Raw genomic sequence first — 57,671 nt, 5'->3', positions numbered from 1 at the left:
CAAATGCGTATAAAACATGTATCCAAATCTGTTTTGATGCAATTGATCTACAAAATCACCGTAGCCAGCCGCCGTCTGGGAAGAAATAACGGCTATTCGCTGTGGTAAAAAAGGGAAAGACAACTGCTTGTTCATATTCAGCATTCCTTCCGCCTCCAATTGCTTCAATAATTCAAGCCTTCGGGTAGCCATTTCTCCCAACGTAAATATGGGATCAATATCCTGAATGATCAAGCTAATGCCATATAGTTCATGGAATTCGATATTACAGGCTGCCAGGATTTTTATGCCAGCTCTCATCGCTTCACCTGTAGTCGCCTCAAAGTAAGCTCTCAGAAGCTTATAAGTCGACGACCAGATCATAGCCTTCATTTTAGCGGCTATTCTATCATTATGATTTTCTTTATCAATCAGCTCAAGATAGCAATGTCCATTGGCATTTTCCCTGAATTCACTGATTTCAGCACGTACCCATACAGGCAATGGAAACGCATCGGCCAGTTTTTCTTTGATGAGTTGGTTTAATTCGAACAAAGACAAACTCTGTATATTGTCATTTTGCATCATGTCCGAAAAAAATAAGGAGGAGAATCAATATACCTGCTCAGCCACTCTTTTAACACTCTGGGTAGCCATCAATGTATAAAAATGAATGCTGGGCACGCCATGTTGTTTCAACTCTTTGGCTTGCATTGTGCACCATTCCACCCCAACTTCGGTAGCAGCAGCATCCGTTTTGCACTTATTCAATTCAAGCACCAAAGGTTCCGGCATATCCACATGAAATATCTTAGGTAATGCGGTTAACTGGTTCATGAAGGTAATCGGCTTCAAGCCAGGAATGATTGGAACATTAATACCCTCAGCACGACATCGATCGACAAACGCAAAATATTTTTCGTTATCAAAAAACATTTGGGTGACAACATACTCGGCTCCACGTTTTACCTTTTCCTTAAGCCAATAAATATCGGAGTCCATATTAGGCGCTTCATCATGCTTCTCCGGATAACCTGCCACGCCATAGGAAAAGATAGCCTCAGTATGTTCCATTGACGATCCATCGAGGAATTTTCCAGCATTAAAATCATTGACCTGATCCTGCAGATCGATGGCATGCGCATGTCCATCATTTGTTTGTGCAAAGTTTTTTTCATGTTTTGCTTTATCGCCACGTAATACTAACAAATCATGAATTCCCAAGAATTGCAGATCAATTAATGCATATTCCGTTTCGCTTTTAGTAAAACCGCTGCAAATGAGATGGGGAACTACGTTTATTTTATACTTATTTTGAATAGCTGCAGCAATAGCTACTGTTCCGGGACGGTGGCGTTCAGCCATTTTTTTGTATAAATTATCACCTACCTCTTTATAAACCAATTCACTTCGATGGGTAGTAATATTAATATATTTGGGATCAAAGGGACGAAGCAAATCAATGGTCTGATAAACACGAACGATATTATTCCCTTTTAAGGGGGGTAAAATTTCAAAAGAAAATGCAGTTGTTTTTGTATTAGAAATCAAATCTATGACACGCATAATGACAATTTAAAAGCAATTTGAAAGATTTTTGTTCATTTTGAGCGCAAGTTACACATTTTTCTGCGCATTTTAACCGAAATGTTTATGGAAAGTATTATCTAACGCCTGTAGCAGACGTCAAGACAACATTAACTTCGCCGACCAGAATTTTCGAAGTAGCCCGGATAGGAATTCTTGCTGCATCATTGGTAACCCATATCAGGATATCATCTTTTCCACTAAAAACTTTTCCCTTAATGGTGCTCACCCTAAATTTTGAGCATGAATAAGATCGATCTTCATTATCTGTACACATTTCATTGCCTATATATTGGATAGAAATTGGATAAATTTTACCATCTGTAAATGTATTGATTACAAATCGCTCTCCAATATTCATGCCAGAAAAGTTGAATGTACGAAAATAATAGGCAGCCGTCAAGATATCAAAACAACTCCCTTTAATTTTTTCTTTACCAATAGAATTTCCTCCGGAGTTTCGAATAATATGATAATCAATCATTCCACTATCTTGATTGAACACTGCACGATCATCAACCTGATAAGACCCCTCCGTGGCTTTCCGTGTTGCCAGCACAGGCGCTAATGTTTTGGCATTCACTGTAGAGATGTAGTTTTCTCTCACTTTAAAAAACGGATCATACCTTTTAAAGCTTTGTCCAATGGCTTGCAATGTAATATACTTTGCATTTTCATTTGGCAGAACTGAAAGTTTTATGGAAGCGGCAGGTATCCACAAAAAACCCAAGTGATAATATGCTTTGTATTCCAATTGTTCTCCCGGCAAAAAAGCATTTTGCGCACCTAAAAGGTTATGGGAAGATATTGAAAAGAAAATAAGTAGAAAAAATATAATGACGCGATTACCATGCATGGAATCAAAAGATTGCGGGAATAATTTTGACTTTTATCGAATTGCTATAAAAAAGAAAGGGTTGTCTCACGACAACCACAATCAATTATTAACCTTAAAATCTAATACCATGAAAAACACAGTGCAAAGGTAAAACCTCTACAATAGGTTTTGCAACTTATTTCCATATTTTTCATATTGATTAATTTCCATTTACAATATCTCTGTTTTGTAGTTGGAGTATACAGTAAAGAATAGAATAAATGACACTTCGTATTGCAATAATAACATAAAAAAACGGAGAAAATTTCTCGCGTTAATCTTTAGGGGTATCCTTTCAGAGAAGAATAGGTTTAAAAAAGAAAGGGTTGTCTCACGACAACCACAATCAATTTATTAACCTTAAAATCTAATACCATGAAAACACAGTGCAAAGATATATCGATTAGGATAGTTTATCCAATTATTTTCCACATTTTTGAAAATGATTAAATTCCATTTGCATAAATCATTATGATGCCAGTAAAGTTACTGCAGTAGGCAGCTGTTTTATTTTAATGAAGGGGATGGTTTAAAAAAGAAAGGGTTGTCTCACGACAACCACAATCAATTTATTAACCTTAAATCTAATACCATGAAAACGTTGCAAAGATAAGCTTTGATAATGGGAAAAAGCAAATTATTTGGAGATTATTTAACTTAATTAGTCTCAGTTTACAAGCCTCTTGGAATGCATAGACTTTGGACAACAACAAACCATATAAAATAAAAATAATCTCCAATAATCATTTTATCACCAACTTCAGTTTTACTTTAACTTTCCACTCTAATTTTGCTCATATCAATACTATTAAATTTCTTACGTTATGAAAAGATTCTGGTTTATGATTCTAGCAGTACTATTTGTGACTAGCAGCACTTTTGCGAATGTCAAAGCAGTGCCAAATGTAGTAAAAACAAGCTTTGCAAAAAAATTTCAGAATGCAAGGACTGTAAAATGGAGTCGAGAAAATGCTCAAGAATGGGAAGCTGATTTTGTTCTAAATGGGCATAGTTATTCGGCAAATTTTGACAACCAAGGACAATGGAAGGAAACTGAGCATCGGATCCCCGTAGCAGAAGTTCCAGAAGCGGTTAATAAAGCACTGAAAAAAGGATTTCCTGATTATCGCATCACAGAAGTTGATTTATCTGAAACACCAAGTGGAGAAACATACGAATTTGACGTTATCAAAGGAGCACTCAAAAGAGAAGTTGATTTTAACAGAACCGGAGTCCTTATTGGAAAATAAATTGACAAAAAAAACTGAAACAATGAGGCGGGCATTTTTTTCAAAATGCCCGCCTCATTTCATATCAGAATTCCGGTGGGTTAAATAAAAATGAAATTCAGCTGTTCAATAAGAAAAATTTGATCGTCAAAAAGGGCAAAAAATCTTTTCAAACACATGGTTCCATATATAAAACGAAATCAAAACACATAAGTAATTGAATATCAAAATATAAAAAGAACACCTAAAATAAGCTTTCTATATTGTATTCAGGCAAAAAAAGAATAATATCAAGCTCATGATTCTATTTTTGTAACAGAAAATCATTGTGAAACCGTATATCAGATTACGCGTTTAGTTTGTCGATCACTTAAAAAATTGAATTATGAAAATTGTTATTCCTTTTGCTCTATTTTTCCTGGCATCAATTATAAATTTGTACGGGCAAAATAATACTACCCCCAATTTTCAAAATTTGAGAGAAAGTTCCAGCCAACGGATCATTTTAGCACCGGCTAAACCCGTTACACAAAAGCAGAATGAAATAAACAAAACTTTTACGCATTTCTTCACAAGTCCTCTGCGTATAAATGATCTGCACATCAATACCCTTTCAAATGAACTTACAAATCCAGCTTTACCCTCACAATGGAAAACAATTATGCCATCTATAGATATGGGTCTACAAGCAATTTATCTTACAGATCATAAAGATCCTGTATTTGCCACATCATTTTCAATTATGGTGCCAGGAATGGGGCAAATATATAATGGACAAATTGGGAAAGGTCTTGTATTTATGGCAACTTCATATGGAGGTTTGGCTGTTGGAGCTGTTGCACTTTCGTCCCATCACAGCGGTTTAGCAACGGCAGGATTCATCACTGCTGCAATTTCTTATATCTGGAGCATAGTCGATGCAGGATCTACATCAAATAGCATTAATAGAAAAAATAATCTTGCACATATAGCTTTCAATCCCAATAAGCATCTTGCTGTTTTCCCTTCAATATCAACACTTGAAGACCCTCAGGGAAATTTAGTCTGTGGCACTACTAATGCTGGATTAGCAGTTGCGTACAACTTTGGAGATAAATAAAGTGCACTTTTTTTGTGATTTAGTAATTATGCCATTGGCAAGCACAACAACGTTTTCCTTCAGAACAAAAAAGGAGAAAATATAGTTGCTCGTTTTTTAAAAAGCAAAAGCAGAAAAAATGCGTAAGTTTGTAGCAGCAAAACACAAACACACTCTTATGCATTACGGTTATATTAAAATAGCTACAGCTATTCCCAACCTCACAGTAGCAAATTGTGGCTATAATATTGAAAGAATTGAGGTAATGATGCGGCAAGCTGAAAATCAAGATGCCCAAATCGTTTGCTTCCCTGAATTATGTATAACGGCATATACATGTGGGGATTTATTCCATCAGCAGGCCCTAATAGAAGAAGCTGAAACCGCACTACACAATCTCTTAGACAAAACACAAAATTTAGATATTATCTCTATCGTAGGCATGCCGGTCAAATCAAGAGATCGCCTCTTCAACTGTGGCATAGTCATTCAAAAAGGGAAAATTTTAGCCGTTGTGCCTAAAACGCATCTTCCAAACTACCATGAGTTTTATGAAAAAAGGTGGTTTACATCATCTTTACATGCATTAGATGAAAACATCATACTTGCAGGACAAAAAGTACCCTTCGGAACTCAACTCTTAATTGGGACCACCACATTCCGCTTTGGTATTGAGATATGTGAAGACCTTTGGGTAACAATCCCGCCAAGTTCATTACATACGCTATCGGGGGCTCATCTAATTTTCAATCTTTCTGCAAGCAACGAAACTATCGGAAAAAATGAATACATCAAGTCATTAATCGCACAACAATCTGCGCGTTGTATTTCTGGATACGTATATGTAAGTTCCGGATTTGGTGAATCTACTCAAGATGTTGTTTTTGCAGGAAAAAGCATTTTTGCTGAAAATGGGAAGATTATTACCGAATCAGAACGATTTTTGATAGATGAACAACTGACTATTAGTGAAATCGATATTGATTTACTAAAAAATGAGCGCCAAATGAATTCGAGCTTTACTCAGGACGGATTCAGTTTATTCGACTCAACACCTAAATATCGACTGATTGATTGTGAGATACTATCATCGAAAGCATTTCATTTAACAAGACCATATAGTCCAACGCCATTTATCCCGGCAGGACCTGTTCTAGACGCGCGGTGCGAAGAAATTCTTGCTATTCAAATTACCGGTTTAGTACAACGCATAAATCATACCAAATTAACAAAAGCCGTCATAGGCATTTCTGGAGGGTTGGATTCAACTCTGGCTTTGTTAGTTACAACATTGGCATTTGATAAATTATCTATACCAAGAGAGAATATTATTGGCGTCACCATGCCTGGATTTGGAACTACAAGCCGAACACTGAATAATGCAAAACAATTGATGAAATCTTTGCAATGTAGTATCCGTGAGATAGATATTACAGAAGCTAGTTTATTACACTTTAAAGATTTAGATCATAATCCTGAAATACATGACGTAACCTACGAAAACACGCAAGCACGGGAACGCACGCAACTTCTTATGGATATAGCTAATAAAGAGAATGGACTAGTAATTGGCACCGGCGATTTATCGGAATTAGCCCTTGGTTGGTGCACGTATAATGGCGATCATATGTCAATGTATGCCGTTAACTCAGGAGTTCCCAAAACATTAGTAAAATATCTCGTTCAATGGGCTGCAAATCACAAAATGAATCAAAACAGCGCATTAACACTAAAAGATATTTTGAACACACCTGTCAGCCCAGAATTGCTGCCTAAAAACGAACAAGATGACATTACACAAAAGACGGAAGAAATCATTGGGCCTTACGAATTGCACGATTTTTTCCTATACTATATGATTCGTTATGGGTTTAGGCCAAATAAAATAAGATTTTTAGCCACACAGGCGTTTCACAACAAGTATTCAGCAGCAGATATACAAAAATGGCTAACACTATTCATCAACCGCTTTTTTAGTCAACAATTCAAGAGATCATGTATGCCCGATGGACCAAAAGTCGGAACCATAAATCTATCTCCTCGTGGAGACTGGCGAATGCCGAGTGATGCAGATAAAACCTTATGGATGGAGATAGATAGATAGATAGATAGATAGATAACCAAACGCAATGATTATTCTTTTTTATTGCGTGGATGACAGTTCAGAACCGTATCACGTAATAGGTTAATATCAATATGCGTATAAATCTCAGTTGTTGTTATCGACTCATGTCCGAGTAATTGTTGTATTACCCGCAAATTAGCTCCTCCCTCTAAAAGATGCGTTGCGAATGAATGGCGAAAAGTATGAGGACTAATGGTTTTCTCTATTCCTACTTGCTCTGCTATCTTTTTGACCATAATCAGAATCATCACACGGGTTAATTGAGCTCCCCGTCGATTTAGGAACAAAAAATCTTCGTGTCCCTTTTTTATCTGCAATCCATGTCGAATCAGTTTCCATTGAGCAATTTGGGTTAAGGCTTCTTCCGACAAAGGGACTAAACGTTGTTTACTACCTTTCCCTTCCACTCGGGCTATGCCACGTTCAAAATCAATATTGGATATCTGAAGGTTCACCAACTCGCTAACACGTAAACCCGATCCATACAGTGTTTCAATGATAGCACGGTTACGTTGACCCTCAGGAGCAGAAAGGTCAATCGCATCCACAATCAGATTAATTTCCTCAACAGATAAAACTTCAGGTAAATGAAATCCAATTTTTGGCACATCAAGTAGATCAGTAGGATCTTCATTCAGTTTGTTCGTGACGACCAAAAAATGATAAAATGATTTAATTCCAGAAATAATACGAGCCTGAGAACGTTTAGACAATCCTATTTCGCTCAAATCTATCAGGAAGTCATTGAAATGCTCCAAACTGGCATCCATATAAGAAATGGAAGCATCATGAAGATAATCAAGCCATTTATCTAAATCATTAGCATAAGCAGCAACAGTGTTGGCTGACAATGACTTTTCAAGCTGTAAATAAACAAGATATTCTTGTGTAATTGATTGTGATCCCATTATTCTATTTTAAATCAATTGGATGCACAATGAAAATAGGAAGAAGCTGATTGCTTTTACTTTTTCAAAATAAAGCTTTGCTGACCAATAATATTTCCATCCACAAAAAGATCAACACGATAAGTGCCGGGAAACAATAATTGATCTACTTGCCAATAAAGAACATCGGACAAGTCAGTCCCTTGGTATTCAATCATTTTTTTACAAGAATATTGAATCTGACGATTCTCAAACTGAAAAAGATTGTTAGGGTTATTAGACAATATTTCACCGTCAGGTGTCATAATTCTTGCGTATATTATTTTATCTCCAGGCGTTGCTGTAATGTTTTTAGCAATGGTAAAATTGATTCTGAGTGTAACAGTTTTCTTAATTCTATCTGTTTTGCGATTGCGGTCAGTCAAAGGTACTACCTCTATGGATTTTGTCGCAAGTCGTGCTGCTAATTGCACCTGCTGAGTCAATGAGCTTTTTTCTTTAGACAATTGCTGGACGGTTTGTGTTGCTTGTACATATTTTTGCTTCACTGCCTTATTTTCAGCAGTTAATGCCGTGTTGACCTGATTTAAAGAATCAACAATATTGACATAATGCATCATAACGGATCGCACCAACGCCAGCTCTTGTTTCAGTCTATTAATTTCTTGCGTATCAGTAGCTTTAACAGCATGTAACTCTTGCATAAGAACCTGAATATGCTGTTGTTGCAACTCAATCTGATGAGCTAAAGAATCGTTATTTGTCTTAAACTGCAAACCATCCATAGACTTGGAAAAATCCTGGTACTCTTGCTCAATTTGCCCCTTTTCATAAGTCATCTGGTTCACGAAACCACTCATTTCTTTATTCTTATCGGAAATGGTTTTTAAAGCAAACACTAGTGCTAACGCTAAAATGAGAATCAAAACAATCGTTCCCCAAATCCATTTTTTATTCACATTATCGAAAGAAAATCGCATAGCCATACAACAATGATAATCAGTTAAATAATCTTCACCTTTCTATTCAAATAGAGCGAATAGTTCATAGCACAAAAGTAGTGATATTGCATGATACTGACAATATTTACCACCCTTTCCCCTTAATTATAGTAGACAATGTAAATAATAAAATTTGCATATCTGAGAGCAAAGACATATTCTCTAAATATAAAATATCATACTGTAAGCGTTCAACCATTTTTTCAAACATATCGGTATAGCCAACTTTGATTGGTCCCCACGAGGTTAATCCTGGTCGAACATTATATAGCAAACAATAATAAGGTGCTTCACGCATAATTTGATTTATGAAATATTGACGTTCAGGACGAGGCCCTACGATGGACATATCCCCCTTCAAAACATTATAAAACTGAGGCAACTCATCCAGACGATATCTTCGCATAAACGCTCCAAAGGGTGTAATACGCTGATCTTGCTTTGATGTTAATTGCGGCACGCCATTTTCGGCATTACTGTACATGGTACGAAATTTTAAAATCTGAAATGGCTTCCCATGCAACCCAATTCGCTCCTGACGATATATTGCAACACCAGGAGTCTCTCGTTTAACGCGGATCAACAGATACAAAAATACCGGAGAGAAAAACACAAGTACAAAAAATGAAATAACGATATCAAGAAAACGTTTCGTGCACAATTGCCAATCAGGCATTGACAAAGCCGTAATCTCAATATACGGAGAGATTGTTGATGAATTAATGCGAATACGTGCTGTCAAAAATTCATATACACGTGGCAAAACCTTAATTGAAACAGGAAAGATCAACAATTGATTAACAATGTCAAACAATTCATCTTCGTTGCTATTATCCGCCACAATAAAAAGCTCTGTAATATGATGTTCCTCAATAACCGAGGCAATATCTGACAATGAACAAATACTTTTCGGATCATTGTTTTCCTTCAAGGCTTGCCCAGGATCAACAAAGCCCAACACTTTATTCCCGTTTTTATGCTGATTTAATTGTAACTGACTAAAAACGGCCTGGGCATTGATACCTGTCCCAATAATTAAAGTATTAAAGCTCAGCTTTCCTTTTCGAATTTTATTTTTCACAGTATGTGTTATGAAAATTCGGACAAAATAAGTAAGCCCAAGCTGTGCTAAAAACAATACACTAAAAAACAAATAATAATGATTGGAAATCACAACATCCCTAAACAATAGCAGAAAGAATATAGTCAACGCAATGACCAACGAAGACATAAACGTTGTAACAAATTCCAAGAGAGGTTGTTTTTGAAAAGGACGCAAGTAATAGCCCGACAAATAATGGATTAGCACGCAGTAAAAAGGATATACCAATAACACTCCCCAAAAACTACAATGTAAAGACTTGATTGTAGCCACTGGAGTTTGCATATTACTCACATAGCTATGATAAACAAAAAATATGACCCATGATGCAACAGCCGTTCCCATATCGGCAATGATATAAACAACCTTTTGTTTTTGGCGATTCATATTATTTGATGTATATAGTTACTCCCTGATTACTTTAACATAACTGCCTGGACCAAGTTTAATGATAGACGAAGCAGAGGCTTCAGTGAAATCGTTTTGACGATATTGAACCACATAATCCACTGCCTTAAGAATCTCATCTGAGATTTGAGCAAAATTATGAGGCGTCTTCTCCCCACTTACATTGGCAGAAGTAGAAACAATCGGACGACGAAAACGTTCACAGAGAGTCTTTGAAAATAATTCATTCGTTACCCGAATACCTATACTGCCATCCTCAGCTAAAACATTTTTTGCCAGATTTTTCCCCTGAGAATAAATGACAGTGATAGGTTTATCACTCATTTCTATAATATCAAAAGCTAAAGCAGGAATCTCATCAACATAGCTTTGAAGTTTTCCGATATGGTCTACCAGCAATAACAACGCCTTACTATCCTCCCTTTTCTTAATTTCATAAACCTTTTTGACAGCAGCTTCGTTAGTCGCATCACATCCCAATCCCCACACTGTATCTGTAGGGTATAAAATCACGCCACCAGTTCGCAAAACTTCCAGGCACTTTTTCATTTCTTCTTCCATAAATACAAAACGTTTAATTCGATATTTTAGTATATTCACTTTTATCGCTTACTTCCAAATTACTTTCCTAAACCTACCCAAAATAAGTGATATAATAATATAAAACGGGTATAAAACAGCTACCAACAAGAATTGCCAAGGTGGAAAAAAAATGACAAAAAAGGGGCGAAATATTCGCAGAAATCTATAGTCTAAACCTGTTTTAATTCCCCAGGAAAGCACTGAAACGAGAAAAAACCAAGGATCAAAAACTCCTATCAACGCCAAAAGGAAGGGCAACAATGTTACACTCGCTACTAATCCAGCCACAAATTTGATGTCAGGATCAGAATAAGCCTCACTTTTTGAAACCCAACGACTTCGCTGGTGGAAAAAAGAGGAGAAAGTTTGTACTGGCTCTGTTGTAACGATCGCTTCCTGAAATTTAGCATAACGTATTTTGCCTCCTCTACTTTTGATACTCTCCATCAAAAACATATCATCGCCGGAAGCATAGCAATCCTTTAATTCATGGGATGATGTATCCCACGCCTCTTTAGTAAAAGCCAAATTGGCCCCGTTACACATTATAGGACGACCAATAATAGCCGAACCTGCAGTAGAAGCTGCAAGGCTCATGAATTCAATTGATTGTAAATGCTGAAACAAAGAAGCTCGAGGATGATGTATGCGGACTGGACCTATTATCATATCGGGAAAGTCAATCTGATAACAATTTACCAATGCCCGAATCCAATCATTGCTCATAACGCAATCTGCATCAGTGCAAATAATTAGTTCGCCGGTTGCATGTTCAAGTCCTTTGCGTAATGCCGCTTTTTTGCCTACACTTTCTGGCAAAGCCACCAGAATAATCTCAGCAAAAGTGTGAACAATTTCAACCGTATTATCCGTTGATCCATCATCCACCACTATGATTTCACGATTTATATAGCTCTGCGACATCAACGCCGTAAGTAAATGAGCAATATGTGTTGATTCATTGCGGGCGCACACAACTATTGTCGCTTTAATAGAAAACGGTTGTGGAGTTTTATGGATTATCGGATACAACAACCACCCTCCCTTCATTCGGCTTAAGAAGTTGCCATAAATAAAGATTGGCCAGGCAGATAGTAAAAGGCATAATGTAACAAACATAATGGCAAAGATACCATTAGTTGTTTACATTTAGAGAAAATTCAGAAAATATTTCCCTACTATACTTGGCTTTTTGAATATCGATCTAACCATACGTCGCAGTAATACCGCACCACAGACTCTGGAGAAATACCCCATGGAAGCAGCAGGCATGACGATGGTATAGATGAACGGTCATCCAATCGTTGAACAGAGACATATTCACCCATACAAATTGGCAAATGTTTACAGGATAAACAGCGAATATTCTCAAATAGAGGAATATCGCTATCTATATGCAATTTGGTCTCATCCCAAAAAATATTGCCATGAGTGGTCAAATATCCCGAAGCACCCTGATGTGCTCTGGTCAAACATTTACCAACATTGCCTTCAAGGTTGATCGCATAAGCATGTTTTTTCTCAGTAGTGCAAATCGTTGGCAACAAATCATCCCATTTTTGGTTATATCCTGATTGAAACAACTGACGCAATTTCTCTGTTCGTACGGATTCGTCCTCTTGCAAGTGCATAGACTCATCGTTGAAAAAGACAGATACATTTTTACGTACCGACTCATCAATATGCTCATTCATCTGATTCAGAAACAAATCAAAATGAATAGAGTCCAATGCCCCCCGAACAAGAATCACAAAGAACATTTCCGGAAATAAAGCAATCCACTGAGGGAATCGCTCTACAAAGTCTGATATTTCCTTAGCTTTCGCAGACTGCTGTTTGTTTTGAGCCGTTGATAAATTCAAAATGAACCGTATTGATTTTACTGGCAGTGATGTAATCCGGGCCAAATCTTCCAATTTTTCAGGTAATTTGTAAGTAGTTATGCCTACATGAAAATCAACATTATGCTGCGTACATAATCCATTTGCATATAATGAGATTTCTTCCATCACATGCAATGTCTCCTGTGTCAACTGTTTTCCATACCATTCTAACTGCAACTGACGAATCGAATTTTCTTGTATATAGCGATCAAAATGTTTTTTAATTGATTCTGTAAATCGACTTGACATTACTCCTTCAGAAGCTCTATACTCATCGTGCGATGCATGTGAAAAAACATTGCCTAATGAAATTGTCAACTGATATGACAAGTCATTCCTGGCTTGATGATATCGCTCCCTGATCATTTCTACCTCGTCAACAGAACGCTCTACCAGTAATCCTGTGGATTGTAATTTTTCAAGAAAGGACGGAGCTGTATTCGTTGCCTTTTCCGGATGATGCAAAATGCTTTCAACAGTATCTTCTAAAATATCAGGAACAGGAATAAACTGACGAGTTATTCCATTAAAATAGACAATCTGATCATCATATTTGAGTCTATAATTATACCGGCTTTCCGTTAATTCTGCCATAAAAATTTATTTATAGTGGGATTTTGATACACAAAAAGTTTTTCAATCCTCATATGTGGAAGAAAAATGAAGTACGCATAATTGATGACAATAGCCTTTACAAGGCAAAATTGTTTGATTAATTCTGCTTTGTTCATCTTCATCAGACAAACCCAGGATAGGTAGTGACTCTAACATAAGCAATGCATGCTCATCCATTGTATTTAATTTCATAGGATAAATAATTTATTACGAACAACTCTTTAGCATTTCACTCTAACATAATCTAAAATTTCTTCAATGAATATTTGAACAAAATCATCCGCACAAAAAAATCCAACACGAAATTTTAGCAAGAGAATTGTTATTCTCCTTTCAAAATTACCGATTTTTTTGAAGAAAAATACCTTAAGAGCAAAAATCAGAACTGTACATTACAGAAATTAACACTTACAACACATTGAATTTCAATATGTTGAAAATAGACGAAAAACAAAAAACTTGACAGTGGCAAAAATAAGGGTGTTAAGCCTGTTTTTCTCCCGAAAAATTGGCGAGAAATTGGGACAAAACGACTTTACGAGGCAAGGACATGCGTTCGCGGAGGCGATGACAGCGCGTATGAAAAGAATACATCTGAATATCCAAAAAACGAGCAATAGTGTCATTTTCAAACCCAGCTCTCATCAAACAGCAAATTAAAATATCAGTTTTAGTAAGCTTTGGGTATTGTTCCTGCAACTTTATAGAAAAATGATCATACACTTCATCCACATTCTTTATAAAATCAGCAATACTTTCTTCGGATTTTAGGATTCCTCCATTGAATAAGTACTGAAATTGTGCTCCTACATGTTCGGGGTTGTCATTGGACATTGTACTGAGCGAGATAATTTTTCCGTACACATCGAGTTGTCCGGCAATAGACTGACGTAATTTTTTTTCTCTTTCGGCTATTTGAACCTTTTCCTGCTCGTGAAGCAACTGGATTTCCCTGTTTTTCAATACAACACGCAAATAATAATAACCAATAATCATCAACAGCAATAAGATTCCCAAAGCAATTAATCCCAAACGCTGATTTTTAATGGTTAGTGCCTGATTCTGTGCCCGAAAGTGTTCATATTGATATTTTTTCTCTAAACCCAGCAAACTTGATTTTAAAGAACTATCATAAGCAGAATCAACGCTTATCTCAAATTGCAACGCATACCGGCGCAACCCCTTCCAATCATGCTGAGCATATGCAGTATTAATTAGTTGCTGATAACAAGCATTTTCTAATGTAATGGGAGGATTATGCCGTAATGCTGTAGTTAAAGTAGTTCTAGCCAAATCATATTTTTTCTGCTTTAGATATATCCAACCTAAATTCATGTATTTTCCAGCATCATAAACATCATGTGATGTATGCAAAGCCGCCTGAAGCCACATCTCTGCGGCATTTGCATCTCCCTGATAGAATTTATCCATCCCTTTTTCACGAAAAATACTTGATAATAAAACGGTATCATTCGATAATCGAGCCATTTTTTCTGCAATCCCCACATAATACCAAGCACTATCATACTGAGCTTGATCAATGAATTCTATTCCGATTGATAAATTTTCAATAATCTGATTACTGGAGTCATGAATCGATGCAAATAAGGATGCTGCTATTTTATGATTCTTCACACTACAACTATCTTCATTTTGATCATGCATTAATAGTCCTTTTTGCGCAAATACCAATCCTAAAATACGAGTATTGTGATACAGAGAAGCAAAAGATTCTGCCTGCAATAAAGCATCAGCACTCGCATCCGCTTCTTGTTGTTCTTTCTTTGTCAATGATAATAAAAAATATGCTTTAGGAGTTTCCTCGGGATTTATGTGCTTGGAGTAATAGGTTACGGCTAAAGTTGCCAATGAATCGGAAAGCAAGCGAGGATCTACATGCCAGGCAGCATCATTGTAACACACAGCATAATAAGCTGCTGTGGATTTATTTAACTGTTCCGGGTGCGGAAATAATGAATGCAACAGAGACATCGCCCTGTCAGGAGAAGTACGGGTAATCAGCTCAATCTGTTGTAAACGTTCCTGGTTTATTTTTGAATTACGATGGCAACTGTATAAGGAGAATAACAACAATAAACCAACCAGTAAATTTTTCATTCAATACGACAAACAAAATATGTTTTTTTTAATTGATAAAATGGGTTCTGCAAAGATAAATAAATAATGCTGTAATCTTTCTGGAATAGTGGCATACAAAAAGCTGCCCCAAAAACACATTTTAAGGCAGCTCATCAATCTCAACAGAATCATTTTCCATATCAAATCTACAACCACTCCACTCTTCTTATATATTTTGACATACAAGGAATGTCACATAGTCAAATTTTCCGTGCACAAACCTATTCACGGGAAACTCTTAAGATTCCCGTGAATAATAAACATTACGCCTTAGTTCAACGTAAATGTAGTAGTTAACTGGTTGGTGTTGCTTTGCAGGATCACGGTGTAAGTACCACTATCGAATCCACTCATGTCAACCGTATAGTTCGACGTACTGGTTGTGTTAACCATATCGTCAACCACTACCTGACCGGTTGCGTCTTCAATCATCAACTCAGCCTGTCCGATCGATTGGCTCCATTGGATGGTTACCTGAGTGCCTACAACCGTAGCATACAACGATGCCGGAGCAACTGTCATTAAAGACATAGTTGACATACTGGAAATAGTAGTAATCGGTGTCCCTCCTACAGGATCACTTTTTGCGGAAGAAGAAACAGGAAATAAGAAAGAACCACACAGAGCTATTACTAAAAGAAGCACCAATGAGAAAGAAATTGTTTTCATCACAAAAATTTTTTGAAGTTACTTTTTCAAAAGTATCAGTGTTTTTGTATCATTCTTCACAATGCGAGAAAAAAATGAGATGGAATTCAAAAAAAACAACACATATAAAATACTGCATTTCAAATGATTGCGAATACGTTTTATAACGTCAATATGGAAAAGCCTTTTATGACTATCAAAGAAAGCCTCATATTGTCTCAAATTCGGCAAGAATTTGTTCTAAACTGACAGATTTTGCATATCCCATTTTATCGCGTATTAAGGAGGTGTACCGATAAACCGAATTGATTTGGATATCAAGGATAGTAGAAATAGAAGCCGCGTCAAAATCAGCAAAACGCATGCAGCAGAAGAGCACTTCCTTACGGCTGAGCAATGGGAAGCGGGCATAAATACGTTTTGACAGGTTATTATAAGCACTATCAATGGCATCAAACAACTCATCCATATTAGCCGGGGAAGCCATATCAATTTCTTTGGCAAAAAGCTTTAAGAATTACGCTCCGGTTTGTTCCAGATTGTTTTTAGGAATAAACCTCAGATGCGCAATACGTTGCAAAAGTTCCAGCTTATCTATTTTTGCCTGCTGAAATTCCAATTGCTGTTGCATCAGCTTATTGATTACCTTCTTTTCCTGATTTCGATAGTAAAAGAATAGAAGAGTACCTACTGCAATAATCAGAAATGAAAATAACAACCATATATAAATATACTGTTGCTTAATAATCAAACTCTTGTTAATCCCGGCAATTCGTTCATAATTATATCTTTTTTCTATACCAGCTAAACTGGTAGCCAAGGCTTTCTGATAAATTGAATCGTTGATATCTACATATAATTCTGCGTAATGGTTGACCTCAATTATATTTTGCTCTTTGATAGCAAGCTGTAGTAATTGCTGGTATGAGGCACTACGAACAGATAAATCAGATGAATTCACAAGAGATTGTAAAAAATAGAAATGTGCTAATTCATAATTATGCATCGCTATATATACCATTCCTATGTTCAGAAACTTTCCAGCATTATAAAGATCAGATGATGTTTTTAGTGACTGCCGTAAATAAGAAAGAGCCTGATCATAACGATGCATTTTATATAACTGAAATCCCTCAAGTCGTAAAATAGTAGATAAAATCACTGTATCTTTAACTCCTTGAGCTTGTTGTTGAGCTAGCTTATAATAATATAAAGCACTATCATTTTGATATTTATGCGTATAACATTTCCCTATATTTATTAGGGTAATTGCCATATTATGACTATCATGTATAGTTTGAAACAAAATGTAAGCTCTTTTATTCGCCAACAAAGCACTATCTAATTGATCCTGATCATAGTATATATTAGCTTTGTCTGTATTAATTAACCCCAATAACCAAAAATTGCCTTTGGTCTTATTCGCTTCTTCTTCTGCCTTCATCAAATTATCAGCAGCATCTTTATTGTCCCCATCCTGCCGATTGATGCGTGAAAGATAAAGATAGGACTGTGCTAATCTCCCGGGAGCATGCACAGATGAATAATAGCCTACAGCTATCCGAATTAGAGAATCAGATGACGCTGGCAATCGTAGTTTATCCATCGCCTTGGTATAAAGCAAGGCGTACAGGGCATAGTCTTTATGCTTTAATGATGCTGGACGTTGAATAGATTTCAACAATTGAAATGCACTATCCGGGTGAGCCTCAATAACCTGCTCAGAAATAGCCAGTACTTGCGCATCATGTTTGGACGTATGATAACAACCGGCCAATAGCAGTATCAGCATAGTCATCGCCAGCACACGTATGAGTTCTACTCTCTTCATCCCACTTTTCATCCTCATTCTCATACTCATGTTTAAATGGTTATATTATTTCTATGAATATTATGCCCCGGAAATCTATTCTACGTCATAACTAAAAGGAAAATCTATAATATGGAAAGTAATTATTTTATACAACAACAATACCCCTTCCTATATCATCCAAAAAGGTGTATCGTCGGACAGATAACATTACGGTAAAGGACTCTCTGAGTAAAAGTAAAAATAGCGCTTAGTTGTTAGAAACGGACATTCACTTTGGAATATATGTTTTTGTTTCGACCTCTTTTTTTACAATCGGGGATGTGTTCCCCGCATCAAGAGACTTTTGCCACATTTCAACCGCCTTTTCATGATCGCCGGCTTTGTAGAGGATATCACCATAGTGTTCGAGGACGTCGGCATTCTTGTCTCCTCCGTTTTCGATAGCCTGCTGGCTGTAGATCTTAGCTAAAGCATAATTGCCTTCTACAAAAAACACCCACGCATATGTATCCAGAAATGTTGCATTATTTGGTTCTGCTTTAATGGTTCGGGCACTCATACTCTCGGCTTTGGGTAAATCACGCTTCTCAAGTGACAGGTAATAGGCATAATTATTCAATGTGCCTATGTTATTCGGTTGGTATTTCAAAGCCTGGTCATAAGCCCAGAACGTAGAATCTTTTTCTCCAAGGCGATAGAAGGTGTCTCCCATTTGCGAATAAACCTGGGAACGAAGATTCAGATTTTCATCCGGAACCAAAGGGAGAGCTTTGTGACAATAGGAAATTACCTGTCGGAAATCTCCCAACTGAAACAAGGCAACTGATTTGAAAAAGTAGAGGTCCGGATCATTCGGGAAATAGCTCAATGCAACCCCGCACAACGAATCGGCCTTATTATATTTTTGTCGTTGTAATTGTAAATCCAGCATGCGCATCCATGTCACTTTATTCTGAGGATCAAGATCCAGCATGGTTTTCAATTCCGACTCGGCTTTCAGGGTATCATTCCGCATCATATCAAACATATATTGATAATTGTGCAAATCTTCCTCATCAGGATACATGGACAGCAGCGCCGGCAAGAAAGCTTGCACTTTGGAAACATATGCGGGAGTTGTCACTAAATTTTTAAGCACTGCCAATTTAGTATCTACTTCCACATTTTTGTTCTTCATCATCTGATCCAGCACCTTCATCATCATTGTCGTATCACCGACAGCCTGATAATATTTGGAAAGCGAATATAGTGCATCTCCCTGATTTGGATTAATCAACAGTACATGTTGGTATTCAGCCAATGCCTCTTTCTTCATCCCCTGACCTAAATAAATATCCCCACGCAGTACCTGGTATTTCAGTTCGTGAGGATATGTATTAATCAGTTTGTCCACTTCATCGATTCCTTTTTTATTTTGATGCATCATAAAATACAGACGCGCCTTTTCAACGGTGATATCCTGGCTCATCCCCTGAATCTTTTCCAACTGACTCAATTCATTTATTGCAAGAGCCAGCTTTCCTGACTGAGTATAAATAGAAATCAGCATCATCACTGCATCTTCATTTTCAGGATCTATTTTCAGGATAGACTGATATGCAGCTATCGCCTTCTCAATGTTCTGGTCCGAAAGGCATTGTTCTGCCAAAGCTGACTTATACCAAACATTACGGGGATCATATTGACATGCCTTTTCAAGTGAGGAGATTACTTTTGTGTCATTATTGCCTTGTAAATAACATTTTGAAAGCTCAAAATATACTTCTGCGTTATCGGGTTCTAGACGCTGACATGCCTGCAACAAATCAAAAGCAGCATCCCAATGGCCGGCAAGACGTTCACGAAGCGCTTCATCAAAATAGTAATCAAATTGTACTTGTCGTGGGGTTGTAAGTATTGCCTGAGCTGATGGTTTAGTTTTTGCAGTGACCGGTAAAATTACCAACAACGGCAACATAACAATTATACCGTAACGGGAAAAATTCATATAATATATTCAATTAAGAAATTCGTTGACTCAAACGTTTGTGTTGCTTTTTTTCCGACAAAAAACAATAGCGTGAGTACAAATGTACACATTTCACACGAAAAAGCTACTAAAAAAACAGTTGTTTGCAATTACAATGATAACTTCAAAAAAACAGGTTGTTCCCTTTTACGTTGAAACAACCTGCATATAGATTTTGCCTAAATACTAAACAATTAAATATCAAATTTATAAATCAACCGGTTTATCCTTGCCAACCGGGTCTTTCAACCATTTATCCAACCAATCGAAGAAGGTTCGTTGCCATAAAATTGCATTTTGTGGTTTCAATACAAAATGCGATTCATCGGGGAAGTAAAGATACAAAGCAGGAATACCTCTTAACACTGCCGCATTATAAGCAGCCATTCCCTGCGAATTAACAATCCGGTAATCCAGTTGGCTGTGAACAACCATAATCGGAGTGTTCCATTTATCCACAAACAAATGCGGGGAGTTAGCATAACTACGTCGTACAACAGGATTTTTCTTATCCCAGTATGGGCCACCCAAATCCCAGTTTGCAAACCACATTTCATCTGTTTCCAGATATTGTTGCTCCATATTGAAAAAGCCATCATGAGCAATAAATACTTTGAAGCGTTTGTTCGTATTGTGTCCGGCGAGCCAGTAAACAGAAAAACCGCCATAACTTGCTCCAACGCATCCCAATCGGTCTTTGTTGACATACGGTTCTTTAGCCACTGCGTCGATAGCTGAAATATAGTCTTTCATATTCTGTCCACCATAATCACCGCTGATTTCGCGATTCCAGGCCTCGCCAAATCCGGGAAGTCCGCGACGATTCGGAGCTACCACGATATAGCCATTAGCTGCCATGATCTGGAAATTCCAACGATAACTCCAGAACTGACTCACCATATCCTGAGGGCCACCCTGACAATAGAGAAGAGCCGGATATTTCTTTGTAGCATCAAAGTTAGGCGGATAAATCACCCACACCAACATTTGCTTATTATCGGTCGTTTTTACCCAACGGGCTTCCACTTTACCCATGTTAAGCTTAGCCATCAATGATTTATTGATATCCGAAAGTTGTGTCTCTTTCCCGGTTGCCGTATTCACCGCATAGATTTCTGTAGGAGCCGACATGGACTGACGTGTTGCAATCAATTGATTACCTGCCAGATTCAGGGCAAGATAATCATGAACGCCATTCGTCAAACGGGTAATTGAGTCATTAGCTATGTTCAGCTTAAAGATATCGGTAACTCCATGCCATGGGCTTGTGAAGTAAAGATGCTGGTTGTCTTTGTCCCAACAGAACGTATGCGAATCCTGATCAAAATTTTTGGAATAGTCAATGCGTGTCTTGTTGGCGAAATCATAAATCATAATCCTTGATTTGTCCGATTCGTAACCGTCGTGGTCCATACTTTCCCATGCGATTTTCGAGCCATCGGGTGAATAAACCGGATTCATATCATACCCCATGATACCTTCCGATAAATCCTGAGTTGTCTTTGTCGCTACGTCAAACAGGTAAATATCCGAATTGGTGGATAAAGAGTAGGCTTTGCCCACTTTCTTACGACATGTATAAGCAATAGTTTTGCTGTCGGGTGACCAGACAATCTGTTCGATACCTCCAAATGGACGCATAGGCGATTCAAATTCTGTTCCTCCCAACAAGTCATAATCATTGGATAATTTCTTTCCGTCAAAATCGGCAACATAAGGTTGCGGATAGCTGTCAACCCATTGATCCCAATGTCTGTACATCAGGTCATCATTAATCCGTCCGGAGGTTTGCTTCAGTCCCTTGTAAAGCCTCTTAAACGGATTAGTCCGTTTTACGTCATGGATGTAAACAATTTGCTTTCCATCGGGAGCATAGCGGAATGCTTCAATGCCTCCTTCAATGTCGGAAATCTGCTTTCTGTCGGAGCCATCAAGGTTCATCTCAAAGAACTGGTTGTCTCCGTTTTTATCGGGGTATAAAAACCCGATGCGTTTTCCGTTCGGATTGAATGCCGGATTACTTTCGCTCTTGCGTGTTTTTGTGATCTGTTGTACATCCGTACCGTCAATATTCATGGTGTATAACTCCGTGTTCCCCTTGTTTTGGGAAATACTATAATAGGTCACACTAAAAAGAATTGTTTTTGCATCAGGCGACACCGACACATCGCCTATCCGCCCGAAAGCCCATAGCGCCTCGGGAGTCATAAGTCCATTTTTCACGTTAATTGTTGGTTTTTCGATGAGTGACTCATCCGTTTTCGATTTCTCGTTGCAAGAAAAAGATACCAGCGCAAAGAGCGCCAACAAAAAAAAGGTGTTTCTCATACTTTTTGCTTACTAAGGTTACGATCAAATAAATTTCTCTTCATGGTTCACCTGTACATCAGCAACAAACTGGCGAATACGCTGTTCGTTTTCTTTTTTGCATATCAGCAACACATTGGCTGATTCGGCCACAATGTATCCCGACAAATTATCGAGCACCACCAGCTTATCGGGTTCCAGAGTAACAATGTTACCTTCGCTTTCATAATATTGCGCTTTACATTGCAGCGTGACATTCTGATGTTCATCTTTTTCGGCCAGATCATACAATGAACCCCATGTTCCCAAATCAGACCAACCGAATTCGGCCGTCAACACATAAACATTGTCCGCTTTTTCCATAATCCCGTAATCAATCGATATGTTATGGCATGACGGGAATACCTCATTAATATACTCCTGTTCCTGAGGCGTATTAAACACTTCAGGGCGTTGCACAAATTTCTGGTACAATTCGGGCAACAAGTTTTGAAATGCCTGTTCGATCGTTTGGAGATTCCAGAGGAACATTCCCGAATTCCAATAAAATTCTCCACTTTGTACAAAGACCTTTGCCATCTCCAGATTAGGTTTCTCGGTAAAAGTAACCACCTTACGCAAGTCGCCATCGCCATCTGCAAGTTGTATGTATCCATATCCGGTCTCGGGACGATTGGGTTTCATGCCAAGCGTTAACAAGTTATCGTGTGTTTCGATAAATTCCAGCCCTTTCAGGATAGCCTTTTGAAATTCGTTTTCTTTCAGGATAAGATGATCGGCAGGTGTCACTATAATATTGGCTTTATCCGTCATTGCCTTTATCCGGTGAACAGCATATGCAATACAGGGAGCGGTGTTTCGCCGGGTGGGTTCCAACAAGATCTGATCCGGTTTAATAGCTGGCAATTGTTCCAATATCATGTCTTTATAAAGCATGTTGGAAACAATTAAAATATTTTCTGCGGGTACGAATTTTGAGAAACGATCAAAAGTCATTTGCAACAACGAACGTCCGGTTCCAAAGAAATCAAGGAACTGTTTTGGTCGGTTATTCCGGCTGAAAGGCCAAAAACGGCTGCCGATACCTCCCGCCATAATGACGCAATAATTATTTTTCATAAGGTTGGGGTTTATAAAAAAGAGACACTTTTATAACAAACAGATAAGAATAAGTAAGTTAAATAATACCTGTCGGGATGACAAAGGTACTCTTTTTTTGAAAAAGACAAAGTCGAAGTTGTCACTTTATGTGCGAAGAATTGTATGTTAAATAACACATGAAAACAACGCTACGTTCGGAATAAAATATCCCGGGAAAGGGAAGTTTCATGGGCGATGGAACACTATGCGGGCATCTTTTTTCAACACGATTTCCCCATGCCATTCCCTGTAGTCAAAACGGGTATTGCTGTAGTGAATGCCCGATGCAGTTGTGTCCTGTTGCAACAGAACAGTATCTTTATGAAACATAATGACGGCATTATGCTTCGTGTTGTTAAATACCATTCTTAATGTATCCCCCTGTGCATTGTTTACCACTGCCTTCACCATCTCATCAGCAGGGATGGCATGTATCACCTGTGGAGTTACAGAATGATGGGTTCCATGGCAGGCAGTCATAAAAAGAACCATAAGAATCATAATAATCAGAAAAATAAATCGCATGATATAAAGTTCATCCTTCTACCGGATATGCCGGATAGTTTCTGTTTCATCTCTTATTCATTAACATGCCACGAGTCAAGTACTCCTTCCAATGCTTTCCTGCAGTCTCCTTCAAAAAGGCCGCCATGATAGCAAATGATTTTCCGGATATCGTATTTCAGAAATTTTTGTACAGAATCTTTTGCCTGCGCCATATTCAGCGTATAATAGGGATCTGCCATTTGCAGTTTCCCATCCCTGACACCTAACGCATCACCGGCAACCAACACTTTCATTGCTTCAAAATAGAGAGATATATGTCCTCTCATGTGTCCGGGTGTACTAATTGCCAAAATGCCGCCAAGACATGACATCAATTCTCCTTCTTTAAACAGTTTATCTACCGGAACCCTTTCCACACGCTGCAATGTTTCGATATAATCGCGGGTGGCTTTCTGTTCGGATGCAGGCAACATGGCCAGTCGCTCTTCTGCCATCTCCAGACGGGGAGATTTCTTTACCCCGCTGATATAATCAGCTTCAATAGCTGAAGCAACAATCTGTACAAAGGGATATTTTTTTTTCAAAGCAGCTAATGAACCCATATGGTCAATGTCATGATGGGTGATAACCACGTAAGCAAGTGAACTGAATGAAAATCCTTCCTGCTCTGCGGCTGCTTCGAGGAGCGGTAACTGACCCGGGAAACCTGTATCTATTAGCACTGTCGTTTTCGAATCACCTGCAATGACCGGGAAGAGCGTACGTTCTGTGTTCCCGGCATTAAACCGGACAGGTAAAGCCACTATTCTTGTCATGATTCACCTCCACTATTATTAATTTCCATGCAAAGATAAATACATTCCATGTGTTTTGGTACGCAACAAATCAAACGGTTTGCTGCCGCCTCCCCCGGCATGATTCAAGTCATCCGGGTTTATTGAGTATGTTTGTAATCAGGACATATGACATCCTGAACAACAAAATTCACATCCCTCAACATGAATAAAATATTTCTCAGCTTCTATCACTGCTTCGGAACATGAATCAAAATCACCTAAATAGACCAGTTGTCCAATAGAAGGTAAATGAGAGCATCCTGACTGGTGTACTTCATGTTTACCTGTGGACTCCGGTTGCTTGTTGACATAATACTTCGCCATGGTATTCTATTTAGCATCACATGTTAGACACCTATTGCAGAACATACAAATTACAGGTATATAACATTATGTTTGCCACAAAGATACAATAATAACTCATATTATATACTCCGGTCAGTTTGGCTTTGGTCTGATTTGTAGCTGGATACTCCGACAAGCTGTTTGATCACGGCTTAGTTTCAATTCCACTTTGGTCTGATTTGTAGCAACACGGCAAATACGGATATTGGGAATATTGTAAGGTTTCAATTCCACTTTGGTCTGATTTGTAGTTAGTCGTTAATGAAGTAATACCGTCAATATCTCCCGGTTTCAATTCCACTTTGGTCTGATTTGTAGTCGAATTCATAGCCGGCCAAGTTACCCGTATTGAAGGTTTCAATTCCACTTTGGTCTGATTTGTAGAGACTATCTCCGAGCGATTCCCATTCTTTTTTTAATGTTTCAATTCCACTTTGGTCTGATTTGTAGTTCATCCGTCCAAGGGAGATGAGTTTCATTAAATTGTTTCAATTCCACTTTGGTCTGATTTGTAGATCGAAGGCCGATAAGAAAGCGTCGCGATCGATTGAGTTTCAATTCCACTTTGGTCTGATTTGTAGTTACGTAAGCTACCCAATCCGTCAAGCGTTGTTGATGTTTCAATTCCACTTTGGTCTGATTTGTAGCATGATCGGCGAATAGGAAGATACCTGAATTACGCGTTTCAATTCCACTTTGGTCTGATTTGTAGGCAGATCGGGAAAAAAGGATTAATGGACTGGATGATCGTTTCAATTCCACTTTGGTCTGATTTGTAGAGCAAATGAGATCGACAGGCAAAGATCAGAGGTTAGTTTCAATTCCACTTTGGTCTGATTTGTAGAAAGAAAATGGCTTTGTAACTCCAGCCCCAGTATATTTGTTTCAATTCCACTTTGGTCTGATTTGTAGAGCGGCTTCGAGATTAGCCGTGTTTGAGACTATAATGTTTCAATTCCACTTTGGTCTGATTTGTAGTCAAAGCGGAGGGGTGGTTACAAATCAGCTACTTGTGTTTCAATTCCACTTTGGTCTGATTTGTAGTCTGGCTCTCCAAGAGGTCTAAGTGTTACCTCTCCCTCGTTTCAATTCCACTTTGGTCTGATTTGTAGGGATCCAGAGCACGCTTTCTGGAGATAGGAACTTTGTTTCAATTCCACTTTGGTCTGATTTGTAGTTTCGTACTTTTGCGAAGATAGACGATCGGATTATGTTTCAATTCCACTTTGGTCTGATTTGTAGTGAGGTAATCAATTTTATTTTTTCCTGCTGTATTTGTTTCAATTCCACTTTGGTCTGATTTGTAGGCCGCCGATCAGCGAGCCGAGAATATACAAAACCTGGTTTCAATTCCACTTTGGTCTGATTTGTAGTGCTACAGATCAGTTTCAATGCTGGATATATGTAGAGTTTCAATTCCACTTTGGTCTGATTTGTAGCCAACATGGATTATATCTTTAAAGAAATTTCCTTTTTGTTTCAATTCCACTTTGGTCTGATTTGTAGATTGAACGCCACGATTGAAGCACAAGCCGAAAAACTATTTCAATTCCACTTTGGTCTGATTTGTAGCGTAATATCAACATGCAGGCACTTCCTTTTGACAAAAATTTCAATTCCACTTTGGTCTGATTTGTAGAACGGGATTATCAATCCAACCATTGTCAATTACTAATTTCAATTCCACTTTGGTCTGATTTGTAGACATTGTGATTGCTACCGTTTTGGCCGTAGCGGTATTTCAATTCCACTTTGGTCTGATTTGTAGTCTATCCGTTGAACTACAGAGGCTTATGAGTGTTTTATTTCAATTCCACTTTGGTCTGATTTGTAGAATGAAGTTTATTGCAGTTTTGGTTTATAGCTGTTTTATTTCAATTCCACTTTGGTCTGATTTGTAGGATTTAATAAACGGTAATGTTGACCATATGTGATAAATTTCAATTCCACTTTGGTCTGATTTGTAGTTCAATGAGTTTGATCAAATAATAATCTCATTTTCATTTCAATTCCACTTTGGTCTGATTTGTAGCAAATAGGAACTCTTGCTGTTTTCGAAGCAATTCATTTCAATTCCACTTTGGTCTGATTTGTAGATGGTGTTGTTGATGCCGACAAAATATCGGTTGGAAATTTCAATTCCACTTTGGTCTGATTTGTAGAACAATAGATCTACATCCCATTATCTGACTTATAAATTTCAATTCCACTTTGGTCTGATTTGTAGGCGAATTTTCAATTTCTATCATCACTATTCCAGCGATTTCAATTCCACTTTGGTCTGATTTGTAGGAGATCTGCCAGTGTATATGTATTACCTGGCTTGTTATTTCAATTCCACTTTGGTCTGATTTGTAGACTGCAAAGAAAACAGCAACGCTCAAAGATAAGTAATTTCAATTCCACTTTGGTCTGATTTGTAGCTTGGATTGACAGCCTATCAACAGCGCCTGTCTGATATTTCAATTCCACTTTGGTCTGATTTGTAGGGAAAATAAAGACGCTAAGGACAAATATGTCGATAATTTCAATTCCACTTTGGTCTGATTTGTAGTTCTCTCAGTTGGTCCCGGATGTCACGGTCGTCTCCATTTCAATTCCACTTTGGTCTGATTTGTAGTTTTGAAATTCACGAAGCGTTAATATCTGCTTCTTTATTTCAATTCCACTTTGGTCTGATTTGTAGCCCCGTGTTTTCCATACGCGAGTCACTGAATCATTCATTTCAATTCCACTTTGGTCTGATTTGTAGAATCACGTCAGGTTATTATGTTGATGATGGATTCATTTCAATTCCACTTTGGTCTGATTTGTAGACTACCTTAGAAAATTAGAAGTTTCATTTAAATATATTTCAATTCCACTTTGGTCTGATTTGTAGCAGTTTGACACATGTATTTCGGCTCCTGAATTATATTTCAATTCCACTTTGGTCTGATTTGTAGTTCTATGCTTCCGTACCTCGAAAGTCAAGTAGCGTAATTTCAATTCCACTTTGGTCTGATTTGTAGATTACTATTATGCTTGTCGATCAGGAATCATTCTATGATTTCAATTCCACTTTGGTCTGATTTGTAGGGTGAAAGACGGAGATACTATCATAGCGTCTCTTGCATTTCAATTCCACTTTGGTCTGATTTGTAGACCGGACAACTTTCAAAGGTTGGCATATATCACAATTTCAATTCCACTTTGGTCTGATTTGTAGTGTGGTAAATTATACAGGACAGCGTGGGGTTCTCTTATTTCAATTCCACTTTGGTCTGATTTGTAGATGGTGTAATTGTCCTGGTATAGAATGGAAATTGATATTTCAATTCCACTTTGGTCTGATTTGTAGATTATTTTCTTGTGTTAATGCAACGGCTGATTTCCGATTTCAATTCCACTTTGGTCTGATTTGTAGGACAATAGACTGGCGATTGGTAAGTTTTTTAATATATTTCAATTCCACTTTGGTCTGATTTGTAGAAACTCGCTTGGAGCTTATGAAAAGATTGAAGTAACATTTCAATTCCACTTTGGTCTGATTTGTAGTAGTATGAGGGGAAACGACTTAACACTAAAAAAATTATTTCAATTCCACTTTGGTCTGATTTGTAGCACAATGTCAAATCACTGAAGATATTTTCTTTAACATTTCAATTCCACTTTGGTCTGATTTGTAGAAATCTTTCCGTTTATGATACTACTCCAGTAGCCTAATTTCAATTCCACTTTGGTCTGATTTGTAGATCCGTGCAAATGTATTTACTAAAGCTCGTCTGGAATTTCAATTCCACTTTGGTCTGATTTGTAGAATGGGAAACCGGATGGCAAATCGAATATAAAGTTATTTCAATTCCACTTTGGTCTGATTTGTAGGATGATTTTGTTTATAAGTTTTCAAAACTTCCTGATTTCAATTCCACTTTGGTCTGATTTGTAGAATCACGTCAGGTTATTATGTTGATGATGGATTCATTTCAATTCCACTTTGGTCTGATTTGTAGACTACCTTAGAAAATTAGAAGTTTCATTTAAATATATTTCAATTCCACTTTGGTCTGATTTGTAGTATTCAGCCATTTTCGCCGGTATTCCGCATTTTTCATTTCAATTCCACTTTGGTCTGATTTGTAGACCGCTTTTTTCTCATATTCCTGCGAAACTTTCTCAATTTCAATTCCACTTTGGTCTGATTTGTAGTCAGTCAAATATTAACAATTTAATACTCATACCAAGATTTCAATTCCACTTTGGTCTGATTTGTAGATTGGCTGGATATTAACAGTAATAATGTCAGCCTTATTTCAATTCCACTTTGGTCTGATTTGTAGGCAGGCTCCAAACCTGCTATAGCGAGCTTCTTCATCAATTTCAATTCCACTTTGGTCTGATTTGTAGCATGTTGCAAAAGTTGTTGAAACATCCAATAATTCATTTCAATTCCACTTTGGTCTGATTTGTAGCACATTTATCCAATTTTGAACGATTAAACAAAATTATTTCAATTCCACTTTGGTCTGATTTGTAGTTAGCGCCTGGCAACGTTTCATTCTGTATAGTTTGCGATTTCAATTCCACTTTGGTCTGATTTGTAGGTGTTCAAGGAATTCAACCAACAACGAGGTTTCGAGTATTTCAATTCCACTTTGGTCTGATTTGTAGAAGAAATTACAAAGCAAATAGGTGATTTTTCGTTTATTTCAATTCCACTTTGGTCTGATTTGTAGTGTTACTATTTTTCTGATATTGATAAATATGAGATTGATTTCAATTCCACTTTGGTCTGATTTGTAGATGCTTCTTGCAAAACTAGCACGCGAAATGGGTGATATTTCAATTCCACTTTGGTCTGATTTGTAGATATGTGTTGCGTTCGATTATAATTCAAATGTGAATATTTCAATTCCACTTTGGTCTGATTTGTAGTCGTTAATTCGAGCACAAATATAAGCGATTTTAGGGCATTTCAGTGATGCTTTCAACCGCTTATTCTTGTGCCGAAGTTGTCGATGTCCGGTTCTATGTTTTGCCCGGGGTTTCGACAATATAATGTAATGAATTGTTATTCAGAATGTCAAAGATCTCGCAGTCCCATTTTATTGATCCTTTGCACTGCCTAAAGGAGTTCGTATATTGCATTCGACAATCTGCTATAAAAAAGTTTCTACGCTACTGCGCTCTTTCCCAATAATTTCCTTGTCAAGCCATTTTTCATTTCGGCTTTTAAAAATAATCAGGCTATCCTCTTCTTCATGCATGATATCGCCCGCCTTTATTTTCAATTCATGTAGCTTCACTTCAGTAATTTCGCCCTCGAACACCGAGTTCTGTATCCAGTTAAGATATTTCCGGCATAGCCTCAGCATCTTGCCCACCCGCTTTTCACCAACATCATATACTAAAATGACATACATAAAATAATAACTGAATAATTGAGTGACTGAATAACTGAATAACACCGCTACAATTTCTGACTAGTATCACCTTCAATTCAACTGGATAATCAAATAATCATTTACCGGTAGACCGGGTAAAATTTTTACGGGCTGTTGCCATAATCTTTACAATTTCGACTGATTCCTGCATAATCATCGCTAAACGTTCCATCGAAACGATTCCGGCTTCAGCTAATAATTCCAGCCAAAACAAAGTCTCATCAGCTTCTTCGACTACAATTGACAGTTTACTATAAAATTCTTTCCCTGAACGAGATTGGCAAGCTACCCTATAATTAGCAGCTATGGAAGTCCCCGGTCGTAATACCTGTTTTCCAATCACTGTCGCTTCCCCCGTAGAAGGTAATGATTGATATAATTTGATAATCTCAAGTGCAAACCGTTTCAACCTATTGTTCATTTGTTCTTTAAATGCAAGGTTTGTCATCATATCTATTATTGATTTATCATGCAATATTCTTCACCTTCAATCCCTCAATCCTTCAGTCCTTCAATCTTTACCACCACATCTTAAACGGTTTATATTCTTCCATGCCGAGCAGATGTTTGCTCAGTTTATAGCACTCCAGTTTCATTAGTTGTTTGTAACTTACATCACGATTCAAGGTTCGGTGCTTAATGGTTTCCGTTAAACGCTCTTCAAAGGCTTTCACAAAAATCTTTTTCCCCTGTTCATTCAGCAGGCAACGGTTGAGCTTGGTATCAAAATGTTTTTTCTGAATCTCTTTCTTATTTAGCACCTTAAAGATCACTCTATCCACAAGGATAGGCTTAAATATCTCCGCCACATCCAGCGCCAGCGAGTAACGCCGTTCCCCCGGCGTGTGCAGATAGCTGATTGTCGGGTTGAGTTGCGTCTGGTGAATGGCACGCAGGCATTGACTGTAGCACATCATGTTTCCAAACGATATCAACGCATTGACTTCGTTGTTGGGAGGTTGCTTGGTACGGTTCCCCATCGTGAAATCATTAATTATCAACTCAAATGCATCGTAATACACCTGCCTGATGTTACCCTCCAGTCCCATCAGCTCATCCACGCCCGTCACGGCAGGAATCGACGAAGCATATCCTTCGATGGTGTCAACCAACGGTTCCATATCCCGTCCCCGCTTATCGTAATACTTCAGGTTTTTCACCATGTTGAATGCCGCCCCTTCAATGAACTTGCGCGCTATAACAACCCGTTGTTTTTTATCCTGATAATGCGCGGTCTGTGCCAGTAACATACGTCCAGACAACAGAGAATCTTTTGGCATAAACGATCCGGTGTAGTTCTCGTAGTAATCGAAGAAGTGCACCGCGATATCATTTTGTCCCAAAAAGTTATACAGTGAACTTTTCGCCGTCAGCGAACCAAATACATACAAATCGCTGATGTTTTCCACCGGCAGATACCGTGCCTGTCCTTCCTGCGGAAGCCCGTTGCCGTCTTCCTCCACTGGTGTAAACTTCAGCGTATTGTCCTTTCGTTCCAAATGGCCGGGATTAAAAAGATAGTAGGTTTTCTTCATTATTAGACAGAAAAAGTCAGAACCGGGATTTTAAGAGATTATTGGATGAATGAGATGGCTAATTCTCCTTATTCTGGAAATCTCCTAAAATTTGGGTTCAGGCATTGGTTTTGTATTTTTTATTTGTCAGTCTCTTAAATTCCAGGCTGTTTGCTCCAAAGTTGATTAATAAGCCTACCTCTAAATTATAGGCCTCCAAGTAGTTCATCGCTTGCGCCAAATGCACACTCTCTAAGTGAATCACAGCTTTCAACTCTACGCTGATGATTTTTTCAACCAGAAAATCAACTCTGCGCGTACCTATCTGAGCACCTTCGTAAAAGATAGGCATTTCAAATTCACGCGAAAATTCAAGATCTGAACCCTGCAAATCAATTTCTAAGGCACGTTGATAAATGACCTCTTGAAAGCCATTTCCCAGTATATTATGCACCTTGAAGGCATATTTAATAATCTTCTCGGTGATATCGGCATACTTCATAATCATTGTTTTATCCCATTAATCGAATAATCTCTTAAAATCTCCGTTCCGACATTACTCTTCCACGTAGCAAAACTCATAATAACTGCATTGCCGGCATATTCTGTTATGGATCACCGGGGGGCATACATCACTTTCGATGATGGCGTTGATCTCTGCTTCAATCGCTTTCAGCTTCTCCCTGTCTTCGTCGTTCAGCTCCACCTTTTCCGTGCGGCGCAGGGTAGGATATTCCAGGATGCCTGTCACACCTTCCACTCCATTGCGCTCCAGCACATGGATGTAATATTTCACCTGCCAGCGGTGTGCATCTTCCACCTTGTCCGACTTTTTGATCTCGTGAATCACCTTGTTGCGCGCATCGTAAAAGTCGAGTTTAATGCCGTCTATCTCCAGTTCCTCATAGCGTTCGGGCCGCTGCGGATAGGCTTCTTCGTGTATCAGTTTGCCCTCGTACACCAAATCGCTGGTATGTTCCATGTTGATTCCGTTGGCAAACAACCATAGTTTCCGATGGCACACGTTATAGTAGTTCAAATGAGTTCCGGTCATATGATTGGAGAGTTGAATATTTAAGTTGTATTTATTCGTCAAGATCCAGCCATTGTTCAATATCATTAGTTTCCATTTTCCCGTTGTGAGAGGAAATAAACTCTGTATTGCTTCCAAACCAGCCAATCACTTTTTCACGTTCCAATTTTGTCGGCTTGATTGATATGCATGTGTTATAGGAGCTCCAGGGATAACCCGAAGGATGTTCGCCAAACCCATGTTTAACCGGATTTTGGTGTATATAGACAATGACTCGTTTCAAATACTCTATGGAGTCTATCTCTTTTCTTCTGAATGGATGTTCAAACAAACTCCCTGTTCGCCCGTAACGTTTGTTGAAGGCCTTGGTGTAAGCGTTGAACAGGTTAGAGAATTGTTGATAGATCCGTTTTTTTGTTTCTAAATCCCGAAGGTTTGAGAAACCTTCGGGGTTTAAATTTCCCCATCGTTCGGGCGGTAGTATTTGTACCAGCAGGTGAAAATGGTTTTTCATCAACACCCATGCAAATGTATTCGTCACCGGCGAAATATACTGTTGGTACAAATCCAAAAAGTATTCGTAGTTTTCGTTATCGTAGAATAGATCGCAACGATTGATGCCACGATTATAGATATGGTAGTATTTGCCAGGTCCCAAAGGTGTTTTTTGTTCTGCCATAGTTTTTATCGATTTACATCCCGAAGGTTTTCGAAACCTTCGGGATGTGGAGGTAATGGAGATGATAATTATAATATATTCATTTCATCCCTTTTTTCTTCCACATCCCACTGTAAGTCCAATTCATGATCATATTTTCGTTCGATAAGGTAATAAGACTGCTCCTTAATCTCTTCTTCAACCCGATTTTCACCCCGAAGGTTTCGAAAACCTTCGGGGTGTGGAGGTAAACAATTTTTTGAACCTATAGTTCAAATGATTTTGTAATGTGTGTATGATTTTGATGAATTCTCATTGTGAACAGGAATCAAAAGAATCTTTTTGGATCGTTTTGCTGTAGCAGAATCAAAATTATTTATATGTTTGAATTCAGCATCTTCTGCCATATCATCATATTCTTGTAAAATTCCAGGCTTGAAGTTTTTTACATCAAAAATATTCACATTACTTTTACTTGGACTGTCATTATAACCAACAAATTGAAAAAAGCATCCTCGTTTCCCAAAATAATTTATTCGATGAAGATACTTTTGAAGATAAGCTTTTGCACTTTCGTCTTTAACTTCAAAAATGATTTCAATGTTATCCGATAAATAAATGTATTCTCTAAAAGAGGGTTTTCCGCGATAAGTTCCATCTCTCAATGATTGAATAGTAACAAAACAATTATTTACGCAAAAACTACCTGAGATGAAGTATTCAATACCTGCATCTCTGATATAAGATAGTTCTTGACTTTTTTTATTTTCAAACTGTTCAGTACCATCTATTGTTATTGCCTGATTAAACAATGCCATCTTTATTGAATAAGGAGAAGGCAAGAGCAATGATTTTGCGCCTGAGTTAGTTGAGTTACTTTCCTTTAGAGAGAATAAATTTGTTGGCTGATATATTGCCGAAAATTTCATGTCAACTCAATTTATAAGGTTCTTGCTCTAATAGATCTTTTATAATAGCAGATAGTTCTCCTAATCCATTAAATGATTTCTCAGTAATAGAGTCTTTTTCAATCAAATTTAAATTCTTAGTAATTTCTTGAATTTCACTTTGATATTCTGGGTTGATTGGACTAATTGTTGGTGCTGGAATCATTTTTTCTGAATAGGTAACCACACCTTTAAAATCTGTAATATGTGGTTTTTGACTGCTTGTCATTGCTCCTTGTGGATTTAAAAACGAAGCTAATAATGATTGGAGAATTGCTTTGTATCTTGCTATTCTTTTTGGATCATCAATTGCATAATTCCGATCAATATCATTAAATCCAATGCGATAGGCATCGATATTGCAAACAAAAGCATAGACCCCATGATTGGCCGGGCGGTGAAAAATGTTTTGGCCTTCGTTTGAACTTTCACCTCTTTTTCCTGCAGCATCGGCAACTACCTTTGTGTGGATGTAACTCTCTGTATTGTTCTTTTCTGGAATTCCAATTGTCCATCCAAACTCAATAACAGATTTCCTTGCATGGTTTCTGTTTTGTTTTCCAATAGAAGTAACTAAAACGCCATGACTGTCATCAACAACACATTTTGAAATAATTGCATCAGCAATTTCTTTATCTCCTAACGCCTTTATATCTTTCCCTGAAAAAAAAGTTCCTAAATCTTCACCACTTGATAACCTATTGGGGTTACCAACAGAACAGTTTGTGCAAACTTCAAGCTTGTTTTCTTTGGCGTGGTTTATTAAATGCCCAACATGAATGTGTTTAAACATATCACCACTGATGCCATTTACTGTGTGTTCCTGACCATCTTTATCTACAATAGTCAATTGACGGGTCATAATTTGGTTTCCTTCTCCTCCTTCGTTATTCAAAGAGTGCATGTTCAGAGTGATTTCACCACTGATTGAAATAGATGCAATTTGTTTTGTCATGACTTTAATTTTTTATTGGTTATTAATTTTCAATTGATTCTTCACTCAATGCCGGTTCATCTGAACCAACTTTAGTTGCTTCTTTTTCAGTCAATGCAAAGCCATAAGAAGCAAGTAACGCTCCAACAACTTTTGACGGATATTTGTCAAGGAGTTCGTAGAATTGACGTAATTCATTTTCACGAATATTTGCCCTTAATGCTTGTCCTGTCTTTTCTGCATAACGTGCAGTTTCAGCATTAAAAGTTGAAATGAATTCTCCGATGAACTCCGCCAGATCAGGAGCCGATTTAGATTTGTTTTGAAGTATTTGTGCCAATCCATACCGGATTTCAAATTTTCGTTGCTCTTTTGGTGTGTACTGTAAGGTTACTGTACTTTTCCGAATGGCATAGGCCACTTTCTGAAATCCCTCATTGGAGATGATTTCAGTAATTTTAAAATCACTCATAGTTGTATTATTAAAGAATTTATTTAATGATGATACTTTAAATGGCAATGCGTATTTGCTTTTTGATATGTTTGACATGATATGTTCTGCGTACCAAAAAATGAATTTTTCCCAACTCTGAAAATGTGAACTGGTAAGAAATGTTCGATAAGCAATTAGTCCTTGTGTTGCATCCCCAAGCTCCTCAATGCTTCCAATAATGTTAATCTGCTCTTTAAGAAATTCAACCCAATCTTTTGCTTCATCTTCGGTATTGAACTCAATAAAATCTGGAGTTTGAAGCTCTGCAATGTTCACAACCGCCTTGTTTTGTCCCAAATCTTTTTGGTAAGTAGAATGAAGACCGGTCAGAACATTGCTTGCTTTAAAATTAAAATATTCATCAGAACACTCGATTAGTTGTTTATTGACAATTAAAAGATTTAGAATATCAACTTTCAACGGAGTATTTCCTTTGATATTTTTTTTAAAAGCCAATGCAATTTGTTTCTGTTTGTTGTATTCAGCTTTTTTGAAGTCTGGTACAACAACTTTCATATCATAACTGCTTCCTACTTTAACCAGTTGGCAAAGCATATTGGTTAAAGCACCTGATATTTTCATTGTCTCGCTAATCCAATTTAGTTTTACTGGCCCAGCTGAGGCTCCGGAAGCTTTTCCTTTGTTTTGCCCTTTTCCTGTTGTCGGGTTATAGATTTGAAGGGCAGTGACCGAATCGTCAAAGTCGGTTAAGTTCTTTGTTTTAAGCTCAACCTTCTGATCTGAATAATAATCAAGAATTGCTTTAATGATTTCCGAAAATGCTTCTTTGTTTGATGAGACATTTCTATAAAGTTTGTCAAATCCCACAAAGTTGTTAGGAGTAACAATTTGACTGTAAACATCTAATTGCGGAGAGATATATTTTTCCTCTTCATAAATGCGTTCGATCTCCCTTAGTCTTAGCTTCAATTGTTCGGATTTATCTTTACCGGCAAACTCTTTGTATGCTTTTTGGATAAGTTCCTGACGTTCCTTTTTTAGTTCCCGTTGTTGTGGGTAATTGAAGTCATTTTCTTCAAGTGTCTCGAATGAATCTCGGATTACATATTTGAAGAATGGAAAATAAGTTAATCCTTTGATTTGTTCAATTTGTATCTCTGGCTTTGAAGTAATTTCGTAATACAAGCCTTTATCTTCTAATAAAAGTCTAGGCCAATTCAAATTAGCTCTGCTTTGTATTTCACTTATCAGATTGGCAACCCCAAATGCTTCAATAGTGTCAGCGTAAGTTCCGGTGTTCTTCTTAACTTTAAATGTTGAATACATAGTCTTATTGTTTTAAGTATTTCTCAAAATTTATTGTTGCTTCTTGATCACAGAGCCTTAATATCCGAACAAAAAACATGTAAATAATCCATTCATTTACAATTGAAGGCAATGAGTCTATTAAATGACCTCTTCGAGCTTTCTGTATCAGTCTTACATTTATTCCGTTGGCTCTAAACAACGAATCAGCCTGAGCGTAGTCCACATTGGAAATACTAAAGTCAGGATAAGTTGTGGTATCAACACCATGATGCTTCAAAATTGCTGTTGAGATGCAATTTGAAAGGTATTCGTAACGATTAAATGCTATTATTTCTTTAGCTCTTTCAATTAATGCATACGCTCCAATTCCCGCATGAGGTGGTTTATTTTTAACTCCACTCAATTTTTCTATTTCTTTATCTGTTGTCTCATTAAAATCTGAGTGAGCTAATACCTCATTAGGATCATAATTCCCCTTTAGCTCTTGTAATTTTTTCATTGGCTTTTGCCATGCGACGTTTAGCTTTCCGTAATCGTGCAGGCAAATCATTACCTTTATCAGTTTATCCCAATCTATATCTTCGCCCCAATAGGCATTTAGTTGTTTGAAAGTGAAGGTTAGTTTTGGCTTAAAAATCTTTTCATAGCAACCTATGATGGCTTTATTGTGCTGAATAAAAGTATCTTTATGATATTCTGTGATTTGATTTTCCTCTTTGGTATAAGGTTTTAATGGAGATATTCTGTTTCCAGTTCCAGGTTCAAGTCCTGCACCAACAGTATATTTGAAAACTGATTTATCGACAAATACAATATCATAACAGTTTTTCAATTGATAAGCATCATTTATGGGTTTTAGTTGATAACCTTCAGAGTCAAGAGTGTCCCAATCAATAAACTGACTATTTTTATTACTTTCAGCAACAAAGATTACATCTTCATTTGTGGCTAAAATATCCTTAGCCCATTTCATAAAACTCCACTTAAAAAGTCCAATTGTTTGGTATTTGTAGGGAATAAAAATATTATGCCCAATTTGATTGTAATCAATAATTGCAAGTTCGATGCTTTGAATATCACGAATGGTTTGCGAATACATGTTTTTCTCACAATTATTCCATGATTCCTGAATCTTAGCTATGTTGCAATTGTCTTGTTGTATTAACGAATAGTTATTCGCTTCCTGGGTGGTGAGTATTGCATCCACTAATTGCTGGGCAATGTTTTTGTTTAGATAGCTTATTTCTTTCAAATATTTGAATGTTGTTTCACAAAGCTCTTTATCATATGGTAAATACTTATTATTTATAGTCCTTATTTGTTGCTTCGTTTCTGGATCATCTTCCTCAGATTCGATCATTTCTTTTTCATCCAAACTAAGGATATCGTAAACATAAATTTCGCCTGACTGACCTTCCCATCTCGCACATCGTCCGGCTCGTTGTAGGAACGAATTGATAGGAGATATTTCTACATGCATAGTATCACACGAAATATCCATTCCTGCTTCAATCACTTGAGTAGAAATTAATATGGCATTTTCAGAATTGTTCTTTCCAAACAACTCTTTTAATTTATCTTCTTTAACTTTTCTGTCTTCATCAAAAAATCTGGAATGCAAGCAGATTATATTTTCTGCATTCAGACCTTGAAGGTTTTGAAAACCTTCAAGGTCTTGGACTAAATCGTTGTACAATCGTTGGGCTTTTTCAACCCGGTTGCAGATAATAATTGTTTTTTGTTTGTGTCTGACTATTACGTCATGAGCATTAATCGTTTTTTCAAAAACTTCAATACTCTTTTTGTATTCTTTCCCTTCTGGTACTTTTAAAGAACTAATCTGTATTTCATCCTCCGGGAAGTCATTAATTGATACAACTACTGCATTTAATGTGGTTTTCAACTCTTGAATATATTTTTCGCTTAGCGTTGCCGTCATAATACAAAAGCGACATAAATTTCCAAGTATTCTCAACATTCCTAAAGTTGTAGCCATTGACAATTTTGGATCGAGCAAGTGAAACTCATCAAATACCAGATAACTTCCCACTAATGAGCCTGCATTAATATTAGCTTGTCTTTTTGATAGCGAAAGTGGAAAACAAAGAAAACTACTTAGAGTCTGGTCTATTGTTGAAAAAATAATGTCGTTCTCGAAATGTTCATCATTCTTATATTCTCCTGTCTGTATTGATGCTAACTCTAAATCACTATTCTTATGTAAAACATCATTTACATCCGAATAAATTGAATTTGCTAATGTTCTCAAAGGCAAACTATAAATCATCTTTTGAGGAAAGTCTTCTATCGAATTTTGTTTTGCATATAGAAAAGGCACAACAGACGCCCACGTCTTACCTGCGCCTGTTGGCACAGAAAGAATTACATTCTTCCCAGAAAATAATAATTCAGCAACCCTTAGTTGATATTGATAAGGAGTATAGGTTGTTAATTCTTTGGAAAAAGTAGTATAGTCCAATATTTTTATCATCAGTTCTGTTTTTCGTTTATAACGTTTCTAATCAATAAGGCTTACCCCTATTTAGAATACGATCATTATAAATACAAATAAATTTCAATCATTCACTAACCTATTCCATTTATAGACTGAATCTGCTTCTATTGTATTTATTACAATATGCTTCCATTGATAATAATCAGTTAAACGGTAATCTGGCATGATCATTTATTCAGATTCATAGCAAAGGTATAACTATATATTCCAATATATACTGATCAATATAAAAAGGGAACTGTTATTTAATAATATTTATATTTTATCAGGATCAAGATTACAATAACTTTGCCTGACATTTGTATTCAATAAATAATCAGACCATTTTGGAATTGAAATATATAGACTGACCAAACAAAACTTTATTTTCCCTTCTTCATCATTTTGAGGAAGGGTTTTTTCTGCTATTTAGCATCGGCAAACGGTTCACCCGTTGGTCTTGTCAGCCATTCATAGTCAATCGTTTTGTAGGTTTGTTTCATATAGTTCGTTTAAATTTAATTTGTCGTTTCCAAACCCAAGGTTTTAGAAACCTTGAGGGTTTGAAGAATACTTACTTCACCATTCCAAACCCCATGGAATTTTTTTCACCCAATCCGGCTTCGTAGCCAATACGGAGTAGTTCGTTATCGGCTTTGAGCCGGAAGCGGCAAAGCGATGCCCGTATTTTTGTCTGTTGTGGCGTGCCGGCTTTGACAGTGATAAGTTTGGCACGGGGTTCGGACGTTGTCTCCCATTCAAAAGCCGTGTCGCCTGCGAATGGTTTGCCATAGAATGCCCTGTATTTGTTCCTCAGGTTGTTTATCACCGCCTCTCCAGCTTCGGGAGCACTGGCGGAAAAATAATGAACCTGCCCCTCTTCGTTTTTCTGCGAAAGGCAGATGGGCGACAGGGTCTCCCCGCGCATTTCTCCTCCCCACTCCGGGGTTGGCATCAATTCTATGCCGGTTATGGAAAACTGCACCTTTGATATTTTATCGCCGAGGGTAAAACGCTGTTCGGCAAAAACGCCCTTCACAAATTCTTCCGTACTCCGTTCGGGCAGAAACCCGATTTGCATCGTGGCTACATCATCCACCAGAATCAACCGGTTAATATCTTTATTCACCGAAGCCTTCAGCAGCAACGGGGAGAAGACAAACAAGCGGAACTGTTTTCCTTCCAGCGAAAAACCGTTTTCATGCAACCATTCCGCATATTCCGCATTCCCTTTTGCCAGGGTATGATAGATAAATGATGATAGCTCGTACTGGTACGAAAAAGGCAACGCATTGCCATACGCATTTTTGTCAATTGAAAGTTGTACTTTGAATCGCATTATAGGTTTACATTATAGTGTAAGGCAAATGTAAATATTGTTTTCTTTATCAACTGATAACTTCATAAACCATTTTTCATCGGGAATAACAAAAAAATCACATCATCCCTTCATCGGTAAAGATTAGTGGGCAATAGATTGTTGTACGGCATGTAGCTGCGTTGACAATTCGGGAGAAGGATTAATTTGGCTGGTTCCTGAAGTTGTACTGCTTTGGCTCACCGTTGTGCTATTGGTTACTGTAATTAATGTATTCTGTCCTTTCGTTACGTAATAGACCTGTACAAGATATGTCCGTTGCATTTGGGAATAATAGGAAGATGAAGTGGGCAGAAACTCAAACGACACCTTTAGTTTCGTCAGGTAGCGTAAAATAAACTGTGTCAGTTTCAATTCTTATCAAATTTCAGATACTCAATTAATCCGATTTTTTATAATGGATAATGAAGATCCTGAGTTTTGTTGGGCAAAAACGGTTAGGGGTCGACCCCCTAATCGTTTTTTATTACAATGGCACAAAGTTTCACCATCGTTTTGTTGGGTGGAAGCAAAACTAAGAAAAATGCCTGGATATTTATTTGATGTTGTGATTTTATTCAAATAAATTAAACCTTTCAGGAAATTTAATCGCCAGTTGTTGTGCAGTTAACCCCCAGTTTGACAGAGGCATAGTCCATTTTTTCCGGATATTGCGATAGGCCAAATACACCAATTTTTCCAATGCTGTATCATTGGTAAAAACACCTTTGTTTTTGGTAACTTTCCTTATCTGACGGTGATAGCCTTCTACGGTATTGGTGGTATATATGATTCTTCGGATAGCATCAGAAAACTCAAAATAAGCGGTTAGTTTTTCCCAATTATCACGCCATGATTTAATGACAATTGGATAATCCTTTCCCCACTTTGAATCAAGATTATCGAGTTCGATTGCTGCCTGCTCTTTGCTTACTGCTTGATAAACAAGCTTCAAATCTTTCATGAACGTTTTCTGATTTTTACTTGCAACATATTTAATTGAATTGCGGATTTGATGCACCACACAAGTTTGAACTACTGTGTGTGGAAATACGCTTTTTATAGCATCTGAAAAGCCACTAAGATTGTCCGTAGAGGCTATTAGAATGTCATTTACTCCTCTTGATTGAAGATCGGTGAGCACCGATAACCAAAAGTTAGCTCCTTCGCTTTTGGAAATATACATGCCAAGCAAATCTTTGTAACCGTTACGGTCAACACCCAATACGTTGTATATGGCTCGTGTTACAGGGCGATTCTTTTCGTCCATCACTTTGTAGTGAATGGCATCCATCCAAACAATTGGATAAACACTATCCAATGACCTGCTACGCCAGGACTGAATCTCTGGCAGAACCCGGTTTGTTATGGAACTGATTGTGTCAGCAGAAACCCTGTTTCCAAGGTTTTCCTCCATCCAATCGCTTATTTCCCGAGTACTGTTCCCCAAGGCATAAAGACCAATTATACGGTCTGCAACACCTTCTGCAAGTATTGTTTCACGTTTCTTTATAAACTCAGGTTCAAAACTGGAATGGCGGTCACGGGGTGTATGAACGGTGACTTCACCCAATTGGGTTTGAACTTGTTTGGACATACGTCCATTGCGCCGATTGCCTAAACTACGCTCATCTTCATCTAAATGAGCATCCATTTCTCCCTCTAAAGCTGCATTTAGAATATTTTCTAACAAGGGCGCAAAGGCACCATCTTTGCCTAAAAGGGGTTTGCCAGATTTTATCTGTTCTAAAACTTTGGCTTGAAAAGCCTTGTAATCAAATTCTTCCATAAAAATAAACTGTATTGTAAAGTTATAAAATTATTTTATTCTTTACTGACACAGTTTAATTTACAGTCTCTTTCGTCACATTATCAGACACTTTCATCTTGTCTGTTGCACCTCCGTTAGCAGCTACTTTGTCAATATTGTCTGTTTGGATTACTTCATTGTCATTGTTATATCCCAGTACAATCACCTGATACATACTCCCATCCAAATCGGTAATGGAGGTTGACACTGAAACATTATTGACAATCTGATACGTAGTTACCGCTGGTTCATTGTTTTTAGAACAAGCGGTAAGCGCAATAGCCACGACAAACAGGTAAAAAATTTTTTTCATAATGATGTATTTAAGAAGAGTATTAGATTACGACCGGCAGCCTTTAAACGCTCTTCAAACGCCATTTCAACACTGCTGCAAGTCTGTTTATATTCATGTTGTCTCCATTTATAATCTTTCGTCATTCCTCTTGTTTCTGTTAGGCGCTGCCCTTACCGGCAAACGCTTCACACTCTGTTTCAGAAAAACAAGGCATCCCCGACAGGAAATTCCGGCACCGGGGAGCCATTGCCAACCTGAGATCCCTATGCTGCAGGAGTATCTGTTGTAGTTGTGGAAGTTGCCTGGCTTTTTGCCGTCGAAGTAGAAGCCCTGCCCACCAACACCTTGATGGTATAGTCTTTCAGTTTTACCGGATCGACACCCCGATAGATCGCTTGTGCCGATTGGGAAATCATGGAGATCATCCCCCACATTTTATTAAACTCCTTCAAATTCGTATCCGTCATCCGGCAGCGCTCGCTCAGCTTGCTGCTCTGTGCTTCGTTCAACACACTGATCTCTCCTACCAGGGCAGTGAGTTCAGCCGGAAAATCAGGACTCATTCCCTTGGCCTGCAACACTGTAAGGTTACGGTTCAGGACGCCTACCATTGTGGTAAGGTCCATGATCAAACCTTCCATGTTGCCCCGGCTTATTTGCTTGCGCACAGCCTTTAGCCCAAAGTCGGCCACCTGCGTGTCGAGTTCGTTCTCGGCAAGTTTCAGATAGCCTTCAAGCGGATTGAGTTTAATCCGCAACTCTTTGGATTTGTCATTCATTTGCCGGGTGATCAGCTTAAGCTGCCCGACAACAGCATTTGACCTGATCAACTCGCTGCACAAAGTTTTCTGAGCATCCACAGAAGTGATATACTCTTCGGAGAACATGGAAGAATAACTACTGAAGTCCGCCAGGTCGCCCCGGAGGCTATTCAACATAAATCCTGCGATTACAGGAACCATTTCGGTTTTACACCAAAACTTTTTCTCATTCATAACGCTAAACATTTAAATTGTAAATAATCCAATATAGACCATCCACTTTTGATGGCCTTTTCGTTTGCCGCATGCGGCTTTATTCTTTTGATTCCATTTTCCGTTCACTTCTGCCCGTGTAGTCCGGCGTGCTGTTTTCTGCGCAACGGCTACAGGGTTGCCCTGTTTTCTTTGTTATTTTAATTTGTCTGTTTTGTCAATGACTTGTTGTTTATAGGTTATTTGGTATGTGTGTTCCTCCCTGCCCTGCTCCTCACCTGGATATCGGGCTTCGGGATCGTCTTGCTCATGCTTGTCCGGAGTTTGTTTTTACATTTGTTTTATTTTTTCTGCGTTCGATTCTGTTTTTCTGTGCATACAGACATTCCACCTGCGTTCGCTGTTCAATCTCTTGCATTTTTTCTCCAATTTCTGCGTTCTTTTCCCGTCCGCTTGCGTTCGATTTTCAATCTCTCGCGTTTGATTTGCTTTCTCTCCTATTTTTTCTAAAATTTCTGCGTTCGATTTTCAATCTCGCGTGTTCGCTCATCTTCCTCTTACGTTCGCTATCCAATCTCTTGCATTATTTTCTCCACTTTCTACGATTTTTATTCTTCCTCTTGCGTTCGCATCCTTTTCTCTCTCCTTTGATGCTGTTTTTTCTCCATTCGCGGAAGCTTCTCTCCCCTTTGTTGCCGTTCGATCTTCTTTTTGCTTTGCCCCATGAACCTTTGCAACACCTCAGCCTCTATGATCCGGTTTTCTTACAACGGTTGAAGATGCATCTCCCCTGTTGTGTGACTGATCAATATTGCAAAATTATTTTCTGACAGTGCCACCCTTTGTCACACCCAACTTTTTGTTGTATAAAACAACTCTTTTTTTTATATATGAATGAAAGTGCTTGGTTTCCAATATCTCTATGTCATGCAATAATCCGATTACAAAGCGTCCGACCCCATCGTAACTGCATACTTCGGTATCCAGAATCCACTCATTATTGTTAATTTTAGTAAGACATTGTTCGCACGTAGGGTATTCTTCCCTCAACAGGCTGGCCGACTGCAATCCCAACCGTAGCCTGACACGCAGTCTCTGCGGACTGCTGATGCGGAAAATATCCATATAATCTGCCTTGTGTAACGATGCATGCCTCCAAGGAGTATCCAGCACTGTGACACTGGTGATGCGATCGGTCTTGAACAGCTTGTTTGTTCCGCTCTCCGGCTCATAGGCCCACACCTGGATAAAGTTGGTTGAAAACTGAAAAGGCTCCACCAGGCGATCGCGGACCTCTTTGCTATTAGCAGAATGGTAGTTATGGAGAATGACCTGCTGTTGGTTATCGATTGCTTCGCTTAGCTGGTCGATGATCTGTGCATTTTTCTCACGGACAACCACCTCAGCAATTTGTTTAAAATTGTATGGCGTCAGCTTCCGTATCAGTTGCGCCTTCAACATATTGTTATCGTGAACACCGCCCAACGCTTGCTTCAACAGGCCGGCTTCGGGATTGCTGAATGAAATCATTCTGGTGAGGTCTTTAAAGTAAGGCGTCGATTTGTCAATACGCACAAAACCGTTCTCCGTATTGATAATAAACCCCTGGGTACGAAATGTTTCGATGTAACGATAGACAGAGCGTTCTGAACATTTGATGTACTGTGCAATCTCTTTCCTGGTATAAAAACGGGTACCAATGGCCAGCATCATGAAATGCAGGGCATGCTCCAATGTCAGTTGTATCATAGCTGAATTTTATATAATGGTTAGTGTATAACATCGAACAATATTCCGTCTTGCAAAAGCCGGTGCGCTATCTGTCGCCTCATCCTCCAACCCATCATCGTCAACCCCGCCAGCTGCGAACCTGCCTGCTTTGTATGCCTGGTGCAAACACATCTCAAACAATAAAAACCCATCTCTTTCAAAAGAGTGTATATGCCTTGGGAAAAGAAATAAGAAAAGAGCCCCACCCACTTATTGCCATGGGCATCATTAGGCAGGATAATGATATCCACATTGCCTTTTATTGGGTTCTTCCTGCATGTGTTCAGGTAAATTAAACTGAATATTTAACCAACACTGAATCAACTTCTATTAGGCACTCTTTAATCTTTTCTTATTTGCAACAAAAGTAACTAAAATATTCAAATACCAAAATATATATGCTATAATAAAATTAATTCTGTCAAATATGCTATTTTATTTTTCTTATCCTAAAACATGCTTCATGTCTTTCCTATTTTCCACAAAACACCACATAAACGCCTAATGATAAGGATAAAATAACAATTCATAATTGTATGATCTTTGCCATACAACTAAACATGTTTTGTAGCACCTCTAAAAAAACATTCAATATCCCATAGTAAATTTTAGACATTTGCCCGTTATTTTCAACTAAGGCAGAAAGCAATGTACGCTGTGTCGTTTAACATGGAAACTTCATTTTCATGGCTACCCCATAGTGGAAACAATAATCACCCTGATAACCGACCTAATTTCCTTATGACATACAATAAGAATTTGTTTTAGGAGAAGAACGTAATGGACACAAATCCGACATGTTCCTATCCTGGGATAAGAACAATTTACACATTCATTTTATATAATAAGGGAATAAGGGTTACCTGATCCTGATACGATGCATCGCTACTAAGCTTCAGCTACTTAGAAAATAAGGTTTTAAACCGCAACAACCTAAAGCAACCGGGCTGATTGGAACTTGCGAAAGCTGAATGCTTTCACTTGTAGACTTGGCTGTGGATCAATCTACCATCTTCTTAATTAAATTCCCCATGTTCATCGCTTCTTTTCCTTTTAGTTATGCAATAAAATTCGCTTCCCACCACGACAAAACATCTCTTTCTGCATTATCTTTGTTTACAGGAATGTCGGATCAGCGTAGTTTGCCGATCAATAAAGGGAATCATATGAATAAAGTTATTTTAATCACAGGCGCTTCATCGGGCATCGGAAAAGAAACTGCCATACGACTCGTTAAACAGGGATTTACAGTGTATGGCGCCGCCCGCCGCACCGACAGGATGGAAGATATCCGTACTATAGGCGTTCATGTGCTGGCTATGGATGTCACTAATGACGCTTCGATGGTGGAAGGCGTGCAAAAGATACTTGACACCGAGAAACGTATCGATGTATTGATCAACAATGCGGGCTATGGCTCATTCGGTGCCGTGGAAGATGTTCCTCTTGAAGAAGCCAGATATCAGTTTGAAGTCAACCTGTTCGGTCTTGCCCGCCTCACACAGCTTGTGTTGCCTGCCATGCGGGCTCAGCAGAGCGGATGCATCATCAATCTTTCTTCTGTGGCAGGCATCATCAGCCAACCCCATGGTGCCTGGTACCACGCCACTAAATTTGCCGTTGAAGGATGGAGTGACTGCCTCCGCATGGAACTCAAGCAATTTGGCATTCACGTTGTGCTCATTGAACCGGGAGCCATCCAAAGCGAATGGAACAACATTGCCCGTGACAATCTGATAAAACGCTCGGGCAACACAGTTTACAAAGGCTTGGCTACAAAACACGCTACTATGTTGAAGAAAGCGGACGAATTAATCTCCTCCGAGCCTGTTGTCATCGCCAAAACCATCGAAAAAGCAATTCTTGCCCGCAAGCCAAAAATCCGTTACGCAGCAGGCAAAGGAGCCTCATTCATGATCTGGATGCGCAAGCATCTTCCCGATCGTCTCTTTGACAACATTATGCTCAAATTACTGAATATCTGACTGGAAGACACTTGCTCACACTTTTGGATTGCGATGCTAACCGAATAAATTCAACCTTCTAAAATATACTCCTATGAAAACAGAAAAGAAATTTTCGGAAACAGATTCATCATTCAACTTTGATGAAAACATTGCACGGGATGCTGAGTTGAAAGGTACTATCACAGTGGACACGCCCGATCTGGAAGAGATCAATCCCAATGAACACCCCGTCATTGAGCCACCCATCATAGCCGACAGCAACATTTTGGGAGATGAAACGCCTGCTGATGACAAGAAGGATTGATTTAAAGATATATGAAGCAGAAATTAAAAATCGGTCATCAGGAATTCTATGGATGTCAATCAACAGCGCAACCCCATCCCGTTTCCCGGATAAAAGTTTCTGGATAGCTTCTTTTCTGTCATTTGCATCTGGCATCCGACATCTTCCCCTATCCCGTTACATAGCAACACCGTGGAATATTTGGGTTAACGAAGAGATGTATTACAGGGGCAGGATCTGTAGATATTGATAATTGGACCTTCAGAGTTCCTCCGCTTCTTTACCTTCGGCCTCTTCCACTCACTTGCCTCACTCAAATAGCTATCGTTGTTGCATTGAGGTTGCCCCGAAGGAACCTTGAAGGTAGCTTGAAGTAACGTTAATGTCCCGTCAGTAAGTTGTCGGTGTTTCATCGAACAAGCATCGAAGAATATCGAACAAACATCGAACAATCATTAATGGTCAGTTGAAGCCACACCGCTTTTTTATCGAAGTATGCTCGAGCCATTTCCTGTTTTTATCGAACCTTAACCGAACATGTAGGGGCAGACTATCGAACAACCTTTGATTGTTGTGGGGGTAGCCATCGAACGTTTTTGAGTTTTTATGGTTTGCTGATGGCTACGTATTCTACACATTCTCTTGCCTGGATTGCCCAGAAGGAAAAGCAAAAAGGTCAAAATGCTATCGCCCCTACTCTTCCATTCTTCCGATCAAGGGTTCTCTGCTATGGTATGCTTATTTTGGATCTACCAGAATAGCGTTTCTTACATCTGTTTTCTCTTGCCATGACTTCATCCATAGGGGTAACGCGAAAAATTATACGATTTGCGCTATAACAATATATTTTTTTCTACACATATGCCACTACCAAATCAAAGTAAATCAGAAGTATTGAATGCATACTACATCTAAAAGTAAAATAAAGATTTATTTGTATCTTTGTCATGATAGATGCAACGTTGCTTAATGAAAAACCAAACTAAGCAATGAATAGTTTAACAGCTTTGCAACAAAATACGGGCAAAAAGACTTTATCTTTGCATTCGGCATTATGCTTGTAAGCGGTGTTTGACACAATTTTGCGGAATAAATTCAAAATCATTGGATAGTGTAGGGATACACGAACGCGGAAAAGACATTTTTAACATACTCGTTGATAGTGGGTTGGTTGATGTTCGTTGCTCCAGCATGGGAGTGACGAACCTTGTCGTCGAAAAGTAATAAAGAAAAGATTATCAATCACTGTTTGCTCCACATGATTACTCCTATTTAAGGCAATACATCAACATTATATTTATAATAATTCGCAAATCAGTGTATATTTGTGACAGATGCTATAAATTCTTGTGACTCAAAATCAGATCAAAGTGGAATTGAAACTTCGGCACTTGCCACAAACCTTACGGCAACACTGGGCGCTACAAATTAGACCAAAATAGCATTGAACCTGGTATAGAGGGATAACAAGAAAATCATTTCATTTTTCACTTATCTATTTTTCAAACATGACAACTATTGCAGATGCTAAAATAACAGACCTTCCCAAGATTCTTGATCGACGGGGAAATCTATCCGTGATAGAAGAGTGGAAAGAGATTCCTTTTAAGATTGAGCGCACTTACTGGATTTATGATGTCCCAGGAGGAGAAGTCCGGGGCGGGCATGCCTATAAAGAAAATCAGGAATTTATTGTAGCTCTTTCCGGCAGTTTTGATGTTATTCTTGATGATGGGAAAGAACGAAAAACATTCTCGTTAAACCGCTCTTATTACGGTTTATATGTTCCCAATGGTTTATGGCGGCAAATGGAAAATTTTTCCACTAACTCGTTGGCTTTAATTTTAGCATCCATACCCTATTCTAAAGATGATTATATCTATGATTATGATGAATTCAGAAACAAATAATAGTAGGTTTTCTTCTGTATATGATTGCACGATCATAGAACTTGATAAGCATCATCATGAAAAGGGCAATATTACAGTAGTAGAAAATAATATTACAATTCCATTTGGGACAAAACGGGTTTATTATTTGTATGACATTCCTGGTGGAGAGTCAAGAGGTGCACACGCACATAAAGAACTTAGTCAGCTTGTTATTGCTGCCAGCGGTAGTTTTGATGTTATTCTTGATGATGGAAAAGAGCGTAAGATATTCTCATTAAATCGTTCTTATTACGGCTTGTATGTTCCTAAAGGATTGTGGCGACAAATGGAAAATTTTTCTACGAATGCATTGGCTTTGATTGTTGCTTCAACAACTTACAATGCAGAAGATTATATTTATGACTATGAAGAGTTTCTAAAACACAAATAAGTCATGACAGAAACCGTATATGATTGTTCGATTATTGAACTACCCAGGATAGAAAATCGTGCGGGCAATATTACTCCGGTGCATGGTACTATCAATCTTCCATTCGATATAAAAAGGGTATTCTACACGTATGATATTCCCGGAGGTGAAGCCCGAGGCGCTCATGCCCATAAACAATGCCATCAATTCTTAGTAGCCGCAAGCGGCAGCTTTGAAGTGGTTTTGGATGATGGCAAAAACAAACGTACCATCCTACTAAACCGACCTTTCTACGGACTACATGTTCCACCGGGTATTTGGTCATCAGAGCAAGGATTTTCATCCGGCTCTGTCTGTTTAGTGTTAGCGTCACATGCGTATGATGCAGAGGATTATATCAGAGAATATGATGAATTTATAAGATATAAAAACTATATGATTTTATAAAATATGACATTATGAAACAATTAGTTCGCAACGTAAAGATATTAGGTACCGGGTCATATGTTCCGGAAACTATTTACACGAATGAGTATTTGGAAACGATACTACCTACAACTGCACAATGGGTTTATGACAATGTAGGTATAAAAGAAAGGCATATTGCATCACCGGAACAGGCGACGAGTGATTTGGCAACCATAGCCGGTCAGCGGGCGATTGAGGATGCAGGGTTAAAAAGTGAGGATATTGATTTAATCATAGTTGCTACTTCAACTTCGGATCGGAAAGCCCCATCAACAGCTGCTTTTGTGCAACATAAATTAAATGCTTTTAATGCAGCCGCATTTGATTTAACAGCAGTTTGTAGCGGGTTTTTGTTTGGGATGTCAGTTGCCAGTCAATATATTGCTTCAGGAGTATATAATAACGTTTTGGTCGTTGGAGCTGATACCTTCTCCAAAATTACAGATTGGAGGCGCAGGGATGCTATTTTTTTCGGAGATGGAGCAGGCGCGGCCGTAGTGACATCGGCCAATGTAACAGAAGGTTTTCTGGCCTATCGATTATATACCGATACAAGCAATGAAATGTTGGGCTTTACCATTCCCGGAGGAGGGTCGGAAATTCCCTTGACTCCAGACAACATGGATGAACAATATTTTCAAATGAATGGGAAAGCAGTTTTTGCATCAGCCACTATTGCCTTACCTAAAGCCATTAATCAGGTATTGCGGGATACCGGGCTAACAATTGATGATATAGATATTATGATTCCGCATCAGCCAAGCATTCGTATACTTCAAAAAACGGCAGAAATTATTGGGTTGCCTTTTGAGAAAGTAATGACCAATATGGATAAATATGCCAATACATCTGGAGCAACTATTCCCATTCTGTTGGATGAAGTAAATAAATCAGGGAAGCTAAAAAAAGGGAATATTGTGTTGTTTGCAGCTGTAGGTAGTGGTTGGACATATGGAGCATCCATCATAAAATGGGCATAATATGATAATTATAACTGGTGCATCTAAAGGAATAGGAAGATATTTGTTTACCCGGTTTAAACTAGATGGAGAAAATGTAATCGGGACTTACAATTCCACAATTAAAGGTTTTGAAGAGGATAAACAAGATTACTTTAAAGTGGATGTTTCAGATAGTAAAGCTGTGGAGACAATGATAGATTCCATTAAGGAGTCTTTATCCAAAATTATCTTGTTGAATTGTGCTGGCATCTCATACACTTCATTTGCGCATAAGGCTGATATTGAAAAATGGGAACGTGTTATAGATGTGAATCTAAAAGGGAGTTTTAATATGATCCATGCACTTCTTCCTTTAATGCGAGAGCAAGGCTATGGCCGGATTATCAATTTTTCTTCGGTTATTGCCATTTTACCAACACCAGGTGTTAGTGCGTACGCAGCTTCCAAAGCAGGATTATTAGGTTTAACTAAATCATTAGCTGCTGAAAACGCATCGAAAGGTATTACAATAAATGCGATTAATTTAGGTTATGTAAATTTAGGGATGGGAGTGAATGATGTACCTATTACGTATCAAGAAAAGATGAAAGCGCAAATACCTGCCGGTAGGTTTTGTAACCCAGAGGAAGTATATAATACAGCAAAGTATTTAATTCAAACCGAATATGTCAATGGCACAGCTATTGATATTAATGGTGCTCTAATCTGAAACATATGGAACTAAAAAGTAAAACAATTTTTTTGCGTTTGGTCGAACAATCTGATGCGGAATTTATACTATCCTTACGGATAAATAATAATTATAGCAAGTATTTATCAAGAGTTGATGATAATTTATCAGAACAAGAGCGTTGGTTGGCAGACTATAAAAAAAGAGAAGCACTAGAACAAGAGTTTTATTTTATAATTTGCCGAAATTCAGACTCTCTACCTATTGGAACCGTTAGAATATATGATTTTATAGGTGATAGAGAGTCATTTAGTTGGGGAAGTTGGATCTTAAATGAGAATAAAACGAGATATGCTGCTTTAGAATGCGCTTTACTAATTTATGATTTTGCATTTTTTACACTAGGGTTTAAGCGTTGCCATATGGATATCAGAAAGCAAAATATTAAAGTTATTGAGTTCCATAAAAAATTTGGAGTAAAAATGATTGGAGAAACAGAAATAGATCTTTTGGGACATTATTTTCCAGAGGATTATTTATCGATAAGAGAGAAAATTAACACAATGATAGAATCTTATGACAAAATTTCTTGACCTTCAACAAATCAACGCCCAATATATTGCAGAGCTAATAAGAGAAGGTTGTTTTTTAATATACAGATTAACAGTAAAAAAATAATAAGAAACGCTGCGAACCAGAAGTGTTTTTGGAATGGAAATTCATAATGAATAGTTTCCCTTTGACAATCTATAAATGGTAAAACAAATGAAACAAGCCATCAAACAATTCATGCTTAAGTAGATATTGCTTTGGCGAGTTCCATACATCCTTAACATTAGTATAAAACAAAAATAAACGTATGAAGACTACAGTCATACACCAACATGATGATTGGTATTTAATTGAGCTACCAGGCTACGGCGATATACCAAAGAATGAATTACAGGTGGATATAAGCGTAACAGATAAAGACTTTATAAATATGGACTATAAAGCATTACGGGGAGCCATGATTATGGAACGATACCTTGAAAAACAGGAAAGAAATATCGTTTCAGAGTCTTTGGAATCCTATCAGTCTATTTATTTTGAGAAACTTAATATAAATCCAGTCAATTCAATGGATGAATTGATGAGTGTATTAATTACCATACCAAGAAGAAATGCTATTTATACTCGATAATAATTTTGTACTTGATCTGATAGCTCGCCGTTCGTCAAATTTCGGACTGCAACTTAATTTATTGTATTTTTTGTTAGACAAAGGATATGCAGCTATTTCATCAAGCCAATTACATAATTTGCGCTATGTAGTTATGCGCAATTACCCTCAATATGAGGCTGACTATTTAGAAATTGAAGCTCGGTTGAGAATAATTAAAACGCCTTCTTATGTTGACTTGAATCATAAGTTAGCTATTATAGATATAGAAGATTACTTGATAGAGCTCTCCGCTAAAGCCTGTAATGCAAAAATAATAACTTCCGATAAGCAATTTCTTGCAAATTCCGAATTGGCGATGACTCCGGTTGAAACATTTAATTATTTGATCAATGAACATAGGGAAATTGAATTTTTATCTCTAAAAAGAATAAATGATAAATATTCAGTTGATATTGAACACTCGATTGACCGAGTACTCGCCAGTGGTTGGTATCTTCTTGGGAATGAAGTAAAAACGTTTGAAAAGGAGTATGCCGGTTATATTGGCACCACTTATTGTGTGGGAGTAGCCAATGGATTAGATGCTTTACGTTTAATACTCCGTGCATACAAAGAAATGGGAATCATGCACGAAGGCGACGAAATCATTGTGCCGGCAAATACCTATATCGCATCCATCCTTGCTATTACAGACAACAAATTAGTCCCTGTTTTAGTGGAACCTTCCATTGAGACATTGGAGATTAACGACACGAAAATTGAAGTAGCAATTACTCCGAAAACAAAAGGAATCATGATCGTTCATCTCTATGGACAATGTGCCTACACTGAAAAAATCGGAGAGATTTGCAAAAAGTACAATTTGAAGCTCATCGAAGATAACGCGCAGGCACATGGATGTGTATATACAGAACCAAGAACCAGGAATCAAGAACCTAGAAAGACAGGTTCATTGGGTGATGCAGCAGGACACAGTTTCTATCCGGGTAAAAACCTTGGTGCAATGGGAGATGCCGGAGCAGTCACTACGAATAACGGTGAGTTGGCTCGTGTAGTGCGTGCTTTAGCTAATTATGGCAGCGAAAAGAAATATGTAAATAATTATCAAGGGCTCAATAGCCGTTTAGACGAAATTCAAGCAGCAATTCTTCGCGTAAAATTGAACTATTTAGACGAAGATAATGAGAAAAGACGCAACGTGGCTCATTATTACTTAGAGAATATAAAACATCCGGATATCAAACTTCCTGTTGTCACAGATTGGAATGCTCACGTATTTCATATCTTCCCCATTCTGTCACCCCGCAGAGATGCATTGCAACAATACTTAACAGAAAATGGAGTGCAAACCCTTATCCATTATCCGATCCCTCCGCATAAGCAATTAGCGTATAAAGAATGGAATACTCTTTCATTTCCTATCACCGAACAAATACACAATGAGGTGCTTAGCTTACCGATAAGTCAGGTGATGAATACTTCCGAAATAGAAAGAGTGGTGGAAATTTTGAATGATTGGAGAAGATGAGAATTAGCTAATTAGCTAATGTGAGGATTTGAGGATGTGATAATTTGAGAATGTGAGGATGTGATAATTTGAGGATTGAATATGGAGAAAAGGAATGAAGTGTTGGAGTTGAGTTTTGAATTTGCTCTTGATATCATTCATTATTGTGAGGAGCTGGAGAATAATAAGAAATATGTATTATCTCATCAACTGCTGAAATCGGGGACGTCCATCGAAGCAAATGGAAAAGAAGCTCAGAATGCGGAAAGTATCATGGATTTTGTTCATAAGCTTAAAATTGCTGCCAAAGAGGCTGAAGAAACTGAATATTGGCTTCAACTTTGTTTAAAATCAAAAACTTATCCTTCTTCACAGAAATTAATTGACCAAATAGGAAGTATCAAGAAATTATTAAATGCAATTATAGCTGCTACGAAACGAAAATTAACTAATTAACAATTAGTTAATTAGTTAATTAGTTAATGAGAGGATGAGCAAATTAAATCTACCAATCTACAAATCCACGAATCTACTAATCCACAAATCATCTCATCGATTAATGACCGATTCTCAGTCCTCCTACCGACAAATCATGAAAGCAACCTCCCTGTTTGGAGGAGTGCAAGTTGTCGGCATCATTATCACAATAATCCGCACCAAATTTATAGCCGTTCTTTTAGGCCCTGTGGGAATGGGAATCGCAGGTCTGTTAAACGGCACAATCGGACTAATCGCCGGTATCGCTGATTTTGGGTTAGGAACAAGCGCCATCAAAGATGTTGCGGCCGCATATGGAACGGGAAATGCCCAACGAGTGGCAACAGTAGTCAAAGTATTTCGTCGATGGATATGGATTACAGGATTATTAGGCACTGTCATCACCTTATGCTTTTCTCCATTACTTAGCCAGTTTGCTTTTGGTAATAAAAACTACACCTTTGCTTTTATCTGGATTTCCATCACCTTACTATTAGGTCAAATCAGTTCCGGCCAAAATGTAGTGCTACGTGGAATGCGAAAAGTAAAAGAGATGGCTAAAGCCAGTCTGATTGGTAGCATTCTGGGACTATTTACTACCATCCCCCTATACTATTTCTTTGGCCTAAAAGGGATTGTTCCGGGTATTATTATTGCATCGGTTACATCGTTATTATTGACATGGTATTATGCCCATAAAATCAAAATCGAACCTGTTTATGTATCTAAAGCCCGTACTGTAGCGGAAGGTAAAGATATGTTGAAAATGGGCTTTATGCTCAGTTTAAACGGATTAATCACAAGCGGAACCGCTTATCTTTTCCGGGTCTATTTAAGCAGGACTGGCGGAGTAGATCAGGTAGGATTATACAATGCAGGATTCGCCATGATCAATACCTATGTAGGATTAATTTTTACAGCAATGAGTATGGATTACTATCCCCGATTATCGGCTTTAGCCCATAGTAATGCGTTGTGTACAGAAGCCATCAATCAACAAGCTGAGATAGCTATTTTGATTTTGGCTCCTATCATCCTCATCTTTCTGGTTTTTATTCACTGGGTAGTTGTATTGCTCTATTCCCATAAGTTTACCCCTATTAACGACATGATTTTGTGGGCAGCATATGGCATGCTGTTCAAAGCATCGAGTTGGGCCATTGGATTCATTCTATTGGCTAAGGGAGCATCCAAGTTGTTCTTTTTTAACGAGTTATTTGCCAACTTATATGTATTTGGTTTCAATATTATCGGATATAATTTAGACGGACTAACCGGATTAGGAATATCTTTTATGGTAGGATATATTATCTATTTAATCCAAGTACACGTATTAAGCCATATAAAGTATTCTTTTTCGTTTAATAGAGATTTTATTCGTATTTTCATTATCCAATTTTTATTTGTCTCCGGTTGTTTTATCGTTGTTAAATTGCTGCCAACACATTATGCTTATGGAGTAGGCAGTATTTTAATTATTTTGTCTGGCTGGTATTCATATAAAGAGCTGGATAAACGGCTGGATTTAAAAAATATGCTGAGCCAAATTTTACATAAATAGTAACAACTACACTATGAATCAGGAAAATCCTTTGGTTTCCATTATTGTCATTACCTATAATTCGGCAAAATATGTAGTAGAAACGCTGGAAAGTACTAAAGCCCAAACCTATCAAAACATTGAGTTAATAGTGAGCGATGATTGCTCTACGGACGAAACAGTTGAAAGTTGCAGGAATTGGTTGAATTTAAATAAGGGAAGGTTTGTTAGAACAAAACTGATTACTTCTGATAGAAACACCGG

General features: G+C 37.9%; 52 protein-coding genes and 1 CRISPR repeat array (2 of these 53 running past the window's edge). Of the genes, 17 read left to right on the top strand and 35 right to left on the bottom strand.

The window, feature by feature from the left end:
* The 3 genes from xseA to FHX64_RS01000 form a co-directional block, all read right to left on the bottom strand.
* On the bottom strand, positions 1-567 hold the 5' end (the start) of the coding sequence (gene xseA, locus FHX64_RS01010; protein WP_246392257.1) for an exodeoxyribonuclease VII large subunit. It extends 753 nt beyond the left edge of the window; the window shows 567 of its 1,320 coding nt (coding positions 1-567); the start codon lies at positions 565-567; the stop codon falls past the left edge of the window.
* A 24-nt stretch (positions 568-591) separates the two neighbouring features.
* Complete coding sequence (gene metF / locus FHX64_RS01005; protein WP_183411977.1) at positions 592-1,545, bottom strand: methylenetetrahydrofolate reductase [NAD(P)H]; 954 nt, start codon at positions 1,543-1,545, stop codon at positions 592-594.
* A gap of 97 nt (positions 1,546-1,642) precedes the next feature.
* Positions 1,643-2,422 (bottom strand): DUF3108 domain-containing protein, encoded by a 780-nt coding sequence (locus FHX64_RS01000; protein WP_183411975.1) that lies wholly within the window; start codon positions 2,420-2,422, stop codon positions 1,643-1,645.
* Between the two features lie 845 nt (positions 2,423-3,267).
* Between FHX64_RS01000 and FHX64_RS00995 the strand changes: the two genes are divergently transcribed.
* From FHX64_RS00995 to FHX64_RS00985, 3 genes are all read left to right on the top strand, one after another.
* Positions 3,268-3,693, top strand: a complete 426-nt coding sequence (locus FHX64_RS00995; RefSeq protein ID WP_183411973.1) for a PepSY-like domain-containing protein — start codon at positions 3,268-3,270, stop codon at positions 3,691-3,693.
* 364 nt (positions 3,694-4,057) lie between these two features.
* Complete coding sequence (locus FHX64_RS00990; RefSeq protein ID WP_183411972.1) at positions 4,058-4,771, top strand: DUF5683 domain-containing protein; 714 nt, start codon at positions 4,058-4,060, stop codon at positions 4,769-4,771.
* 157 nt (positions 4,772-4,928) lie between these two features.
* The gene (locus FHX64_RS00985) at positions 4,929-6,854 is read left to right on the top strand and encodes an NAD(+) synthase (RefSeq protein WP_183413486.1); all 1,926 of its coding nucleotides are present in this window, start codon (positions 4,929-4,931) and stop codon (positions 6,852-6,854) included.
* 29 nt (positions 6,855-6,883) lie between these two features.
* Here the strand turns inward: FHX64_RS00985 and xerD are convergent, their stop codons facing one another.
* The 32 genes from xerD to FHX64_RS00825 form a co-directional block, all read right to left on the bottom strand.
* Positions 6,884-7,783: a site-specific tyrosine recombinase XerD gene (xerD, locus tag FHX64_RS00980; protein ID WP_183411971.1), complete on the bottom strand. Its 900-nt coding sequence runs from the start codon at positions 7,781-7,783 to the stop codon at positions 6,884-6,886.
* A gap of 56 nt (positions 7,784-7,839) precedes the next feature.
* Positions 7,840-8,748, bottom strand: a complete 909-nt coding sequence (locus FHX64_RS00975; protein WP_183411970.1) for a hypothetical protein — start codon at positions 8,746-8,748, stop codon at positions 7,840-7,842.
* A gap of 100 nt (positions 8,749-8,848) precedes the next feature.
* Positions 8,849-10,252 carry a sugar transferase gene (locus FHX64_RS00970; RefSeq protein ID WP_183411969.1) on the bottom strand — a complete coding sequence of 468 codons (1,404 nt, stop codon included), beginning with the start codon at positions 10,250-10,252 and terminating at the stop codon, positions 8,849-8,851.
* A gap of 18 nt (positions 10,253-10,270) precedes the next feature.
* Complete coding sequence (locus tag FHX64_RS00965; protein ID WP_183411968.1) at positions 10,271-10,834, bottom strand: L-threonylcarbamoyladenylate synthase; 564 nt, start codon at positions 10,832-10,834, stop codon at positions 10,271-10,273.
* A 48-nt stretch (positions 10,835-10,882) separates the two neighbouring features.
* Complete coding sequence (locus tag FHX64_RS00960) at positions 10,883-11,974, bottom strand: glycosyltransferase (protein ID WP_183411967.1); 1,092 nt, start codon at positions 11,972-11,974, stop codon at positions 10,883-10,885.
* 59 nt (positions 11,975-12,033) lie between these two features.
* Positions 12,034-13,332, bottom strand: coding sequence for an SPASM domain-containing protein (locus tag FHX64_RS00955; protein WP_183411966.1), 1,299 nt, complete (start codon positions 13,330-13,332; stop codon positions 12,034-12,036).
* Positions 13,333-13,836: 504 nt separating this feature from the next.
* On the bottom strand, positions 13,837-15,471 hold the full coding sequence (locus FHX64_RS00950) for a tetratricopeptide repeat protein (RefSeq protein ID WP_183411965.1): 1,635 nt from the start codon (positions 15,469-15,471) through the stop codon (positions 13,837-13,839).
* Between the two features lie 291 nt (positions 15,472-15,762).
* Positions 15,763-16,161: a T9SS type A sorting domain-containing protein gene (locus FHX64_RS00945; RefSeq protein ID WP_183411964.1), complete on the bottom strand. Its 399-nt coding sequence runs from the start codon at positions 16,159-16,161 to the stop codon at positions 15,763-15,765.
* Positions 16,162-16,348: 187 nt separating this feature from the next.
* On the bottom strand, positions 16,349-16,627 hold the full coding sequence (locus FHX64_RS00940) for a hypothetical protein (protein WP_183411963.1): 279 nt from the start codon (positions 16,625-16,627) through the stop codon (positions 16,349-16,351).
* A gap of 30 nt (positions 16,628-16,657) precedes the next feature.
* Positions 16,658-18,001 (bottom strand): tetratricopeptide repeat protein, encoded by a 1,344-nt coding sequence (locus FHX64_RS00935; RefSeq protein ID WP_183411962.1) that lies wholly within the window; start codon positions 17,999-18,001, stop codon positions 16,658-16,660.
* A 220-nt stretch (positions 18,002-18,221) separates the two neighbouring features.
* Positions 18,222-19,940, bottom strand: a complete 1,719-nt coding sequence (locus FHX64_RS00930) for a tetratricopeptide repeat protein (RefSeq protein ID WP_183411961.1) — start codon at positions 19,938-19,940, stop codon at positions 18,222-18,224.
* A gap of 228 nt (positions 19,941-20,168) precedes the next feature.
* Positions 20,169-22,289, bottom strand: coding sequence for a dipeptidyl-peptidase Dpp5 (gene dpp5 / locus FHX64_RS00925; protein ID WP_183411960.1), 2,121 nt, complete (start codon positions 22,287-22,289; stop codon positions 20,169-20,171).
* Between the two features lie 24 nt (positions 22,290-22,313).
* Complete coding sequence (locus tag FHX64_RS00920) at positions 22,314-23,387, bottom strand: mannose-1-phosphate guanylyltransferase (RefSeq protein ID WP_183411959.1); 1,074 nt, start codon at positions 23,385-23,387, stop codon at positions 22,314-22,316.
* A 207-nt stretch (positions 23,388-23,594) separates the two neighbouring features.
* Entirely contained in the window at positions 23,595-23,933 is a 339-nt protein-coding gene (locus tag FHX64_RS00915) for a hypothetical protein (protein WP_183411958.1), read from the bottom strand.
* Positions 23,934-23,986: 53 nt separating this feature from the next.
* Entirely contained in the window at positions 23,987-24,730 is a 744-nt protein-coding gene (locus tag FHX64_RS00910; protein WP_183411957.1) for an MBL fold metallo-hydrolase, read from the bottom strand.
* 138 nt (positions 24,731-24,868) lie between these two features.
* Entirely contained in the window at positions 24,869-25,075 is a 207-nt protein-coding gene (locus FHX64_RS00905) for a hypothetical protein (protein WP_183411956.1), read from the bottom strand.
* Positions 25,076-25,251: 176 nt separating this feature from the next.
* A CRISPR array of direct repeats spans positions 25,252-30,010; the repeat unit is 30 nt; unit sequence ATTTCAATTCCACTTTGGTCTGATTTGTAG.
* 224 nt (positions 30,011-30,234) lie between these two features.
* Positions 30,235-30,498 carry a CRISPR-associated endonuclease Cas2 gene (cas2, locus tag FHX64_RS00900; RefSeq protein ID WP_183411955.1) on the bottom strand — a complete coding sequence of 88 codons (264 nt, stop codon included), beginning with the start codon at positions 30,496-30,498 and terminating at the stop codon, positions 30,235-30,237.
* A 97-nt stretch (positions 30,499-30,595) separates the two neighbouring features.
* Positions 30,596-30,970, bottom strand: coding sequence for a four helix bundle protein (locus FHX64_RS00895; protein WP_221202111.1), 375 nt, complete (start codon positions 30,968-30,970; stop codon positions 30,596-30,598).
* A gap of 67 nt (positions 30,971-31,037) precedes the next feature.
* Positions 31,038-32,054, bottom strand: a complete 1,017-nt coding sequence (cas1b, locus tag FHX64_RS00890) for a type I-B CRISPR-associated endonuclease Cas1b (RefSeq protein WP_183411954.1) — start codon at positions 32,052-32,054, stop codon at positions 31,038-31,040.
* 97 nt (positions 32,055-32,151) lie between these two features.
* Positions 32,152-32,535 carry a GxxExxY protein gene (locus FHX64_RS00885; protein ID WP_221202110.1) on the bottom strand — a complete coding sequence of 128 codons (384 nt, stop codon included), beginning with the start codon at positions 32,533-32,535 and terminating at the stop codon, positions 32,152-32,154.
* Between the two features lie 54 nt (positions 32,536-32,589).
* On the bottom strand, positions 32,590-33,087 hold the full coding sequence (gene cas4 / locus FHX64_RS00880; RefSeq protein WP_183413484.1) for a CRISPR-associated protein Cas4: 498 nt from the start codon (positions 33,085-33,087) through the stop codon (positions 32,590-32,592).
* Positions 33,088-33,118: 31 nt separating this feature from the next.
* Entirely contained in the window at positions 33,119-33,745 is a 627-nt protein-coding gene (locus tag FHX64_RS00875) for a hypothetical protein (RefSeq protein WP_183411952.1), read from the bottom strand.
* A gap of 251 nt (positions 33,746-33,996) precedes the next feature.
* Positions 33,997-34,653, bottom strand: a complete 657-nt coding sequence (locus tag FHX64_RS00870) for a hypothetical protein (RefSeq protein ID WP_183411951.1) — start codon at positions 34,651-34,653, stop codon at positions 33,997-33,999.
* A gap of 1 nt (position 34,654) precedes the next feature.
* The gene (locus FHX64_RS00865) at positions 34,655-35,626 is read right to left on the bottom strand and encodes a DevR family CRISPR-associated autoregulator (protein ID WP_183411950.1); all 972 of its coding nucleotides are present in this window, start codon (positions 35,624-35,626) and stop codon (positions 34,655-34,657) included.
* Positions 35,627-35,648: 22 nt separating this feature from the next.
* Entirely contained in the window at positions 35,649-37,385 is a 1,737-nt protein-coding gene (locus tag FHX64_RS00860) for a hypothetical protein (RefSeq protein ID WP_183411949.1), read from the bottom strand.
* Between the two features lie 4 nt (positions 37,386-37,389).
* Positions 37,390-39,858 (bottom strand): CRISPR-associated helicase Cas3', encoded by a 2,469-nt coding sequence (cas3, locus tag FHX64_RS00855; RefSeq protein WP_183411948.1) that lies wholly within the window; start codon positions 39,856-39,858, stop codon positions 37,390-37,392.
* Positions 39,859-40,435: 577 nt separating this feature from the next.
* Complete coding sequence (gene cas6 / locus FHX64_RS00850; protein WP_183411947.1) at positions 40,436-41,200, bottom strand: CRISPR-associated endoribonuclease Cas6; 765 nt, start codon at positions 41,198-41,200, stop codon at positions 40,436-40,438.
* A 123-nt stretch (positions 41,201-41,323) separates the two neighbouring features.
* Positions 41,324-41,593, bottom strand: coding sequence for a hypothetical protein (locus tag FHX64_RS00845; RefSeq protein ID WP_183411946.1), 270 nt, complete (start codon positions 41,591-41,593; stop codon positions 41,324-41,326).
* 199 nt (positions 41,594-41,792) lie between these two features.
* On the bottom strand, positions 41,793-43,007 hold the full coding sequence (locus tag FHX64_RS00840) for an IS256 family transposase (protein ID WP_183411945.1): 1,215 nt from the start codon (positions 43,005-43,007) through the stop codon (positions 41,793-41,795).
* 55 nt (positions 43,008-43,062) lie between these two features.
* The gene (locus tag FHX64_RS00835) at positions 43,063-43,341 is read right to left on the bottom strand and encodes a lipoprotein (RefSeq protein WP_183411944.1); all 279 of its coding nucleotides are present in this window, start codon (positions 43,339-43,341) and stop codon (positions 43,063-43,065) included.
* A 245-nt stretch (positions 43,342-43,586) separates the two neighbouring features.
* A complete protein-coding gene (locus FHX64_RS00830; RefSeq protein WP_183411943.1) occupies positions 43,587-44,318 on the bottom strand; it encodes a hypothetical protein in 732 nt (243 codons plus the stop codon).
* Between the two features lie 798 nt (positions 44,319-45,116).
* Positions 45,117-46,046, bottom strand: coding sequence for a helix-turn-helix transcriptional regulator (locus tag FHX64_RS00825; protein WP_183411942.1), 930 nt, complete (start codon positions 46,044-46,046; stop codon positions 45,117-45,119).
* A gap of 23 nt (positions 46,047-46,069) precedes the next feature.
* Between FHX64_RS00825 and FHX64_RS00820 the strand changes: the two genes are divergently transcribed.
* The 14 genes from FHX64_RS00820 to FHX64_RS00755 form a co-directional block, all read left to right on the top strand.
* Positions 46,070-46,363: a hypothetical protein gene (locus tag FHX64_RS00820; RefSeq protein WP_183411941.1), complete on the top strand. Its 294-nt coding sequence runs from the start codon at positions 46,070-46,072 to the stop codon at positions 46,361-46,363.
* A gap of 675 nt (positions 46,364-47,038) precedes the next feature.
* The gene (locus tag FHX64_RS00815; RefSeq protein ID WP_246392255.1) at positions 47,039-48,052 is read left to right on the top strand and encodes an oxidoreductase; all 1,014 of its coding nucleotides are present in this window, start codon (positions 47,039-47,041) and stop codon (positions 48,050-48,052) included.
* Positions 48,053-48,125: 73 nt separating this feature from the next.
* A complete protein-coding gene (locus tag FHX64_RS00810; protein ID WP_183411940.1) occupies positions 48,126-48,338 on the top strand; it encodes a hypothetical protein in 213 nt (70 codons plus the stop codon).
* A 1,487-nt stretch (positions 48,339-49,825) separates the two neighbouring features.
* Positions 49,826-50,227, top strand: a complete 402-nt coding sequence (locus tag FHX64_RS00805; protein ID WP_183411939.1) for a sugar 3,4-ketoisomerase — start codon at positions 49,826-49,828, stop codon at positions 50,225-50,227.
* Positions 50,205-50,639 (top strand): sugar 3,4-ketoisomerase, encoded by a 435-nt coding sequence (locus FHX64_RS00800; RefSeq protein WP_246392253.1) that lies wholly within the window; start codon positions 50,205-50,207, stop codon positions 50,637-50,639. Before FHX64_RS00805 ends, FHX64_RS00800 begins: the two co-directional genes overlap by 23 nt.
* A 3-nt stretch (positions 50,640-50,642) precedes the next feature.
* Positions 50,643-51,065 (top strand): sugar 3,4-ketoisomerase, encoded by a 423-nt coding sequence (locus FHX64_RS00795; protein WP_183411938.1) that lies wholly within the window; start codon positions 50,643-50,645, stop codon positions 51,063-51,065.
* 11 nt (positions 51,066-51,076) lie between these two features.
* The gene (locus tag FHX64_RS00790; protein WP_183411937.1) at positions 51,077-52,066 is read left to right on the top strand and encodes a 3-oxoacyl-ACP synthase III family protein; all 990 of its coding nucleotides are present in this window, start codon (positions 51,077-51,079) and stop codon (positions 52,064-52,066) included.
* Between the two features lies 1 nt (position 52,067).
* Entirely contained in the window at positions 52,068-52,757 is a 690-nt protein-coding gene (locus tag FHX64_RS00785) for an SDR family NAD(P)-dependent oxidoreductase (RefSeq protein WP_183411936.1), read from the top strand.
* A 5-nt stretch (positions 52,758-52,762) separates the two neighbouring features.
* A complete protein-coding gene (locus FHX64_RS00780; protein WP_183411935.1) occupies positions 52,763-53,311 on the top strand; it encodes a GNAT family N-acetyltransferase in 549 nt (182 codons plus the stop codon).
* 266 nt (positions 53,312-53,577) lie between these two features.
* Positions 53,578-53,901, top strand: a complete 324-nt coding sequence (locus tag FHX64_RS00775) for a hypothetical protein (protein WP_183411934.1) — start codon at positions 53,578-53,580, stop codon at positions 53,899-53,901.
* A gap of 337 nt (positions 53,902-54,238) precedes the next feature.
* Positions 54,239-55,411, top strand: coding sequence for a DegT/DnrJ/EryC1/StrS family aminotransferase (locus tag FHX64_RS00770; RefSeq protein ID WP_221202176.1), 1,173 nt, complete (start codon positions 54,239-54,241; stop codon positions 55,409-55,411).
* Between the two features lie 81 nt (positions 55,412-55,492).
* Entirely contained in the window at positions 55,493-55,846 is a 354-nt protein-coding gene (locus tag FHX64_RS00765; RefSeq protein WP_183411932.1) for a four helix bundle protein, read from the top strand.
* A 136-nt stretch (positions 55,847-55,982) separates the two neighbouring features.
* Complete coding sequence (locus tag FHX64_RS00760; RefSeq protein WP_246392251.1) at positions 55,983-57,428, top strand: O-antigen translocase; 1,446 nt, start codon at positions 55,983-55,985, stop codon at positions 57,426-57,428.
* A 13-nt stretch (positions 57,429-57,441) separates the two neighbouring features.
* On the top strand, positions 57,442-57,671 hold the beginning of the coding sequence (locus tag FHX64_RS00755; RefSeq protein WP_183411930.1) for a glycosyltransferase family 2 protein. Its footprint extends 706 nt past the window's final position; only the first 230 of its 936 coding nucleotides appear in the window; the start codon lies at positions 57,442-57,444; the stop codon falls past the right edge of the window.

The organism is Microbacter margulisiae (genome assembly GCF_014192515.1).
GTDB lineage: Bacteria > Bacteroidota > Bacteroidia > Bacteroidales > Paludibacteraceae > Microbacter > Microbacter margulisiae.
This window is presented reverse-complemented; position numbering and strand designations above follow the sequence as displayed.

Bases quoted from the DNA above. Each gene is read 5' to 3' on its own strand.
- FHX64_RS00770 (WP_221202176.1), top strand. From the start codon at position 54,239: ATGACTCCGGTTGAAACATTTAATTATTTGATCAATGAACATAGGGAA.
- FHX64_RS01000 (WP_183411975.1), bottom strand. From the start codon at position 2,422: ATGCATGGTAATCGCGTCATTATATTTTTTCTACTTATTTTCTTTTCA.
- FHX64_RS00995 (WP_183411973.1), top strand. From the start codon at position 3,268: ATGAAAAGATTCTGGTTTATGATTCTAGCAGTACTATTTGTGACTAGC.
- FHX64_RS00910 (WP_183411957.1), bottom strand. From the start codon at position 24,730: ATGACAAGAATAGTGGCTTTACCTGTCCGGTTTAATGCCGGGAACACA.
- FHX64_RS00840 (WP_183411945.1), bottom strand. From the start codon at position 43,007: ATGGAAGAATTTGATTACAAGGCTTTTCAAGCCAAAGTTTTAGAACAG.
- FHX64_RS00950 (WP_183411965.1), bottom strand. From the start codon at position 15,471: ATGAAAAATTTACTGGTTGGTTTATTGTTGTTATTCTCCTTATACAGT.
- FHX64_RS00985 (WP_183413486.1), top strand. From the start codon at position 4,929: ATGCATTACGGTTATATTAAAATAGCTACAGCTATTCCCAACCTCACA.
- FHX64_RS00760 (WP_246392251.1), top strand. From the start codon at position 55,983: ATGAAAGCAACCTCCCTGTTTGGAGGAGTGCAAGTTGTCGGCATCATT.
- FHX64_RS00905 (WP_183411956.1), bottom strand. From the start codon at position 25,075: ATGGCGAAGTATTATGTCAACAAGCAACCGGAGTCCACAGGTAAACAT.
- FHX64_RS00895 (WP_221202111.1), bottom strand. From the start codon at position 30,970: ATGATGACAAACCTTGCATTTAAAGAACAAATGAACAATAGGTTGAAA.
- FHX64_RS00765 (WP_183411932.1), top strand. From the start codon at position 55,493: ATGGAGAAAAGGAATGAAGTGTTGGAGTTGAGTTTTGAATTTGCTCTT.
- FHX64_RS00935 (WP_183411962.1), bottom strand. From the start codon at position 18,001: ATGAGTATGAGAATGAGGATGAAAAGTGGGATGAAGAGAGTAGAACTC.
- FHX64_RS00960 (WP_183411967.1), bottom strand. From the start codon at position 11,974: ATGTTTGTTACATTATGCCTTTTACTATCTGCCTGGCCAATCTTTATT.
- metF (WP_183411977.1), bottom strand. From the start codon at position 1,545: ATGCGTGTCATAGATTTGATTTCTAATACAAAAACAACTGCATTTTCT.
- cas3 (WP_183411948.1), bottom strand. From the start codon at position 39,858: ATGATAAAAATATTGGACTATACTACTTTTTCCAAAGAATTAACAACC.
- FHX64_RS00795 (WP_183411938.1), top strand. From the start codon at position 50,643: ATGACAGAAACCGTATATGATTGTTCGATTATTGAACTACCCAGGATA.
- cas6 (WP_183411947.1), bottom strand. From the start codon at position 41,200: ATGCGATTCAAAGTACAACTTTCAATTGACAAAAATGCGTATGGCAAT.
- FHX64_RS00785 (WP_183411936.1), top strand. From the start codon at position 52,068: ATGATAATTATAACTGGTGCATCTAAAGGAATAGGAAGATATTTGTTT.
- FHX64_RS00825 (WP_183411942.1), bottom strand. From the start codon at position 46,046: ATGATACAACTGACATTGGAGCATGCCCTGCATTTCATGATGCTGGCC.
- FHX64_RS00865 (WP_183411950.1), bottom strand. From the start codon at position 35,626: ATGACAAAACAAATTGCATCTATTTCAATCAGTGGTGAAATCACTCTG.
- FHX64_RS00805 (WP_183411939.1), top strand. From the start codon at position 49,826: ATGACAACTATTGCAGATGCTAAAATAACAGACCTTCCCAAGATTCTT.
- FHX64_RS00920 (WP_183411959.1), bottom strand. From the start codon at position 23,387: ATGAAAAATAATTATTGCGTCATTATGGCGGGAGGTATCGGCAGCCGT.
- dpp5 (WP_183411960.1), bottom strand. From the start codon at position 22,289: ATGAGAAACACCTTTTTTTTGTTGGCGCTCTTTGCGCTGGTATCTTTT.
- FHX64_RS00990 (WP_183411972.1), top strand. From the start codon at position 4,058: ATGAAAATTGTTATTCCTTTTGCTCTATTTTTCCTGGCATCAATTATA.
- FHX64_RS00810 (WP_183411940.1), top strand. From the start codon at position 48,126: ATGAAAACAGAAAAGAAATTTTCGGAAACAGATTCATCATTCAACTTT.
- FHX64_RS00875 (WP_183411952.1), bottom strand. From the start codon at position 33,745: ATGGCAGAACAAAAAACACCTTTGGGACCTGGCAAATACTACCATATC.
- FHX64_RS00815 (WP_246392255.1), top strand. From the start codon at position 47,039: ATGCTTTCACTTGTAGACTTGGCTGTGGATCAATCTACCATCTTCTTA.
- FHX64_RS00955 (WP_183411966.1), bottom strand. From the start codon at position 13,332: ATGGCAGAATTAACGGAAAGCCGGTATAATTATAGACTCAAATATGAT.
- FHX64_RS00915 (WP_183411958.1), bottom strand. From the start codon at position 23,933: ATGCGATTTATTTTTCTGATTATTATGATTCTTATGGTTCTTTTTATG.
- FHX64_RS00885 (WP_221202110.1), bottom strand. From the start codon at position 32,535: ATGAAGTATGCCGATATCACCGAGAAGATTATTAAATATGCCTTCAAG.
- FHX64_RS00930 (WP_183411961.1), bottom strand. From the start codon at position 19,940: ATGAATTTTTCCCGTTACGGTATAATTGTTATGTTGCCGTTGTTGGTA.
- FHX64_RS00965 (WP_183411968.1), bottom strand. From the start codon at position 10,834: ATGGAAGAAGAAATGAAAAAGTGCCTGGAAGTTTTGCGAACTGGTGGC.
- cas4 (WP_183413484.1), bottom strand. From the start codon at position 33,087: ATGACCGGAACTCATTTGAACTACTATAACGTGTGCCATCGGAAACTA.
- xerD (WP_183411971.1), bottom strand. From the start codon at position 7,783: ATGGGATCACAATCAATTACACAAGAATATCTTGTTTATTTACAGCTT.
- FHX64_RS00780 (WP_183411935.1), top strand. From the start codon at position 52,763: ATGGAACTAAAAAGTAAAACAATTTTTTTGCGTTTGGTCGAACAATCT.
- cas2 (WP_183411955.1), bottom strand. From the start codon at position 30,498: ATGTATGTCATTTTAGTATATGATGTTGGTGAAAAGCGGGTGGGCAAG.
- FHX64_RS00775 (WP_183411934.1), top strand. From the start codon at position 53,578: ATGAAGACTACAGTCATACACCAACATGATGATTGGTATTTAATTGAG.
- FHX64_RS00940 (WP_183411963.1), bottom strand. From the start codon at position 16,627: ATGGCTTCCCCGGCTAATATGGATGAGTTGTTTGATGCCATTGATAGT.
- FHX64_RS00800 (WP_246392253.1), top strand. From the start codon at position 50,205: ATGATGAATTCAGAAACAAATAATAGTAGGTTTTCTTCTGTATATGAT.
- FHX64_RS00860 (WP_183411949.1), bottom strand. From the start codon at position 37,385: ATGTATTCAACATTTAAAGTTAAGAAGAACACCGGAACTTACGCTGAC.
- cas1b (WP_183411954.1), bottom strand. From the start codon at position 32,054: ATGAAGAAAACCTACTATCTTTTTAATCCCGGCCATTTGGAACGAAAG.
- FHX64_RS00835 (WP_183411944.1), bottom strand. From the start codon at position 43,341: ATGAAAAAAATTTTTTACCTGTTTGTCGTGGCTATTGCGCTTACCGCT.
- FHX64_RS00945 (WP_183411964.1), bottom strand. From the start codon at position 16,161: ATGAAAACAATTTCTTTCTCATTGGTGCTTCTTTTAGTAATAGCTCTG.
- FHX64_RS00870 (WP_183411951.1), bottom strand. From the start codon at position 34,653: ATGAAATTTTCGGCAATATATCAGCCAACAAATTTATTCTCTCTAAAG.
- FHX64_RS00830 (WP_183411943.1), bottom strand. From the start codon at position 44,318: ATGAATGAGAAAAAGTTTTGGTGTAAAACCGAAATGGTTCCTGTAATC.
- FHX64_RS00790 (WP_183411937.1), top strand. From the start codon at position 51,077: ATGAAACAATTAGTTCGCAACGTAAAGATATTAGGTACCGGGTCATAT.
- FHX64_RS00970 (WP_183411969.1), bottom strand. From the start codon at position 10,252: ATGAATCGCCAAAAACAAAAGGTTGTTTATATCATTGCCGATATGGGA.
- FHX64_RS00975 (WP_183411970.1), bottom strand. From the start codon at position 8,748: ATGGCTATGCGATTTTCTTTCGATAATGTGAATAAAAAATGGATTTGG.